At 37.9% G+C, this 57,671-nt stretch carries 52 protein-coding genes (1 of these 52 running past the window's edge); 14 read left to right on the forward strand and 38 right to left on the reverse strand.

Annotated elements, in window-relative coordinates:
* Positions 1-173: 173 nt before the first annotated feature.
* Positions 174-992 (reverse strand): hypothetical protein, encoded by an 819-nt coding sequence (locus Aru01_RS09480; protein ID WP_016656640.1) that lies wholly within the window; start codon positions 990-992, stop codon positions 174-176.
* Positions 993-1,271: 279 nt separating this feature from the next.
* On the opposite strand from Aru01_RS09480, the gene Aru01_RS09485 reads away from it, so the two are divergent.
* Positions 1,272-2,036, forward strand: a complete 765-nt coding sequence (locus tag Aru01_RS09485) for a DUF481 domain-containing protein (protein WP_016656641.1) — start codon at positions 1,272-1,274, stop codon at positions 2,034-2,036.
* Positions 2,037-2,145: 109 nt separating this feature from the next.
* Here the strand turns inward: Aru01_RS09485 and Aru01_RS09490 are convergent, their stop codons facing one another.
* Positions 2,146-2,901, reverse strand: coding sequence for a phosphodiester glycosidase family protein (locus tag Aru01_RS09490; protein ID WP_016656642.1), 756 nt, complete (start codon positions 2,899-2,901; stop codon positions 2,146-2,148).
* A 164-nt stretch (positions 2,902-3,065) separates the two neighbouring features.
* On the opposite strand from Aru01_RS09490, the gene Aru01_RS09495 reads away from it, so the two are divergent.
* The 3 genes from Aru01_RS09495 to bioB all read left to right on the forward strand — a co-directional run bounded on the left by Aru01_RS09495 (position 3,066) and on the right by bioB (position 5,927).
* A complete protein-coding gene (locus Aru01_RS09495; RefSeq protein WP_016656643.1) occupies positions 3,066-3,599 on the forward strand; it encodes a lecithin retinol acyltransferase family protein in 534 nt (177 codons plus the stop codon).
* Between the two features lie 110 nt (positions 3,600-3,709).
* Positions 3,710-4,828 carry a tRNA epoxyqueuosine(34) reductase QueG gene (gene queG / locus Aru01_RS09500; RefSeq protein ID WP_016656644.1) on the forward strand — a complete coding sequence of 373 codons (1,119 nt, stop codon included), beginning with the start codon at positions 3,710-3,712 and terminating at the stop codon, positions 4,826-4,828.
* Between the two features lie 109 nt (positions 4,829-4,937).
* Complete coding sequence (gene bioB, locus Aru01_RS09505) at positions 4,938-5,927, forward strand: biotin synthase BioB (protein WP_016656645.1); 990 nt, start codon at positions 4,938-4,940, stop codon at positions 5,925-5,927.
* An 86-nt stretch (positions 5,928-6,013) separates the two neighbouring features.
* Here the strand turns inward: bioB and Aru01_RS09510 are convergent, their stop codons facing one another.
* The gene (locus Aru01_RS09510) at positions 6,014-6,223 is read right to left on the reverse strand and encodes a hypothetical protein (protein WP_016656646.1); all 210 of its coding nucleotides are present in this window, start codon (positions 6,221-6,223) and stop codon (positions 6,014-6,016) included.
* Between the two features lie 718 nt (positions 6,224-6,941).
* Between Aru01_RS09510 and Aru01_RS09515 the strand changes: the two genes are divergently transcribed.
* Entirely contained in the window at positions 6,942-8,582 is a 1,641-nt protein-coding gene (locus tag Aru01_RS09515) for a long-chain-fatty-acid--CoA ligase (protein WP_016656647.1), read from the forward strand.
* Positions 8,583-8,692: 110 nt separating this feature from the next.
* On the opposite strand, the gene lpxA is transcribed toward Aru01_RS09515, so the two are convergent.
* The 12 genes from lpxA to rimO form a co-directional block, all read right to left on the reverse strand.
* Positions 8,693-9,481, reverse strand: a complete 789-nt coding sequence (gene lpxA / locus Aru01_RS09520) for an acyl-ACP--UDP-N-acetylglucosamine O-acyltransferase (RefSeq protein ID WP_016656648.1) — start codon at positions 9,479-9,481, stop codon at positions 8,693-8,695.
* Positions 9,478-9,963: a 3-hydroxyacyl-ACP dehydratase FabZ gene (gene fabZ / locus Aru01_RS09525; RefSeq protein WP_016656649.1), complete on the reverse strand. Its 486-nt coding sequence runs from the start codon at positions 9,961-9,963 to the stop codon at positions 9,478-9,480. The genes lpxA and fabZ overlap by 4 nt, the downstream gene beginning before the upstream one ends.
* A 2-nt stretch (positions 9,964-9,965) precedes the next feature.
* Complete coding sequence (gene lpxD / locus Aru01_RS09530) at positions 9,966-11,036, reverse strand: UDP-3-O-(3-hydroxymyristoyl)glucosamine N-acyltransferase (protein ID WP_016656650.1); 1,071 nt, start codon at positions 11,034-11,036, stop codon at positions 9,966-9,968.
* Between the two features lie 3 nt (positions 11,037-11,039).
* Positions 11,040-11,525, reverse strand: a complete 486-nt coding sequence (locus Aru01_RS09535; RefSeq protein WP_016656651.1) for an OmpH/Skp family outer membrane protein — start codon at positions 11,523-11,525, stop codon at positions 11,040-11,042.
* 55 nt (positions 11,526-11,580) lie between these two features.
* A complete protein-coding gene (gene bamA / locus Aru01_RS09540; RefSeq protein WP_016656652.1) occupies positions 11,581-14,106 on the reverse strand; it encodes an outer membrane protein assembly factor BamA in 2,526 nt (841 codons plus the stop codon).
* Positions 14,107-14,147: 41 nt separating this feature from the next.
* Entirely contained in the window at positions 14,148-15,500 is a 1,353-nt protein-coding gene (gene rseP / locus Aru01_RS09545; protein WP_016656653.1) for an RIP metalloprotease RseP, read from the reverse strand.
* A gap of 2 nt (positions 15,501-15,502) precedes the next feature.
* The gene (gene ispC / locus Aru01_RS09550; RefSeq protein WP_016656654.1) at positions 15,503-16,699 is read right to left on the reverse strand and encodes a 1-deoxy-D-xylulose-5-phosphate reductoisomerase; all 1,197 of its coding nucleotides are present in this window, start codon (positions 16,697-16,699) and stop codon (positions 15,503-15,505) included.
* Positions 16,700-17,524: a phosphatidate cytidylyltransferase gene (locus Aru01_RS09555; protein WP_016656655.1), complete on the reverse strand. Its 825-nt coding sequence runs from the start codon at positions 17,522-17,524 to the stop codon at positions 16,700-16,702. It lies immediately after the preceding gene.
* Entirely contained in the window at positions 17,524-18,273 is a 750-nt protein-coding gene (uppS, locus tag Aru01_RS09560) for a polyprenyl diphosphate synthase (RefSeq protein ID WP_016656656.1), read from the reverse strand. Before uppS ends, Aru01_RS09555 begins: the two co-directional genes overlap by 1 nt.
* 6 nt (positions 18,274-18,279) lie before the next feature.
* Positions 18,280-18,834 carry a ribosome recycling factor gene (gene frr / locus Aru01_RS09565; protein ID WP_016656657.1) on the reverse strand — a complete coding sequence of 185 codons (555 nt, stop codon included), beginning with the start codon at positions 18,832-18,834 and terminating at the stop codon, positions 18,280-18,282.
* Between the two features lie 71 nt (positions 18,835-18,905).
* Positions 18,906-19,637: a UMP kinase gene (gene pyrH / locus Aru01_RS09570; RefSeq protein ID WP_016656658.1), complete on the reverse strand. Its 732-nt coding sequence runs from the start codon at positions 19,635-19,637 to the stop codon at positions 18,906-18,908.
* A gap of 56 nt (positions 19,638-19,693) precedes the next feature.
* Positions 19,694-21,037, reverse strand: coding sequence for a 30S ribosomal protein S12 methylthiotransferase RimO (rimO, locus tag Aru01_RS09575; protein WP_016656659.1), 1,344 nt, complete (start codon positions 21,035-21,037; stop codon positions 19,694-19,696).
* 360 nt (positions 21,038-21,397) lie between these two features.
* Here rimO and glnL point away from each other — a divergent pair, with 360 nt between their 5' ends.
* Positions 21,398-22,507, forward strand: coding sequence for a nitrogen regulation protein NR(II) (gene glnL, locus Aru01_RS09580; protein ID WP_016656660.1), 1,110 nt, complete (start codon positions 21,398-21,400; stop codon positions 22,505-22,507).
* A complete protein-coding gene (gene glnG, locus Aru01_RS09585) occupies positions 22,494-23,969 on the forward strand; it encodes a nitrogen regulation protein NR(I) (RefSeq protein WP_016656661.1) in 1,476 nt (491 codons plus the stop codon). Before glnL ends, glnG begins: the two co-directional genes overlap by 14 nt.
* Positions 23,970-24,033: 64 nt before the next feature.
* Here the strand turns inward: glnG and pepN are convergent, their stop codons facing one another.
* The 7 genes from pepN to Aru01_RS09620 form a co-directional block, all read right to left on the reverse strand.
* Positions 24,034-26,643 (reverse strand): aminopeptidase N, encoded by a 2,610-nt coding sequence (gene pepN, locus Aru01_RS09590; RefSeq protein ID WP_016656662.1) that lies wholly within the window; start codon positions 26,641-26,643, stop codon positions 24,034-24,036.
* 259 nt (positions 26,644-26,902) lie between these two features.
* Positions 26,903-27,652 (reverse strand): adenosylcobinamide-GDP ribazoletransferase, encoded by a 750-nt coding sequence (locus Aru01_RS09595; protein WP_016656663.1) that lies wholly within the window; start codon positions 27,650-27,652, stop codon positions 26,903-26,905.
* Positions 27,653-27,667: 15 nt separating this feature from the next.
* A complete protein-coding gene (locus tag Aru01_RS09600; RefSeq protein WP_016656664.1) occupies positions 27,668-28,312 on the reverse strand; it encodes a histidine phosphatase family protein in 645 nt (214 codons plus the stop codon).
* Between the two features lie 6 nt (positions 28,313-28,318).
* On the reverse strand, positions 28,319-29,377 hold the full coding sequence (cobT, locus tag Aru01_RS09605) for a nicotinate-nucleotide--dimethylbenzimidazole phosphoribosyltransferase (protein ID WP_016656665.1): 1,059 nt from the start codon (positions 29,375-29,377) through the stop codon (positions 28,319-28,321).
* 5 nt (positions 29,378-29,382) lie between these two features.
* Positions 29,383-29,898 carry a bifunctional adenosylcobinamide kinase/adenosylcobinamide-phosphate guanylyltransferase gene (cobU, locus tag Aru01_RS09610; RefSeq protein WP_016656666.1) on the reverse strand — a complete coding sequence of 172 codons (516 nt, stop codon included), beginning with the start codon at positions 29,896-29,898 and terminating at the stop codon, positions 29,383-29,385.
* A gap of 2 nt (positions 29,899-29,900) precedes the next feature.
* Positions 29,901-30,530 (reverse strand): 2'-5' RNA ligase family protein, encoded by a 630-nt coding sequence (locus Aru01_RS09615; RefSeq protein ID WP_016656667.1) that lies wholly within the window; start codon positions 30,528-30,530, stop codon positions 29,901-29,903.
* Between the two features lie 106 nt (positions 30,531-30,636).
* Positions 30,637-30,870: a hypothetical protein gene (locus Aru01_RS09620; protein ID WP_016656668.1), complete on the reverse strand. Its 234-nt coding sequence runs from the start codon at positions 30,868-30,870 to the stop codon at positions 30,637-30,639.
* A 237-nt stretch (positions 30,871-31,107) separates the two neighbouring features.
* Here Aru01_RS09620 and lpxO point away from each other — a divergent pair, with 237 nt between their 5' ends.
* Complete coding sequence (gene lpxO / locus Aru01_RS09625) at positions 31,108-32,013, forward strand: lipid A hydroxylase LpxO (protein ID WP_016656669.1); 906 nt, start codon at positions 31,108-31,110, stop codon at positions 32,011-32,013.
* Between the two features lie 149 nt (positions 32,014-32,162).
* Positions 32,163-32,645 carry a hypothetical protein gene (locus Aru01_RS09630; protein ID WP_016656670.1) on the forward strand — a complete coding sequence of 161 codons (483 nt, stop codon included), beginning with the start codon at positions 32,163-32,165 and terminating at the stop codon, positions 32,643-32,645.
* A gap of 124 nt (positions 32,646-32,769) precedes the next feature.
* Here Aru01_RS09630 and Aru01_RS09635 read toward each other — a convergent pair whose 3' ends face one another.
* The 3 genes from Aru01_RS09635 to Aru01_RS09645 are packed head-to-tail and all read right to left on the reverse strand — an operon-like array spanning position 32,770 to position 34,807.
* Positions 32,770-33,564 (reverse strand): glutathione S-transferase N-terminal domain-containing protein, encoded by a 795-nt coding sequence (locus tag Aru01_RS09635; RefSeq protein ID WP_016656671.1) that lies wholly within the window; start codon positions 33,562-33,564, stop codon positions 32,770-32,772.
* Between the two features lie 53 nt (positions 33,565-33,617).
* A complete protein-coding gene (gene rraA / locus Aru01_RS09640; RefSeq protein WP_016656672.1) occupies positions 33,618-34,130 on the reverse strand; it encodes a ribonuclease E activity regulator RraA in 513 nt (170 codons plus the stop codon).
* 5 nt (positions 34,131-34,135) lie between these two features.
* A complete protein-coding gene (locus tag Aru01_RS09645) occupies positions 34,136-34,807 on the reverse strand; it encodes a Rossmann-fold NAD(P)-binding domain-containing protein (RefSeq protein WP_016656673.1) in 672 nt (223 codons plus the stop codon).
* A 215-nt stretch (positions 34,808-35,022) separates the two neighbouring features.
* Between Aru01_RS09645 and rpsT the strand changes: the two genes are divergently transcribed.
* Positions 35,023-35,292, forward strand: a complete 270-nt coding sequence (rpsT, locus tag Aru01_RS09650) for a 30S ribosomal protein S20 (protein ID WP_016656674.1) — start codon at positions 35,023-35,025, stop codon at positions 35,290-35,292.
* A 58-nt stretch (positions 35,293-35,350) separates the two neighbouring features.
* Here rpsT and Aru01_RS09655 read toward each other — a convergent pair whose 3' ends face one another.
* On the reverse strand, positions 35,351-36,085 hold the full coding sequence (locus Aru01_RS09655; RefSeq protein WP_040331231.1) for a histidine phosphatase family protein: 735 nt from the start codon (positions 36,083-36,085) through the stop codon (positions 35,351-35,353).
* A gap of 240 nt (positions 36,086-36,325) precedes the next feature.
* On the opposite strand from Aru01_RS09655, the gene Aru01_RS09660 reads away from it, so the two are divergent.
* Entirely contained in the window at positions 36,326-37,945 is a 1,620-nt protein-coding gene (locus tag Aru01_RS09660) for an oleate hydratase (RefSeq protein ID WP_016656676.1), read from the forward strand.
* 98 nt (positions 37,946-38,043) lie between these two features.
* On the opposite strand, the gene Aru01_RS09665 is transcribed toward Aru01_RS09660, so the two are convergent.
* Entirely contained in the window at positions 38,044-38,904 is an 861-nt protein-coding gene (locus tag Aru01_RS09665; RefSeq protein WP_016656677.1) for a 3'(2'),5'-bisphosphate nucleotidase CysQ family protein, read from the reverse strand.
* Between the two features lie 522 nt (positions 38,905-39,426).
* Between Aru01_RS09665 and Aru01_RS09670 the strand changes: the two genes are divergently transcribed.
* On the forward strand, positions 39,427-40,206 hold the full coding sequence (locus Aru01_RS09670; protein ID WP_016656678.1) for a hypothetical protein: 780 nt from the start codon (positions 39,427-39,429) through the stop codon (positions 40,204-40,206).
* A 97-nt stretch (positions 40,207-40,303) separates the two neighbouring features.
* Here Aru01_RS09670 and Aru01_RS09675 read toward each other — a convergent pair whose 3' ends face one another.
* The 7 genes from Aru01_RS09675 to Aru01_RS09705 all read right to left on the reverse strand — a co-directional run bounded on the left by Aru01_RS09675 (position 40,304) and on the right by Aru01_RS09705 (position 45,992).
* The gene (locus tag Aru01_RS09675; protein ID WP_016656679.1) at positions 40,304-40,705 is read right to left on the reverse strand and encodes a hypothetical protein; all 402 of its coding nucleotides are present in this window, start codon (positions 40,703-40,705) and stop codon (positions 40,304-40,306) included.
* Between the two features lie 460 nt (positions 40,706-41,165).
* Positions 41,166-41,516, reverse strand: coding sequence for a DoxX family protein (locus Aru01_RS09680; protein ID WP_016656680.1), 351 nt, complete (start codon positions 41,514-41,516; stop codon positions 41,166-41,168).
* A complete protein-coding gene (locus tag Aru01_RS09685) occupies positions 41,503-42,168 on the reverse strand; it encodes a TetR/AcrR family transcriptional regulator (RefSeq protein ID WP_016656681.1) in 666 nt (221 codons plus the stop codon). The genes Aru01_RS09680 and Aru01_RS09685 overlap by 14 nt, the downstream gene beginning before the upstream one ends.
* Before the next feature lie 503 nt (positions 42,169-42,671).
* Positions 42,672-43,262, reverse strand: coding sequence for a hypothetical protein (locus tag Aru01_RS09690; protein WP_016656682.1), 591 nt, complete (start codon positions 43,260-43,262; stop codon positions 42,672-42,674).
* 1,044 nt (positions 43,263-44,306) lie between these two features.
* On the reverse strand, positions 44,307-44,696 hold the full coding sequence (locus Aru01_RS09695; RefSeq protein ID WP_016656683.1) for a cupin domain-containing protein: 390 nt from the start codon (positions 44,694-44,696) through the stop codon (positions 44,307-44,309).
* A gap of 38 nt (positions 44,697-44,734) precedes the next feature.
* A complete protein-coding gene (locus Aru01_RS09700; RefSeq protein ID WP_016656684.1) occupies positions 44,735-45,265 on the reverse strand; it encodes a prephenate dehydratase domain-containing protein in 531 nt (176 codons plus the stop codon).
* A 25-nt stretch (positions 45,266-45,290) separates the two neighbouring features.
* Positions 45,291-45,992, reverse strand: coding sequence for an RraA family protein (locus tag Aru01_RS09705; protein WP_016656685.1), 702 nt, complete (start codon positions 45,990-45,992; stop codon positions 45,291-45,293).
* Between the two features lie 1,320 nt (positions 45,993-47,312).
* Here Aru01_RS09705 and Aru01_RS09710 point away from each other — a divergent pair.
* The gene (locus Aru01_RS09710; protein WP_016656686.1) at positions 47,313-47,597 is read left to right on the forward strand and encodes a hypothetical protein; all 285 of its coding nucleotides are present in this window, start codon (positions 47,313-47,315) and stop codon (positions 47,595-47,597) included.
* Between the two features lie 1,002 nt (positions 47,598-48,599).
* Here the strand turns inward: Aru01_RS09710 and Aru01_RS09715 are convergent.
* On the reverse strand, positions 48,600-48,929 hold the full coding sequence (locus tag Aru01_RS09715; RefSeq protein ID WP_016656687.1) for a hypothetical protein: 330 nt from the start codon (positions 48,927-48,929) through the stop codon (positions 48,600-48,602).
* Between the two features lie 305 nt (positions 48,930-49,234).
* Between Aru01_RS09715 and Aru01_RS09720 the strand changes: the two genes are divergently transcribed.
* Entirely contained in the window at positions 49,235-49,645 is a 411-nt protein-coding gene (locus Aru01_RS09720) for a hypothetical protein (RefSeq protein ID WP_016656688.1), read from the forward strand.
* A gap of 449 nt (positions 49,646-50,094) precedes the next feature.
* On the opposite strand, the gene Aru01_RS09725 is transcribed toward Aru01_RS09720, so the two are convergent.
* The 3 genes in view from Aru01_RS09725 to Aru01_RS09735 are tightly spaced (at most 36 nt apart) and all read right to left on the reverse strand, a layout consistent with a single transcriptional unit that may run on beyond the window.
* Positions 50,095-50,595: a PM0498 family protein gene (locus tag Aru01_RS09725; protein ID WP_016656689.1), complete on the reverse strand. Its 501-nt coding sequence runs from the start codon at positions 50,593-50,595 to the stop codon at positions 50,095-50,097.
* Positions 50,592-57,527 carry a two-partner secretion domain-containing protein gene (locus Aru01_RS09730; RefSeq protein WP_016656690.1) on the reverse strand — a complete coding sequence of 2,312 codons (6,936 nt, stop codon included), beginning with the start codon at positions 57,525-57,527 and terminating at the stop codon, positions 50,592-50,594. Before Aru01_RS09730 ends, Aru01_RS09725 begins: the two co-directional genes overlap by 4 nt.
* Before the next feature lie 36 nt (positions 57,528-57,563).
* A protein-coding gene (locus Aru01_RS09735) for a ShlB/FhaC/HecB family hemolysin secretion/activation protein (protein WP_016656691.1) crosses the window boundary here: on the reverse strand, positions 57,564-57,671 show its final stretch. 1,614 nt of this gene lie beyond the right edge of the window; only the last 108 of its 1,722 coding nucleotides appear in the window; its start codon lies beyond the right edge, outside the window; the stop codon is at positions 57,564-57,566.

Raw genomic sequence — 57,671 nt, forward strand, 5'->3', positions numbered from 1 at the left:
TTGTGGCTAACACCCGTCACTTATATCCTCACCCTGAACGGTGAGGTTTTACGCTCCATTGGATAAAAAAACCCGCCATGAGGCGGGAAATGTCAAAGGCTATTCTTCAACATATATTTCACGGTGAACAGTGACCTTTACTTTATAGACAATCGAGCTAATACTTTTTAAAACTACAGATACTTCTTCGCTTTTTCTATCGTTTTAGATTCAGATTCAATTTCTTCAAGTGCTGCATTAATATCTCCAGTAATAAACTTCTGTTTATTGAAATCCTCAATACTTGTAGGTATCACCGTTACTTTTACTTGTTTAGAACTCGCTTTTCTCGCATTTAAATCGACCCATTTATCTGCATTTTGACGATTAAAGAAAGTATCTACTGTGACTGAACGTCGAGCGGTTTCCCCTGCCAACAAGCCATTATTTTTTTTGCCATATACGTATGAGTCAACAGCGTTGTAACTGGTATAAGGCTCTTTTTCTCCATTGAGAAATAATTCCAACTTCCACACCAGAAGTGACACATCGCTCTGACTCCCATTCGTCACATCAAATGAAATTAAAGGATGTCCACTCGTCATAAACTCAGAGCTCTTGCCTAACTCAATATTACTCGCCTTAATTTTAGATAAGTCATTAAAGGTTTGATTCCAAGAGGTTTTAAGCTCTTGTAGGCGTTTAAGTTCGTTATTTACAGTTTCTTCTCGTGTCTCAACTGCTTTTTTGATGAGCACGCGATAAGTCACCTTTTCCCCATATTGTTCTTTAAAGCCCGTTAATGACTGAATGTGATTGAGGTTCAAAGTATTTGCTGCCCAACCAATAACCTCTTGCTGATCACTGTCCATACGTGCAATTTTTTCTTGGGCCGATTCTGTAATTGCATTTAGACTAGATAAGTCAAATTCACTGTCAAGTGGCCCCTTGCTGCAACCTGAACCTAAAGATGCAAAGATTAACAACATCGACAAAACCAAACTTTTCTTCATAAAATTAGCAGCTTAAGATAGAGATTTTCATATTTTAAATATTGAATTAAATATATCAATCAAATTATCAAGCTTATGTACTCGATTTCACCGTATGGGGACGACTCGCGTAACATTTCAAATGTGTAAACAACAGCTTTCACCATTAACACTTTCTATACAAAAATGAAGGATTTAGCGATACATTAGTATGTTTTATACATATACCTTATAAAAATGTATTGTTTTGTATACATGTAATAATATTTTAATGACTTAAAAAATGGATAAAACAGATCAATGAAAAAATATTCCTTACTTCTACTTGTAACTTTATCTAATTTAGCCTTTGCCGATCTGGGACCTACGCGTGCAAATACAGGAAAAATTGATGTAAAAGAAGGTAAAAACTACCGTCTAGATGGTGATTTAAGCTATTTATTGAATAGCACCAAATCAAATGGCGAGTCGAATAAAAAGCAAAATTTAGCAGCTAATTTATTATTTCAACGACAAGCGGGTGTCTGGGGACAAGAATTACGGGCCGAAGCCGTAAGTGCAAATGATGATGGTAGTTCAGGCACTAACGTCGAACGTTATATGCTTTCTGGTAAAGCATTGCATCGCAGCTCTGATTCAATTTACCAATTTGCGAAACTCCAAGGAGACAAAGATTTATCGAGTAAATTTGACTATCAAATCAGTTTAACTGCTGGTATTGGTATGGACATCTTGAAAGATGAAAAACAAAATCTGACGGGTGAAGTGGGTGCGGGTTATCGTTATAGTAAAGAGCGCTTTGCTCCGCATGATGACTTTAATGAAGCCATTGGAACAGTGGGGCTTTATTATCTTTATAAATTTAATGAACGTGTTAATTTCAATCAAGATTTAAGTTATGAGTTTGGTGATAAAGCACAAATTCTACGCTCTCGGAGTAGCGTTTCAGCAAGTTTAACTGATTCAATTTCTGGTCTGGTCAGTTATCAAATCAAAGATACGCAAGCAGATGTCGGTAATAACCGTGATTCTTTACTGTCTGTTGGTGTACGATATACACACTAATCTTATCAATTAAAGATTTTACTCTAACTTAAAAGCACTTTTTAACAGTTAAAGGGTGCTTTTAACGAATTTGATTGAATATTACTTCCTCTACACTCATGTTGATATTTTATTGAGCTTGATCGACACATTGATCACTCAGTAAGGCTATTATTGGGCCTAGTTTAGCGCGTTGAATAGACACATCCTTTGCTGGCAAATAAATACTTGATATAGAACCATCTAAATATAAAGCTTGATCAATGGCTAAATCTTCTTTAAATACTTGAGCAAACTCATAAAAGCTCATTGGTTTATGGCTAATAACAAAATAAGCACGATTATCTTTAATGCCCACCCCATTGCGAATTTTTAATGACTTAGAATCTTTTAGAAATTGCGGATTAATTTCACCATTGATGACAAGCATCGGACCAGACTGTGTTGCATAGTCAGCTTTAAATATTGAGTTATTTGCATAGTCTGCCGTCGTCTGAATGCTCACCTGTTGCTGATTCCATGCAAAGACGCCGTTAGGCTGCATAAAAAAATTGCCATAACCTGTTTCTTGATTCAAAGCAGCATATTGCTGGCCACGCTCTATATATAAGCCTACTGCACTATAATCGGCATGGTACATCCCCGCATTCATTGCAAACTGTATTGTACGACACGATCCTGTAGCATGATTAAGCGCCTTAAACGTTTGGTATGGTTGATTCTGAGCATTATTTAAAAATAATTGTAAATTTTCAAATTGATCAATCACGACTATATCTACATTTTTTTCAGTATTTTCCACCCAAGTATATTGTGCATTGGACTGGCTACACGCACTTGCTATCACTCCTGAAAATAAAATAGAAAGTAGCTTAAATAATCGCATTCTTAATCTGTTCCCCAGCTCTATTGAAGCTGTTTTAAAACTATTTTTTCACAAATTGTAAAAATAAAACTGTGAACTATTTAACACCAGCATAGCAAAATTATATGTATAATAAACTGCGAATTTCACTGTAAATGGACTGATAGTATTGGATTAAAGCCACTATGGAAAAAACAGTAAAGAAGTATCCTCTCGGTGCACACTTGATTGTGAAAAGTTTTGGTTATAGTCATCATGGCATTTACGCAGGTAAAGGTCGTGTCATTCATTATTCTGGTCTTGCTCATTTTTTTAAGAAAAAACCAATTGAAATTACATCATTAGAAAAATTTGCCAATCAAAGAGCAATCACTATACGCTCTTATCACCAACCTAAATACAAAGGTCGTATCGTTGTAAAGCGAATGCGCACCCGCATGCATGAAAACAACTACCATTTAATTATGAATAACTGTGAGCATTTATGCAGTTGGGCGATCACAGGAATTGAAAGTAGCCCACAAGTGGTGAAGATGATGAATCGCTTAACCACGATTGGCTATATCAGCTCACTGGTAAGTTATATGAATAGTTTATTCTTAACCATCGCAACGACCTGCTTTGCACTGGTATTTTATATTAAGATGAAATTGCGTGAAAAAGCCAAAATGGCCATGCCCAATTACCTACTGGTAAAACAACAGCAAAAAAAACAATAAGTTTGACTTAAAACTGGATTCATTGCTTAAACACTTTACTGAGATTTATGCGTTTAGCTGACTGTGCTAAACTGCGCGCTGCGCCATGATAGACTATCCCATCACTTTTTATGCTCTCCTCCCCATCATCACAAATTGCAGCACATGAACCGCTTGATCCAGAACAACTAAAAATTTGGATTAAGGAGCAAGCGCGGGCATTAGGATTTTCTGATTGTGTAATTGCACAACCAGATACTCAAGCAGAGCTTGCACGTTTTAAAACCTACTTAGAGCGTGGCTACCATGGTGATATGAGTTATCTGGAGGAAAACCTAGATAAACGTGCTGATCCCACATTATTAGTACCTGGGACAAAAAGCATTATTTGTGTGCGTATGGACTATCTTGTTGAGCGCCCCGCTCCTCGTATCGTTCCGCATGCACCCAATCATGCGATTATTGCACGGTATGCCCGCGGTCGTGATTACCACAAAGTAATGCGTGGCCGTTTAAAAACCTTAGCAAGTAAAATACGAGACAAAGTGGGTGAATTTGAATCGCGTCCTTTTGCAGATTCTGCACCAATATTTGAAAAAGCATTGGCTGAAAATGCAGGTATGGGCTGGACAGGTAAACATACCTTATTGATCAACAAAAAATCTGGCTCCTTTTTTGTTTTAGGTGAATTATTCACTTCTCTTTTACTACCTTTTGATTCCCCAGCGAGCAAGCACTGTGGCACCTGCCAAGCCTGTATCGATATCTGCCCAACTCAAGCCATTGTTGAGCCGTATATGCTTGATGCTCGTAAATGTATTGCTTATTTAACTATTGAATATAAAGGTATTATTCCGATTGAGCATCGCCGTGGTATTGGCAATCGTATTTTTGGCTGTGATGATTGTCAGTTAATTTGCCCTTGGAATCGCTATGCACAGATCACTCCAATAGAAGACTTCCATCCAAGGCATGGACTCGATCAGGCATCTTTACTTGAACTTTGGCAATGGGATGAGCAAACATTTTTATCACGGACCGAAGGAAGCCCGATCCGTCGTACTGGATATAGCAGTTTTATGCGCAATATCGCCATCGGTTTAGGTAATGCACCGTATTCTGAAGACATTGTTCTCGCACTCAAGCAAGCTCATGTACTACACGATCCTATTGTGCAAGTCCATATAGACTGGGCTTTACAAGAACAAACAGAAAAATTAAAGGCACAATCGCAACAGCTGATCGATTAAAAATCAAAAATCTAATCAAGGTCTAATTTTGAAATTTTTTACCCTTTTCACTTGGCATAATTCATGTATGATCAAGGGAGTTTTTAGTTTTAAATATAATGGATAAAACATGCAAGTACGCAATGATTGGACTCGTGATGAAATACAAGCACTCTATGAGCAACCGTTTTTAGATCTGGTTTTCAAAGCCCAAAGTGTGCATCGTGAACATTTTGATGCAAACACGATCCAGGTCAGTACACTGCTTTCAATCAAAACAGGTAAATGCCCTGAAGATTGTAAATACTGCTCTCAATCTGCTCGTTATGACTCAAAATTAGAAGCAGAAAAACGTATTGCTGTAGATAAGGTTATTCAAGAAGCTAAAGAAGCTCTTGCTTCTGGCTCTTCACGTTTTTGTATGGGAGCTGCATGGCGTAACCCACACGAACGAGACATGCCTTATGTTCTTGAAATGGTTAGTGAAGTAAAAGCACTAGGCCTAGAAACCTGTATGACTCTTGGCATGCTCAATCAGTCTCAAGCTGAACGTCTTAAAGATGCTGGTTTAGATTATTATAATCACAACCTTGATACCTCACGTGAATATTACTCTCATATCATTAGTACACGAACTTTTGATGATCGCCTCGATACGCTAGACCATGTACGTCAAGCGGGTATGAAAGTATGTAGTGGTGGTATTGTCGGACTGGGTGAAACACGTGAAGATCGTATCGGGCTATTACTTGAGCTTGCAACTTTACCTATTCATCCAGAATCAGTGCCGATTAATATGTTAGTACCGATTGAAGGTACACCACTTGCAGATGTGGAAAAACTTGATGTCATTGAATGGATTCGCACCATTGCTGTAGCACGTATTATTATGCCACATAGTTATATCCGTCTTTCTGCAGGACGTGAATCATTAACTGATTCTGATCAAGCACTTGCATTTATGGCTGGTGCTAACTCTTTATTCTCTGGCGAAAAACTCCTCACCACCCCCAATGCAGGTGAAGGTAAAGATAAGCAATTGTTTAATAAACTTGGATTGGTTGCAGAAAAGGCCAAAGCAACTGCTGCACAATTGTCAGTTGATGCAATGGCGGTTTAAACAAGCCAAGAAAAACAAAAGCCCGATATATTCGGGCTTTTTCTTGCCTGTATTGGCAGTATAAGGATCTATATCCAAGCTACAGATCAAGAAGTTAATAAAATACCATACTCAGCATTTAGATAATGTCCAACCCGTATAATATCTACACCGTTGGCATGTTCGACGCTCAACTCTTCACTTAAGACATCATAATGAAAAGCATCAAAGCAATCTTGATGTAGACTAAGCCAATGTAAAGTATCAGCCAAGTTCTCATCAACAATATACGTTAGGGCCTTAAAATCCTTTGCCATATTGGTTCACTTAAAATCTTCGAAATAGACTGCGAATGATTATACTGTTAGCACAGTAAGATTAGATAAGGATTTTTATAGGATTGAAATGAGTAAAATAAATTAATGTAAATCGCTTTGTTTGTAAAACTCAAGCGCAAAAAAGAATGTTTAAGTTAAAACTAAAGTAAATCTCTACCAGAAAATCTAGCACCTATATTTTAATTTATTTAAATATTGTAAATAAACCTAGAACTAGGTGCTGTTATAGACTTCAACTACTGATGCAACACTCCACACTTACGGCATTCTTTAATCAGTTGATTATTTCTTCCGATTTCATACTCATAAGTATGTAGGCAAAACAGTTTTCTAAGCTTACGGAACATGTAGAGTCACTCCTTTTCCTCACGAAATACAGCAAAGCAAATCATGTGCTTTGTGAAACAATAATGACGAACTAATAACGTCTAGTTACTTTTTAACACAACTACTAAATAGTGCAAGCCACACAGAGCGCTTTTTACAATTTTTTTATTTTAATTAAACTTACAAATCGGTTTTTCTTTTTAAATAGTGAATATCCAATTTAAAAGTGAAATATAGCGTGATTTAAATAAAAAAAATTTATGCAACTGCTGAGTTAATAGTTAAAGTGTTCCTTTAGCGATTTTTAGGCTATATTGCTTTAAATTACGAGAAACTTTATTAAGACCATCAACTACAACAAGGATAAATTATGCAAGGACGTATGATGTTTCAACCGCTACTCATCAGTAGTCTAATTGAGCATGCAGCACAGTATCATGGTGACACAGCTGTTATTTCTAAAAATACAGACTTAACCATGACACATACGACTTGGTTGCAGATTTCAGACAATGCAAAACGTTTTGCGCAAGCACTCAATCAAATGGGTATTCAAGCGCAAGACTGTGTTGCAACTATTGCATGGAATAATCATCGTCACCTTGAAGCTTGGTATGCGATTTCTGGCAATGAAATGATTTGCCATACAATTAATCCACGCTTATTTCCAGAGCAACTTATTTTTATTATCAATGATGCAAAAGATCGCGTCATTTTATTTGATAAAACATTCTTACCTCTTATCGTTGCTGTTAAAGCACATATTCCACTTGTAGAGCATTTTATCTGCTTAAGTGCTCACGATGCTGATGTTGCTCAAGCATTACCTGAAGTGAAATTTTATGATGCATTAATTGCTGAACAAAATGCTGACTTTGTCTGGCCAATCTTTGATGAAACTACTGCCAGCTCCTTGTGTTATACCTCGGGTACGACAGGTAATCCTAAAGGTGCCTTATACAGCCACCGATCTACAACACTACATAGCATGGCGATTGCTCTACCCGATTCGATGGGCCTATCTGCAAAAGATGTCATGATGCCTGTGGTGCCGATGTTCCATGTAAATGCTTGGGGAACACCCTATGCAGCCGCTATGGTTGGAAGTACCTTAGTTCTACCAGGACCTGGACTTGATGGTACCAGTCTGGTCAATTTAATTGACCAATATCAAGTCAGTATTGCCTTAGGTGTGCCCACTATTTGGCAAGGTTTACTCACTGCAGCGAAGAAACTTGGCAGTCAACTCAGCAGCATGAAACGCAATGTCGTGGGTGGCTCAGCCTGTCCTGCTTCAATGATCAACACATTTAAAGACGTGTATGACTGCGATACTATCCATGCTTGGGGTATGACAGAAACCAGTCCACTGGGCACGGCTGCTCAGCTTAAAGCAAAACACTTACAACTTTCTGATGCTGAACAAGTTAAAGTACGTCTGTCGCAAGGCCGCCCACCTTTTGGTGTCAGCTTAAGATTATGTGACCAAGAACAAGGTACTGACACCATCAAAGCAGACGGAGAACAAACTGGTAATTTACAAATCAAAGGACATTGGATTATTGATGCCTATTTTGGTAAAGATCAATCAGCACTGACCAGTGATGGGTGGTTCGATACAGGTGATATTGCAACGCTAGATGCAGATGGTTACCTCAGAATCAGTGACCGCGCCAAAGATTTAATTAAATCTGGAGGTGAATGGATTTCCTCTGTTGAACTTGAGAATATTGCACTCGATTTTAATCATGATATCAGTATGGCTGCTGTTATTGCTGCAAAACATCCAAAATGGGATGAACGCCCAGTCCTCATTGCAGTGAGACATCCTGAAAGCCAATTAACAGAAATCGAAATTCTTAAATACTATGCAGATAAGGTTGCGAAATGGCAAATTCCAGATAAAGTGATTTTTGTAGAGAGTATTCCGCTCAATGGGACAGGAAAAATGCTGAAAAAAGAATTACGTGAACAATTTGAAAACGTGCTGATGAATGAGCCCTCTTCTTAAATAGTTTTATCGATACGCTGAATTCATAGATCAAAAAAAAGCATAACCTCAAGAGATTATGCTTTTTTTAATATCATTTGCATCAACTTAATGACATGCACAGTTGAATCTTAACGGACTACGCCGCGTTTTGACTGTAACAATGAATCAAGTAAAAGTTGTGCTTGTTCAACCTGAGGTAAAATTTCAGCTTGAATTTGGGCAACGGCTTCTTCAGTGGTTAAACCTGATTTAAAGATCAGTTTAAAGCATTCTCTAAGCCCTTGAATTGTTTCCTTAGACCAACCTTTACGTCGCATACCTTCTACATTTAAACCGAATGTACGCGCAGGGTTACCAGAAACCATTGTATATGCAGCTACATCTTTCAGAATTAAAGATGCCGCACCAATCATGCTATATGAATCGACTTTGCAAAATTGATGTATACCAGAATTTCCACCGACCACAACATAATCACCGGTATGGACATGTCCAGCAACCCCAACATTATTGGCAAAAATATTGTGATTGCCTATAACACAGTCATGGGCAATATGCGTATTTACCATCAGTAAATTATGATTGCCAATTTTTGTCAAAGATTGATCTTGAACAGTACCACGGTGCAAACTACAGTGCTCACGAATTTGGTTATAATCGCCAATTTCAAGCCAAGTTTCCTCGCCTTGATATTTAAGATCTTGGCAATCTTCACCAATACTCGCAAATTGATAAATCTCATTATGCTCGCCAATCCAGGTATTTTTGGCAATCACAACATGAGAGAAAATTTTAGTACCTGCACCAATACTGACATTTGGTCCAATTATTGTGTATGGACCAATACTTACATCAGAAGCAATCTGAGCGGTTGGATCGATAATTGCGGTCGTGTGGATTAATTCGTTATTACTCATACCTGCTCTAATTTCTGATGAGAAATGATAATTTCAGCTGTTGCTGCAATCTTGTCATCTACGCTAGCAGTACATAAATATTTATAAATACCGCGCTTTTGCATAAGAAGTTCAGATTTTAGCACCAATTGATCGCCTGGTACGACTTGTTTTTTAAAGCGGACTTTTTCTGCACCAGCAAATAAAAACAATGAACCAGGCTGTGGTGTTTCATTGTTCATAATAAAACCTAAAACACCTGAAATCTGTGCCATAGCCTCAACAATTAATACGCCAGGCATAATTGGGTAACCAGGGAAATGGCCCTGCATAAACTCTTCGTTAATCGTGATATTTTTATAACCAACGATCCCATTTTCAGTCACATCGGTAACACGATCAACCAATAAAAATGGATAACGATGTGGTAGATATGAACGAATAGTTTGAACATTCATTGGCAATTCAGGAACCGTAAACGGCAATGTTTTAGACTCAGTCATAGTTATTTACGCAACTTAAAATTAGTTTCAAGGGACTCAATTCGAGCCTGCATATGATCAAGTTGTTTGACCATCTTGGTCAATGGCACATCTGCTAATTGTCTAAGACGCACTACAGTTTTTTTCCATTGTGCTGTTTCTGACATCGCAGTACCTGATGAATAACTACCTGGCTGTAAAATATTTTTTGTGACCATTGACATACCTGTAATTGTCACGTTATCACAGATATTTATGTGCCCAACTACGCCAACAGCACCTGCAAAGATACAATTTTTGCCAATCGTCGTACTACCTGCAACACCACATTTTGCAGCCATTGCTGTATTTGCACCAACTTTAACGTTATGTGCGATTTGCACAAGGTTATCAAGAATCACACCATCTTCAATAATGGTGTCTTCTAGTGCACCACGATCAATACTACAATTTGAACCAATTCGAACGTTATTACCAATACGAACAGAGCCCAATTGTGCAATACGATGCCATTGACCTTGATAAGGGGCAAAACCAAAGCCCTCCCCACCAATCACGGTATTTGCATGAATTCGCACTCGATCACCCAACTTTGCAGCAGCAGTAATGAACACATGCGATTCAATTAAACTATCTTGACCAATTTCAACAGCATCATCTAAACGCACATGTGACTGAATGACAGTATTCTCACCAATCACACAGTGCTCACCAATGACTACGAAATGCCCAATATAAACATTGTCTGCAATAATGGCTGAATCAGCAATTTGTGCTGTGTGCTCAATACCACGGAGCTTAAATTTACGCTCGAAGTGATGCGTCAATTGTGCAAACGCTAAATATGGATTATCCACCACAATAAATTGCTGATGATGTACTAATTGGTCTTTAAGTGTGGCAGTGACAATTAAGGCACCTGCTTTTGACTGAATGGCTTTGTCTAAATACTTTTCACCATTCACAAAAGAAATTTGCTGCGCCTGAGCGTACTCAAGACTTGCAAGCCCACTGACTTGAACATTGCCATCGCCAATGGTGTGACCATTGACGATTTGAGCAAGCTCATTTAATGAATAACAGTTTGACTTCATTGATTATTTGATTGCATTAACCTTTTGAGTCATTTTATCAGTTAAATCAAATTTTGGGTCATAAGATAGAACAGCATTTTTGTTCACAACCAAATCTAAACTATTTTCTTGACGCAATTGTTCAGCAACTTGCTTTACACGTGTTTCAAAAGTTTGATTCGTGCTTTGGATCGCTGACTGGACTTTAGCCTGTACACCTTGCTGAATCGTTTGGAACTCGGTTACTTTCGCTTGATATTGAGCAGCCAATTGATCTTTATTAGCACCTTGTGCTTGAGCTTTTTGACGTAGAGCTTCAAGCTCTTTATTAATTTGCTCAAGTTTTGCAGTTTGTGGTTTAACTGATTGCTCTAAGCTTGCATTTTGTTGTTTCAGATATTGGCTTTGAGAAACAACTTTTTCTAAATCAACTACACCATAGCCAGCTGCATTAGCTAAACCAGATACCGCCATACCTAAACCGAGAACCAGAAGATTCATTTTTTTCATGTTTTATACCTTTTAAACATTTACTACTTTAAATATTGAAGAGCAGAAACGGTCGTTAGAATGTACGACCGATTTCAAATTGCACTGCTTTGGTTTTATCACCATCTTTATCGTTCAATGGGAATGCATAACTCAGCGACAATGGCCCAATCATGGTAATCCAAGTGAAGCCTACACCCACGCTATAACGCATATTACCAAAGTCTAACTCATTGTTATCTTTACAGTATTGGCGAGCGTCAACAACTCTTCCATCACCAAAGTTAATATTTCCGCGTGGCACATCACATTGAGTGTCAAACACTTGTGCACCTTCGGCAAAAATTACAGGACGAACTTGACGCGCCCAATCCCCTTTAAATGGAATTGGTAAAGCAAGCTCTGTACCAAATTGGATCAAGGCATTACCACCTACTTCCTCTGGGTTCCAATCTACAGTGCCAGTAGCATCATAGACAACACCTGGGTACTTAGGACCAAGTGTGCTGTTGTCAAAACCACGCACAGAACCAAAACCACCAGCATAGAAGTTTTTATAAAACGGTAAATCGTTACCATAGCCCAACTTACCATAACCACGAAGGACAAAGTCCTTACCGAGTGAGAAGTAAGTTTGTGCTTCATAGGTCAGTTTTTGATATTCAACATCACTACCAGGTAAGGCAATTTCACCATTAACACGATGCAAAGTACCGCTGGTTGGGAAAATTGGACGGTTCAAGGTGTTATACGACCAGCCTAGGTTTAAGTTATAAGTCAGGAACTCACCTTGGAACTGGTTATCAAATGGAACTCTAGCAACATACTCTGGCGTTTTACCTGAACTACCGTTAACAAGACATTGTCCATCACCTTGCTCAGTTGAGCCTGTAGGACACTGAGAACCTTGCCCTTTCACACTACCACCGTTACGTAGTAAATAATCACGTACGTAGGTCGATACATATTGACCCGTAGTGACCTTGGTATTATCAATATTTAAACCGGCACTAATATTTTGGTTTTCATCGATTGGATAACCAAAACTTAGACCCCCACCCAAACTGTCTGTTACATAGTTGTTAACGTTATAGTTACTATTGAGCTTTGTTTTACGATAGTACGCGTTATAACCTCGGCTCACACCATCAATGGTGAAGTATGGGTCGGTAACACTTAAGTTATAGTAATCTTGAGTTTCTGAACGTGACAAATCGATCGCTACACGGTTACCTGTACCAAAGAAGTTCGTTTGACTTAAACCTGCTTGGAAGGTCACACCACCACTTTGCGAGAAACCTACAGCCAAGGTACTGGTTCCTGAGTGTTGTTCTTCAACATTGATATTTAAGTCAACTTGATCAGGCGCACTCGGTACACGTACAGGTTGAATATCTACAGTTTTAAAGAAACCTGTACGTTCTAAACGCACGCGAGAAAGGTCAATTTTCTCATTACTTGCCAATGCACCTTCCATTTGACGCATTTCACGACGCAATACTTCATCAGCTGTCTTGGTATTCCCTGTAAAGTTAATACGTCGTACAGTGACTTGTTGACCTGGATTAATATAATAATTAAGGTTTACAGTGTGCGTTTCTGGAACAATCTCAGGCACAACGTTAATATCAGCATAATAATAACCCGCGTTACCATACTTGCGTGACAATAACTGTTTAACAGCATTTACGCGCTCTTGAGAGTAAATGTCGCCATCTTTATACACTTGAAGCGCTTTTAATTCGTCAATCTTATATAGCGCATCACCTAAAAATTTGGTTTGGCCAAACTTAAATTGCTCGCCTTCGTTGACAGAAACTTCAATAAAGATATTTTTCTTGTCTTCACTGATATTTAGGTTTGAACTATTAATTTCAAAATTAATATAGCCTTTGTTTAAATACAGTGCACGTAAAGCTTCCATACTGGCTGCCATTTTTTCACGTGCATAGCGGTCATTACGCGTAACAATCGAAGCCCAACCACTTTCTTTTAAAGCAAAGGCTTGCTTAATTTCATCGTCTTTAAATACAGTATTGCCGATGATGTTAATATCGAAAACTTTAGCAGCCTTACCTTCTTGGAAGTTGATATCAAGCTCAACACGGTTATTTGGACGTGCAGCTGTTTCTACTTTAATTTTGGCATCATAACGACCTTGTTGTGCATATTGCTGCTCCAACTCAGTTTCCAAAGTCTGTAGCGCTGATTTTTTCAGCACTTCGCCTTCCGCCAAGCCCATTTTCTTTAAGCCTTCTTGAAGAGCTTCTTTAGGAATCAGCTTGTTGCCTTTAAAGTTAATTTTAGAAATGATTGGTCGTTCAACAACATCAAAAACGAGTACACCATTTTCATCACGCGCTTTGATGTCATCAAACAAATTCGTTGCATAAAGCGCACGAATTGCATCCGCAATTGCTGGATCTGACACGCGATCCCCACTATTAATTGGGATCATGGTTAAAACATTTTTCGGAGTTAAACGTACTAAACCGTCAACACGAATATCACGTGCGATAAAATCATCCGCTGCATATACTTGTTGTACTGCAGCCATCGCACTAACGAGTGCCAATGGCATAAATAAATATGAGTGCTGCATGCCTGTTTTTTTCCAAAAAAGTTAATTTTCCAACAATTACATTATAAACGCATAAAATCGTTAAATATTGCAAGAAGCATCATACTTCCGAGCAGTACCATACCAATTTTGAGTCCAATAATTTGTATATTTTCAGATACAGGCTTACCCCGTATCGCCTCTATGATGTAATAAACCAAATGTCCACCATCCAACATTGGAATCGGGAGTAAATTCAAAATTCCTAAGCTCACACTCATCAGTGCCATAAACGAAATAAAAGTTTGCCACCCCATTTCAGCACTTTGACCTGCAACTTTAGCAATGGTAATTGGGCCAGATAAGTTTTCTAGGCCAATCATCCCTCGTACCATTTTTACCATAGAGTTTAGAATCATAGTAGAAAGTTGACCAGTTTTTTCTACAGCAATTACTAAAGCCTCTGCCGGATTATATTGAATTGTTTGCTTATATTCAGCAGGGATCGTCACTTTTGCCTGCTGCATTTTAATACCGAGCATGCCTTTGACTTGCCCCATATCATCACGATGCCCTTGGGGCATAACTTGTAGCTTTACTACCTGCCCTTTACGCAGTACATCAATATTCAACATTTTCTCTGGTGAATGTTGAACCAAATGAACTACATCAAAACTGTCTTTCATGGTGACGCCATCAATTGCAACGATTTGATCACCCACATGCATACCTTGACGAATGGCAGCACCATCTTGATTTAATTCACTTACGACTGCGGGTACAGGTGGTCGATAAGGTAAAAAGCCAAGCACTTCCATCGGTGATTGGCTTTGATCTTTAATAAATTCGTGAATTGGTAATGCGACATTCTTTGTTTCATCACCACGGCTAAATTGCACATTAATTTGACCTGTTTCACCAACACGATCAACCAATGCATAATTAAGTTTTTCCCAAGTTTCTGTGGTCTTACCATCAATTGCAGTAATTTTGTCGCCCACTTGGAGTTGAGTTGCGGCAGGTGTATTGTCTAATACTTTACCCACACGCGTATTGAGCTGAGTCTGTTCTGGTAAAAAGAGAATCCAAAATAACAATACAGCAAAAATCAAGTTAATCAGTGGACCAGCAGCGACGATTGCAATCCGTTTCCAAGGGGACTGTCGATTAAAAGCCAAATGACTTTCAGCCTCACTGACATTCCCTTCACGCTCATCGAGCATTTTGACATAACCACCTAAAGGTAATGCGGATAACTGGTACTGAATCCCTGATTTTTTTGATGTCCATTTTAATACTGTCGGGCCAAAACCAATTGAATATACCAAGACTTTGACACCGAGCTTACGTGCAACCCAATAGTGTCCAAATTCATGTATTGCGATAAGAGGACCTAATAAAAATATTGCTGCCGCAATAATAAAAAGGACATTCATGTTCAGCTTCCCAGTCGACGGATATATTGCGCAGCAACGTCGCGCGCAAGTTCATCAGTATGCAAAATCAAATCGATGGATTCTGCAGCAACATTTTGGACTTGATTTAAGGTGTGTTCAACTGTTTGTGCAATTTTTAAAAAACTAAGCTGTTGTTTTAAAAATGCAGCAACTGCGACTTCGTTAGCTGCATTGAGTACCGCAGGCATAATACCACCTGCTTGCATCGCTTGGCGTGCGAGTTTCAATGCAGGGAAACGCACCAGATCAGGTGCTTGAAAGTTAAGCTGAGCATGTACAAAGACATCTAAAGGTGCAACATTTGTTGCGATGCGTTCAGGCCAAGCTAACGCATGTGCAATTGGTGTACACATATCAGGGTTCCCCATTTGAGCCAATGTAGAACCATCCACATATTGAACCATTGAGTGAATAATACTCTGAGGGTGCACAACAACTGTAACAAAATGTTCTTTTATTGAAAATAAATGACAAGCCTCAATCAGCTCCAAGCCCTTATTCATCAAAGTAGCGGAGTCAACCGAAATTTTTTGGCCCATTGACCAATTTGGGTGTTTGCATGCCTGTGCAGGTGTAACTTGTTCTAATTGCTCTAAACTTGTTGTTAAAAAAGGGCCACCTGATGCGGTCAATAAAATCTGTGATACACCCAGTATCGGCTCACCCTGTTTATCCAGCTGCATATAGTTAGCAGGTAGACATTGAAAAATCGCATTATGTTCAGAATCTACAGGGAGTAGCAAAGCTTTCGATTGATGTGCAGCCTGCATCATCAATTCTCCAGACATCACCAATGCCTCTTTATTGGCTAAGAGTACACGTTTGCCTGCTTTAATTGCGGCCAAGGTCGGTAGTAAGCCTGCAGCACCAACAATTGCAGCCATAACGATATCGACATCAGGATGCGCTGCAATCTGTTCTAAACCTGTGGTATCAGTCAGAATCTCAATATTTTTCAGTTGATATTCATTAAAATATTCGCTTAACTCTGCAACTTTTTCTGCGGGGACCACCACCACTTTAGGACGGTGCTCTCGACAAATCATCGCTAATTCAGCCATACGGCTATAACCGCTGAGTGCATAGATCGAATAATGTTCTGGGTGTTTAGCCAAAACTTTGAGCGTACTTTGTCCGATAGACCCAGTCACGCCAAGAATACAAACTGCTTGTGTCATTTAAAGATCTACACCAATAAGTTTTAAAACAACTAAACCTGCTGCAAAAACAGGTGCTGCAGCAAGTAGCGAGTCGATACGGTCTAAGACCCCACCGTGTCCTGGTAAGATACGACCTGAATCTTTGATTCCCGCGCGGCGTTTAATCATAGACTCAAATAAATCACCTAACACAGAACTAAATACAGTAATGGTTGATAAGATGAAAAATAAAATATGTTGTAGCAGTGTCACTTTTAGAAAGCTAAATTGCACAGCAATAATAACGATCATCACTGTCACCACACCACCGAGCAAACCTTCAATAGATTTGTTTGGGCTGACTTTTGGTGCAAGCTTATTCTTGCCCATTTTTCGACCCACAAAGTAAGCTCCACTATCTGCTCCCCAAACTAAAAGGAACAAATACATCAGCCACCATGGTGAGCTCTGCCATACATCAAAAATTGCGGTTACCGCTGCACTGATAAGTACCACACCAATAATATTCAAACTGGCATTGTACCAGCCATCATATTCTGGATATGACTTCACCCAATTGATACTGATTAACCAAGTTAAAATTGATGCTGCCCATAGCAACAGCGCTAAATCACCTAAATACAAAGCTAAAGTTGAAAATAAAGCTGTAAATAGCCCAAATAGCATCGCCTTAGACTTACTCACATCAGTGTTTTGATGTGGCATCAATTTTGACCATTCGTAACCGGCAATGCCAGATGCAATGATCATGAGCACGTACATTGGATATTCTGAAGTCGTTGCAAACATACAACTGAGTACAACCGCAACTAATACCAATGCGGTGATTATCCGCTCTAACATTATTGTTTCTCTATTTTCTCATATTGAATTTGTTCTGAAGTCTTACCAAAACGCCGCTCTCGCCCCATAAACACATTAATAGCATGACTGAATTCAGTTGTGGTAAATTCTGGCCATAACGTCTGGGTAAAATACAGTTCAGCATAAGCCGCTTGCCATAAAAGAAAATTTGACAAACGATAGTCTCCACCAGTACGGATCAATAAATCCACTGCTGGCAAATCCCCTAAGCTCACGTAGCGTGAGAACAAATCACTGTCGATTTGCTCCGGTTGGAGTTGTTGTTCCTTCACTTCGACTGCAATTTTTTGCGCAGCTTGCGCAATATCCCACATACCGCCATAACTCACTGCAATAGTCAGCGTCATAGCCGTATTATGAGCAGTCTGTTGTTCAGCATCCTGCATTAGTGCACACAAATCTGCTGACAATCGACTTCGATCACCAATAAACCTCAAAGCAATTTGGAACTTTTCCATACGAGGAATTTGTTCACGAATCGTCTCATCCAAAAGATGCATGAGCAAATCGACTTCTTGCTGTGGACGATTCCAGTTTTCACTTGAGAAGGCAAAAACGGTAAGCGCTTTGATGTTTATTTCACGGCAGTACTCAACAATAGGATCGAGAACGTTTTTACCTTCTCTATGCCCATCACCTTTATCGAGTTGATTTTTTTTGGCAAAACGATTGTTGCCATCCATAATGATGGCAACATGTCGAGGTGCTGTTGCGTTGTCATTAGACATGCAAATTTAGACCTTCATTAATTCAGCTTCTTTGGCTGCTAAACGCTTATCAACTTCAGCAACATATTTATCTGTAATTTTCTGAACATCTTCACTCGCACGACGCTCTTCATCTTCAGAAATTTCTTTGTCTTTGAGCAATGATTTAAAATCACCCAATACATCACGGCGAATATTACGGATTGCAACTTTGGCATTTTCAGCTTCAGTACGTGCAACTTTTTGCATATCACGACGTGTTTCTTCGGTTAATGCTGGTAAAGGTACACGGATAGAATCAGCAGTAATTGGATTTAAACCCAAATCACTTTCACGAATCGCTTTATCAATCGCAGAAACCATTGTACGTTCAAACGGTTGTACGATTAGAGTACGAGAATCTTCAATACCTACGTTAGCAACTTGGTTTAACGGTACATCAGAACCATAGTAAGGAACCATGACCCCATTTAAAATTGATGGGTGTGCACGGCCTGTGCGTACTTTAGCAAAGCCCTGTTCTAAAGACTCTAAAGTCTTCTGCATACGGGATTCACTGTCTTTTTTAAGATCGTTAATCATATGATCTTCCTTACTATTTATTTAAAATTAAAAACTTAAAAGTTGCAGTATAAAGTGCTTTGAACCTTAGGTCACGAATTTGTCACCAAGGTCCCTTCTTTTTCGCCCATGACAACAGAAAGCAATGCACCAGACTTGTTCATATCAAAAACTTGTAAAGGTACGTTATGGTCACGACATAAACAAATTGCTGTCAAATCCATCACACCCAGTTTCTCATCCAAGACTTGGTCAAAGCTTAATTGATCATATTTAACTGCATCATCATATTTACTTGGATCTTTATTGTAGACACCATCAACTTTCGTTGCTTTCAAAATAAGGTTGGCTTCAATCTCAATCCCGCGTAAACATGCAGCTGTATCCGTGGTAAAGAATGGGTTACCTGTACCGGCCACAAATACACAGACTTCGCCTTGAGACAAATGACGAATTGCATCACGGCTAGAATAAGACTCAACCACTGTGCCAATCGGTAAAGCAGACATCAAACGAGTTTTGATGTTGCGACGTACCAAAGCATCACGTAAAGCTAAGCCATTCATCACTGTTGCCAACATACCCATTTGGTCACCGGTTACACGGCCAACCAAACCATCTTTTTGCAATTGGCTACCACGGTATAAGTTACCGCCGCCCACCACGATACCTACTTGCACACCTAAACCAACCATGTGTGCGATCGATAAAGACATCTGATCGAGTACCTGAGCATCAATCCCCATATCCTTATTACCAGCAAGCGCTTCACCTGATAATTTTAATAAAATTCTAGAATAACGTGGATTTTTCGAATCTGACATCTGTCTAACTCCGCAAATATGTTGATAAACGCCACTAAAACCTGTTCAGTCCTAGCTTAAGCTGATTTTATTTGGATTAATTTTGCAAATAAATCGTATTCATCTGCATCGGTAATTTCAACTTCAAGTAAATCACCTGCTTTGATGGTCGACTTATCAATATCTTCTACAAAAACATTACCATCAATTTCTGGAGCATCCGCATAAGAGCGTGCCACAGCAACTGGGAACTCTTCCTCTAAACCATCAACCAATACCGTCATCACTTGACCGATTCGTTGCTTTAATTTAGCAGCGGAAATTTCTTGCTGAACTTGCATAAAGCGTTCATAACGCTCTTGTTTAATGTCTTCTGGCACATGATCAGGTAAGTCATTTGCAGTCGCACCTTCTACAGGAGAATAGGTAAAACAGCCGACACGATCCAACTGCGCCTCACGCAACCAATCTAAGAGTATTTCGAAATCTTCTTCAGTTTCTCCAGGGAAACCCACCACAAAAGTTGAACGAATAACCAATTGTGGACATTTTTCACGCCACGTTTTGATACGCTCTAGGGTGTTTTCGCTGTGTGCTGGTCGCTTCATTAATTTTAGAATTTTTGGACTGGCGTGCTGAAAAGGAATATCCAAATACGGCAAAATTTTAGACTGTGCCATAAGATCAATGACTGCATCGACATGCGGGTACGGATAGACATAGTGCAGACGCACCCATATGCCTAACTGGCCTAAAGCCTCACACATATCAAAAAATTTAGTTTTTACTGGTTGGCCATCCCAGAAATCCAGCTTGTACTTGGTGTCTACACCATAAGCTGAAGTATCTTGAGAAATCACCAAAACTTCCTTCACACCCGCATTTTTCAATGCCTTTGCTTCACTCAATACTGAGCCAACTGGGCGCGAAACAAGATCACCACGCATACTTGGGATAATGCAGAACGTACAACGGTGATTACAACCTTCTGAAATTTTCAAATAGGCATAGTGTTTTGGTGTCAATCGAATCCCCTGTTCTGGGACTAAATCAACAAATGGGTTATGTTTAGCTGGGGCGGGTACATATTGATGTACTGCTTCCATCACATCTTGATACGCGGCTGCGCCTGTTACCTTTAAAACATTCGGATGCATTTCACGAATTTTGTCTTCGTCTTTACCGAGACATCCGGTGACAATAACGCGACCATTTTCATTCATGGCCTCGCCAATCGCGTCTAATGATTCTTGTACTGCAGATTCAATAAAACCACAGGTATTAACAACAACCAAATCCGCACCATCATAATTCGATGCGACCTCATAACCCTCAGTTTTCAATTGGGTTAAAATACGTTCAGAATCGACCAATGCCTTAGGACAACCTAAAGATACAAAACCGACTTTGGGGGATTTCATGAATCTGTGCTCCACTAGAATGCGTGGTATTGTATGATGTTTCTGCTCATAAAAACAGGTGGAATCCACACTCTTTGCAATATGCACTATTTTGTGACTATTTTTTAATGCATTGCTGTTTTAGCACCAATTTGGAACAAAAATAAATTACAGGACTGCTTACATCCGCTATATTTACTCCAATGTCTGTAAAACACATCATGTTAACTGCTTGTGCTCTCCCATTCATCCAATTTAGATTTAAGTTGGCGCACATCTTGCTACACATTGCAGACGCACAAGCTAAATTGCCCCACTTCGGTGATATTTGCGCACAACAACAGCAATATTGCGCCTTTTTAATACAGGATTATTTGGTTAATGCCTTCAAACTCAACCATTGACTATCAGCTACTTGTAGACAATTTGGTCACTGCGATCTTATTGGTTGATCACAACCTTAATATTTACTATCTCAACTCTGCTTGTGAGGCATTGTTTGACCTAAGCTCATTACGCGCCAAAGGGCAACCTGTACTCAATATTTTACATCGCTCTAATGATCACTTTAAAACGCATGAAGCCTTACTCAATACTTTAAATAAAGGACAGAGTTATACACGACGTGAAGCGATCTTGAGTGTTAACTTTAAAGATGTACATGTCGACTACTCTGTGTCGCAATTACAATCCTCGATACAGCAAGCTCCTCTGCTCTTAATTGAGCTTACTCCAATTGATCGCATGTTAAAAATTGCCAAAGAAGAGAGTTTGTCTCAACAGCACCAAGTGACACGACAACTGATCCGAGGTGTAGCCCACGAAATTAAAAACCCACTAGGCGGTATTCGCGGTGCTACGCAGCTTCTTGCTCGAAGTTTGGCCGACCCTCAATATAATGAATTTACCGATGTCATTATTAGTGAAGTTGATCGTCTCAGAAATTTAGCAGATACCATGCTTGGTTCACGCCAACTACCAAGCTATAGCGAAGTTAACTTACATGAACCGCTTGAACGTGTTCGTGCTCTTATTGTCAATCAAACAAAAAATCGAATTAAAATCACACGTGACTACGATCTCTCTCTACCCGAAATTAATGCGGATCGAGATCAGTTAATTCAGGTCATGCTCAACATTAGCGTCAATGCTGTACAAGCCATGACGGAAAATAAAGCGTTTTATCAAGATCACTCTCCTTCCTTGTGTCTTAGAACACGAATTCAACGTTTAGTCACGATAAATGGCGTATTACACAAGTCCACGATTCGTATTGATATCGAAGATAACGGACCTGGGATTCCAGAAGAATTACTCGAAGCAATTTTCTATCCACTGGTCTCAGGACGTGCCAATGGCACAGGTTTAGGACTGAGTATTGCGCAAAATATTATGCATCAACACAGTGGAATGATTGCTTGTCAATCCATACCAGGAAAAACCACATTTAGTCTTTATTTACCTTGGGAGTCCAATCATGCTGCAAAATAAAATTTGGATTATTGATGATGATCGGGCAATGCGCTGGGTCTTAGAAAAAACATTTAAAGAAGAAGGGTTTGATGTCTCAAGTTTTGAAGAGGCTCAATCCGCTTTAGAACAACTCAATCAATTTACCCCAGATGTAATTTTGACTGATATCCGTATGCCAGGCATCGATGGTCTCAGTTTTTTAAGTAAAGTCAAAAATAGTCATCCAGATTTGCCTGTGATTATTATGACTGCACATTCTGATTTAGAGTCAGCTGTGTCTAGTTATCAAACAGGGGCTTTTGAATATCTGCCTAAACCTTTTGATATCGATGAAGCTTTGGCCTTGGTAAATCGTGCCATCATGCACATCAACAAATTACAACAACAAGAGTCAGCCAAAGCCACACCAATTCAAACTACTGAGATTATTGGTGAATCCCCTGCCATGCAGGAAGTTTTTCGTGCCATTGGCCGACTTTCACAGTCCCATATTACAGTATTGATTAATGGTGAATCAGGTACAGGTAAAGAACTGGTCGCACATGCACTACATCGCCATTCACCACGCAGCAATAAACCTTTTATCGCGCTCAATATGGCAGCGATCCCCAAGGACTTAATTGAGACTGAATTATTTGGTCATGAAAAAGGGGCTTTCACAGGCGCTAATACCCAACGTCAAGGCCGTTTTGAACAAGCCAATGGCGGTACACTCTTTCTCGATGAAATAGGCGATATGCCCTTTGAAACCCAAACACGATTACTACGTGTATTGGCAGATGGTGAATTTTACCGTGTTGGTGGACATATTCCTGTGCGGGTTGATGTACGTATTGTCGCTGCAACTCATCAAGATCTTGAAAAACAAGTACAAGCAGGACGCTTCCGTGAAGACTTATTTCACCGTTTAAATGTCATTCGTATTCATATTCCTAAACTGGTCAATCGTGCTGAAGATATTCCAATGTTAGCGCAACACTTCTTGGCACGTGCAGGTAAAGAGCTAGATGTAAGTCCGAAAATCTTACGTCAAGAAACTCAAGAATATATGAAGCAACTGCCATGGCCGGGTAACGTGCGTCAGCTGGAAAACACATGTCGTTGGCTAACAGTCATGACGACTAGTCGCGAGGTTTATCCTGAAGACCTTCCAAATGAACTCAAACAAATTCCAATCCCTAAAGCAGACCAAGCCACAAGTACTGAAACAGTTTTACCTGAGCAATGGGATAAACTGCTTGAGCAATGGGCTGAGCAGAAGCTTAAAAACGGTGAGATGAAAATTCTTGAAGTTGCTATTCCTATGTTTGAACGTACGCTTATTCAAGCCGCCCTCGCACAAACGCGTGGACGCAAACGACATGCTGCTGAGCTTTTAGGTTGGGGACGTAATACATTAACCCGAAAGCTTAAAGAGTTAGGTATGGACACAGCTGATGATGAGGATGAAGAAGAACTCAAAGCTCCAACCGCTCTTTGAGCCTATCATCAAAAAAAATAGCTGCCCTAAGTGCAGCTATTTTTTTAAGAGATTACAAGCTCAATTAAACCTGCAACATACTATTAATTGTTTCAATCATATTTTTTGACTTAAATTGACTCTGCAATTGCACTAAGACCTGTTGAACTTCGCTACGCTTTGGCTCAGCCAATGTGTACCAACGTGACAATAACTGTAAAATCCTTGAACCGACGATAGGATTTTTCTCATCCAAGTACACAGAGAGTTCTACAATATTTGCTACACCAAAACTCCAAGCATTCACAGGATTAGCATTTAACCCCCCAATTACTGCACGGAAACGGTTGGGTGTACCCAAGTCATAGTCAGGATGTGATGTTAAATACGCAATCTTCTCAGCTGTCACTTGCGGGTGTGCAGCTTGTAAGCTAAACCACTGATCTAAAGATAAAGCTTCATCTTTATAACGCTGATAAAAATCCTGCAATGCTGCTTCAGCTTGCGGTGCGTTATACCAATGTAAGATACGTAAAGCACCTAAACGCTCAGTCATATTGCCTGTGCTGATATATTGTTGATGTGCCATTGTAAACACATCTGCATCGCCTTGGCGTGCCAACAAGCTCAGCATAATGTTTTTTAATGCACGCACACCCATTGCCTGAGAAAAATCAGTTTGTGCAGCAGGATCAAGTGACACATAACATGACTTCGCCCAGCCCGCCAAAGTCTGAGCCAAGGCTTGTAATAGCTGTTCACGTTTTTCACGTACCACCTCAGGTTGGTAATCATGATCAATACGACTTGCCAAGTAACTTTCACTCGGCACATCGAAAAGTCGCGATGCTAAAAGTGGATCACGCTCTACGATCGCTGGAAGTGTAGTTTTAATTGCATCAAGATAGATCTGTGCTGGATGGTCATCCAATAAAATACGCTCTAACAGGGTTTGAGTCGCTTGCCATTGGTTAAACCCATTACTTTCAAATTGCAGTAATTGTGCAAGCTCAGTATCCGAATAATCAAATTCTAAATTAACTGGTGCAGAGAAGTTACGAAGCAAAGACAACACCGGTTGTTGTTTGACACCATAAAACTCAATGGTGACCTGATCTTGATCAAATAGATAAACCGCATCTTTAACCTGATTTTCAACCAGAGCATCACAGTTTAGAGTCAATTGCTCTCCTGTTTGCGCATCGAACATCGCCAAAGCCACAGGGATCGGTAAGGCTTTTAAATCTGGATACTTCGCGTTGGCTTTTAAACTTTGTTTGAAGCTTAAGCGATAGCTTTGTGCAGCGGCATCATATTGACCCTGCACGTGTAGTTTTGGTGTACCAGGCTGGTTATACCACAATAAAAAGGCAGATAAATCTACTCCAGAACCTGCTGTAAGTGCTGCAATCCAATCCTCCACAGTGACTGCTTGTCCATCATGACGACGGAAGTACTCATCTGTTCCAAGGCGGAATTTTTCTTTACCCAACAAGGTCGCCATCATGCGGTTAATTTCCGCACCTTTTTCGTAAACCGTTGCTGTGTAGAAGTTATTAATCTCAATAAAATGATCTGGGCGTGGTGGATGTGATAAAGGACCTGCATCTTCAGGGAATTGATGTGCTTTTAACACGGCGACATCGTCAATCCGTTGGACAGCAGCAGACTGGAGATCTTCCGAGAAGGACTGATCACGAAATACCGTCAAACCTTCTTTTAAACAGAGTTGGAACCAATCACGGCATGTAATACGGTTACCCGTCCAGTTATGAAAATACTCATGCGCAATCACCGATTGCACACGCATAATCGCAGCGTCAGTGGTAAATTCTTCATCTGCCAATACACATGAAGTGTTAAAAATATTAAGGCCTTTGTTTTCCATCGCCCCCATGTTGAATTGGCTCACTGCAACGATCATATAGTTATCAAGATCGTATGGACGCCCATAATGCTCTTCATCCCAACGCATTGAGTGCTTTAATGCTTGCATAGCAATGTGGCACTTTGGAATATCTTTAGAAATCGCATAAATTTCCAAAGCAACTTCACGCCCTTCAGAAGTGGTGTATTGATCGCGCAGCACGTCCAAGTCACCAATCACACAAGCGAATAAATAGCTTGGCTTTTTAGTTGGATCTTGCCAGATTGCATAGTGACGTTGCTCACCTACATCACCCTTTTCTATTAGGTTTCCGTTGGCCAAAAGTACTGGATATTTTTTATCTGCTTCAACACGTGTTGTAAAAGTTGATAACACATCTGGGCGATCTGGATAGAACGTTATTTTTCGAAAACCTTCAGGCTCATTTTGTGTGACAAACAAATCGCCTCCAGCCTGATATAGACCTTCTAGCATGGTATTGCTTTCAGGGTGAATCAGCACTTCAATTTCGACAAGTGCTTGATCTGGAGCAGCTAAAATTACCAGTTGTTCTGTATCTAGACGATAATCAGCTTCCCCAAGCAACTGACCATTTACTCGAATACTGCGCAGCTCTAAATCACGTCCAAGTAAAATCAAATCACCAGGTGCCTGACGCTGCATCTTTAATACACTGTTGACCTGACTATGATCTGCATAGACTTGAATATCGAGTTCCACCGAATCCACAAGATAGGCTGGTTTTTGATAATCTTTTAAAAAAATTGTTTGATTTGCGTCCGTTGTTGGATTTGCTGCGATATTCATATATTGCCCTCTTTGTTGAGCCAAATAGTCTTAACTTTATATTTTGTCAATTCACTGATCATACGCGAAGTGATACGCTTTGTCGTAAGTGCAATTTCGATGTGCTGCAAATACGATGAGCCCTTGAGTTCCATACCGTTCTATATCGGGTTAATTGAGTAACTTTTCAATTTATAAATCACGTAGATGTACGTATTTTACTCATCACCACAGATACTGTGGAAAGGTATCTGTATGCTTTTATTGATATGTATGAATATTAAGCCAAATAAGCCAGTAATAAACTCCAGAGCACGACAGTTTCAGTAAGCTCGATACTCGCACCCAATAAATCCCCTGTGATTCCACCCACACGGCGTATATAGATCTGTCTCAAAACAAAAATACTGAGCAACAGCATAATAATGCTGAATAAACCAGGTAATGACCAACACCCTGCCACGGACAAACTCATAATGGTCACCAAGTACCAACTTAAACGAAATAGAGCCGAAGGTGACTTTACCGCCAATGCTTGTGCAATGCCTTGACTACGCACATAGGGTGTTGTGCTCAGTAAGATTAAAGCCGATAAACGCCCTAAGATCGGAAAGAGGATCAGTGCAGAACTGAGCCCGTGCTGCAATAAAACATATAGCGCAGACCATTTCATCAGCCCTTGTAACAGCAAACTTAATACGCCTATAGGTCCACAGTTTGGATCTTTCATAATCGCCAAGGTACGCGCCGAATCACCAAAACCACCCACCCAGGCATCGGCACTGTCGGCCAACCCATCTAAGTGTAAGCCTCCTGTTAACACCACCCACAGCACCAAAAGCAAGCTAGCCAACATTACTGTTGGCAATCCAGACAATAATAAGGAGACAGCATAAAGCAGTGCACCAATCAATGCCCCGACAATAGGATAATAAAGCAATGATTGGTGTTGTTGAGCTGCGCTTGGCATTGCACTGAGTTGAATTGGAATAATCGTTAGAAACTGTAATGCAATTAAAAAAGCCGTCACGGCGCTATTCCTTATTTAAAAATCAAGTAGCACCGCTGACTCAGCATGGCGAAAAGTGAAGTGCTGTTGCTTGAGTGTATCCACGTAAAAATGCTGTAACTGACCAAGCTCTGCCGATTGAGTCAAGATTAAATCCAAGTGCTGTTGTAAAGCCAAACACTTTAGCAACTTAATCACCCCACCATGGCTCACGATCAAAATATGCTGTAATTGCAAATGCTGCATTTGTAGCACAATTTGATTCAAAGCCTTTAACACTCTATGTTGAAATTGCTGTAGCGGCTCTGCCTGTGGCGGGGTAAATCGTGTTGGATGCTGCCAAAATTCAGCCAACTGCTCGGGATAGTGCTGATATAACCATGCTGTTGATTGCCCCTCCCAATCACCGAAATGCATTTCTTGTAGTCCAGTACAATGATGTATAGGCAAATGAAAGCGTTGAGAAAGATCCATGGCAAATTTTGCGCAGCGCTGTAAAGGCGAAGTCCAAATCGCTTGCCACGGTGCTTGTTTTACATGGATCATATTTTCATCCAGCATCTGAGCAATGCCCTGTTGCATTTGTTCCCAACCTTGCGCCGTTAAAGCATCATCTAGAGAACCTCGCAGCACACCGGACAACTCACTTTCACCATGTCTTAACACATCAATCTGCAGCATATCCGTTTAACCTTGCAATTTCTCACCAATAACTGCGGCTTCAGCAAACGTGGCCATTTCATTATGTAAGCGACATGCTAAACGAATCAAACCCAGTGCAGCACCCGCACCACTGCCTTCACCCAATCGCATATTGAGTTTTAACAATGGATTGGCATGTAAATGCTCAAGTAATAAAACATGACCACGTTCAGCAGACTGGTGTCCAAACAACATCCACTCACGCACGTTTGGATTAATTTGACATGCCAGTAAAGCTGCGGCAGTACTAATAAAACCATCGACCAAAATAGCCAAACCGAGCTGGGCACAGCGAATATAAGCACCGACCATCGCTGCAATTTCCAAGCCACCAACTGCACATAAAGCACCAATACCACGATCTGCCAAACTAGGTCGATGTCGTTCTAGCGCACGTTCAATCACTGTAACTTTATGTTGCAACTGTGCCTGATCTAAGCCCGTACCAACCCCAGTAACCACTTTGGCATCCAGATCCAGTACCAAACATGCCAATGCCGAAGCTGAACAGGTATTGCCAATCCCCATTTCACCGGCAATATAAATTGAAGCTTTTGCAGCATGAGCACTTTCAACATTATGTTTGCCAATCTCGAGTGCAGCTAAGCATTGCGCCTCTGACATTGCTTGAGTTTCTGCAAAATTAGCTGTTCCTGCACACACCTGTGCTTGAAGCACACCATCGACATGATAGGGTTCACCCACCGTACCACAGTCAATGACATCGAGATGCGCATCGTATTCACGTGAAATCACACTAATACAAGCACCACCCGTCATGAAGTTTTGCAACATTTGTCGCGTTACCACTTGAGGATATGCTGAAATATTTTCAGCCATCACCCCATGATCAGCAGCATAGATACAAATCCATGGTCGATCCAATTGAGGCCGTGGCGTGTCTTGTAATGCAGCTAAACTGATCGCGACTTGTTCTAAATCTGCTAAGGAGCCAGTGGGTTTGGTCAGTTGTTGCTGGCGCTGTTCTGCTGCCTCTCGGCTTTTTTGACTCGGCTTCGCACATGATTGCTGATACCATTGCATCGGATTTATTCTCCTTTTAAACGCATAGGCAAACCTGCAACACAAAATGTTACTGTATCTGCCAATTGAGCAATTTGTTGATGTAGACGCCCAGATTCATCAATAAATTGACGGCTTAATTGACCCATAGGCACGACACCTAGGCCTGTCTCATTGCTGACTAAAATCACATCTGAATTAAGCTGAATTAAAGTTGATAAAAGCTTTTCACACTGCATACTTTGCATATTAGGATCAGAATCAAGCAACAGATTACTCATCCATAAGGTCAGACAATCCACCAAAATGACTTGACCTTGTTGATCAATCTTAGCCAAATTATCAGCCAAATATAGCGGGGACTCAATAAGCTGCCATTCTGCTGGGCGCTGCTGTTGATGATGTACAATTCGTTGTTGCATCTCTTCATCAAGTGCTTGTGCTGTTGCGATATAAACTACAGGCTTACTGAGTTGCTCAGCAATTTTTTGTGCGTAACGGCTTTTCCCTGAACGCGCACCACCCAAGACAAATTGCAACATGATTAATCCAAATTAAGTGTATATACCGCATGAAGCGGACCTTGTAAGCTTTGCGCTTGATAATAGCCAAAATGACATTGTTTGAAGTTGAGAACAAAGGATTGCTGTTCTAATGCATTGATTCTTGCCATAACCTGCGAATAATCGTAGCTATTATTATAAATTCCCAAAGTTAAATGCGGTATATAAATCTGCTCACGAATTTCATCAGCACAGCTCCCCATTTGATCTCTTAACTGCACAAATACCTGCTCAGGGTCATGAATCTCAATCATTAAAGAAGATTGAAAGCTACGAACCTTGCCCGTATTGAGTTGGATCATGCCTAATTTTAATTGTTTGACTAATGCAGATTGCTGTAAAAATTGTGCGTGACTAAAATCATCTTTATATATGCATTGATCTTGTAAAAAACCACATACAAAGATCGTAATATGATATTGCCTTTGCATTGGCTGAATAATCAGATCAGAAAAATGTTGACTAAGCTGCTGACAATAGGCAATACAGTCCGCTTGTTCTAACTCTAAATACCAAAGTGCATATTTTTGTCGATTTAAATGCCATTCGGGATAGTCGGTTTGTGTTGTAGCAAGTGTAGTTTGCCGTTCTGTCAAAAACACCGAAGACATTTGAGATGGCCATTTGCAAGATAAATTCAGAATACTGAGTATTACACAAAAAAGAAAACAGGGCGTATTAAGCACTGTTTTCTTTTCAGTTTTTCATCTAAATCTCTTAAGTTAATGCAATAACTTTAACCACAATAGATTGTGATTCCTCAAACTCATTAAAAATTTGTTTGCGCTGTAACTCTTTCGACTTAACTTGAAAATCATGTTGCTGAAAGCGAATCACACTCGGTATACGATCAAAATAATCCGCATCACTATCGAGCTCTTCTTCAAATAAGGGAGTGCCTAACTGATAATCTTTACTCTTTAAAACAATATACTTCACTGTGGTCTTCATCGAATCCCCCTTTTTTATTACGCTTTATTTTCAGTTATAACAGGTTTTATAAGACAGTCCAGCTTTTAATATTTCAATGCACATTATTTCAACAGTTATTATTGAATGCAGCAGACAATGATATGACAAGAATGTGAAATACAAATACTTTTTTACAATATATTAACATTGGCCAAGTCTATTTAACTTAGGCCTAGGTTAGAATTGGCTTTTTTTATTGTCTGACTATAAATAATTATGTATGTGGTCATCATTTTATCCGTGTTTTTCATCAGTCTTTTCTATGCCCATTTTCGTGGCAAAGAACGGCTAAAACTCTCACGTCAATTTTTTGATCACTCGACCTTTTTAGGTCCTGTGAATATGTTCATGACAGGGTTTTCACGTTTGCCACCCGATCCTTTTTTTGATCCTAAAGAGTTTCCTGAGCTTCAAGCGCTACAGGATAATTGGCAGCTGATTCGTGATGAAGCACTCCAACTACAAGATCAGATTAAAGCAGCAGAAAGTAATAATGATGCAGGTTTTAATACTTTCTTTAAGCGTGGTTGGAAACGTTTTTACTTAAAATGGTATCAAGACACTCACCCCTCAGCTCGACAACTTTGTCCACAAACAGTTGCTTTGCTTGAAAAAATTCCTAGCGTAAAAGCGGCAATGTTTGCTGAATTGCCCTCTGGAAGCTATTTAGGCAAACATCGAGATCCTTATGCAGGCTCGATTCGTTATCATCTAGGTTTAAGCACTCCAAATCATGACGAATGCTTTATTGAAGTCGATCAACAACGTTATTCTTGGCGCGATGGCGAAGCAACACTATTTGATGAGACTTATGTGCATTGGGCACATAACAATACCGATCAAACACGTATTATTCTGTTTTGTGATATTGAACGCCCAATGAAATGGAAATGGGCACAGTCATTTAACTACTGGTTTGGTCGTAATGTGATGTCTGGAGCAAGCTCTCCTAATGATGAAAATGATAAAACAGGAGCAATCAATAAAATCTTTAAATATGGTTATGCCGTGCATGCCAAAGGTCGTGAAATCAAAGCCGAGAACAAGCGACTTTACTATATTTATAAATGGATTTTATTTGCTCTTTTAATCAGTATTATTATGATTCCGGCCATGCTTTAATCATACTGCTTTGGGATATTCCAATTCACACGCATAATGAGTGATAATCGAAAAATACGCGAAGGCTCGTTATTTCTCTAATGAGCTTAAGTATTTTAAGTTAAATCCATTTATACTTGTTAAAAACAATCCTAAAACATAGGTAAAATATGAAAATCCAACTTGCACTGACTTCAGCACTTGCTCTTTTACTCTCTGCTTGTGCAGGGTCTTACCCTGAACGTGTTGTAACTAAAGGTCCTCTTATCTGTGCAGCTGATGAAATCTGCCCAGAAATCGCAATGCGTTGGAATGATGAAAAGCGTAACGGATTTAAAATTACGGCTGAAATCAATAACCCTGAACAGTATGATATTAAGAAATTCAATTTTATTATTGATGGCCAACCTTACGAATATTCAACTATTCAAGCAACTCAATACCGTACAGAAGCTCAAAACAAAGTTTCAAGCAATTCAATCGTTGTACCTGTGAGCTTCCTTAACTCATTTCACAATGCAAAAGAAATTGATTTAAAACTGAGTACTGATAAAGGGGAAATTGCTCGCCCAGTACTTGGCGCTGATGGCAGTAAATCATCTGCATACTTAACCTTCATCAAAGGTTATGTAGGTCAAACGATCACTCAATAAACATATATTAAATACTCGACTAGGTTCAGTATTTAAAAATTAATTAACCCCATCTGCATATGTTGCTGATGGGGTTTTTTATTGGGCTAAAATATACTTAGAGGGTGCTATACCCCCTTAGAAGTTACTGTGCTGTACCATATTGCTTCTGTAAATAACGTACAATATCAGCAGACTCAAACAAAGCAACATCAGTGTTTGGATCAACCAAATACGGTACTTGAATATCTTTAGAATGACGAGCCATGACATCAATCAGTTGCGCACGTTTACCTGCTTTGATCGCTTGATATGGGCCTGGTTTTAGACGTAGTTTTGCTGGACCTAAATCTTGCCAACGCTCTTTTGCGACATTATGAAAAATAAAAGGCAATTCAAGTTCGGTTAATACTGCTCGAACGACGCGAGTAAATGGACTAGCTTCAAAGCCCCATAGTTCTAATATTTTTTCAGGTGCTGGACGCTGTTGAATTGCCTTATTAATCCACACACCACGCGCACCATTAATTAAGGTTCCTGCAAATGCAGCATAGGGTAACTTTGGATAATAACGATAGGCCTTAGGCGTTTGTCCTGATGCACTATAATGTTTAAATAAGTGTTGAATAATTTTTTGTGACTCATATAGATGATCACCTGTATTTTCATCGACAAAGAATGGAAACTGCATTTTCCCACCCAATTGCTTGACCACACTACGATATTTCTCTCCACCTTTAGGGCATGGGTAGACCTCATAGTCAAGATTCAACAGTGTCATCACCTCTCGAACACGGCGACAAAATGGCGAACCTTCAAATTCATAGAGTTTAAGAGGCTGAACTGGCTGCATAGGAAATGCAGTGCCGTTAATTCCCCGGCCACCTTCTGCAAGTGATGAAAGTAGGGCTTGGGTTACTTTAATATGATGATTCACCATGTTGTTACCTTATTTCGGTTCTTATTAAGTTTTTGACTGCACACATTGACAGTTTAACAATCGACTAATTTTTCCTGAGCAACCACAATGCCATTATTATCTGCATATAGATAATCATCATTATGAAAAGCTACACCCCCAAAATATAGACTCACACCAACTTCGCCAATGCCCTGTCGATTACTTTTACGTGGTATTGCAGCCAATGCATGTACACCAAGATCAAGCTCAGCAATCGCATCAACATCACGCACACAGCCATAAATTACAACACCATTCCAGTGATTTTTCACTGCTGACTCAGCAATCATATCTCCCATCAATGCACATCGCATCGAACCACCACCATCAACAACCAGCACCTTACCCGTACCATCAGTTGCTAACAGTTCTTTGACACGTGAATTATCTTCAAAACATTTCACCGTCACGATTTGTCCAGCAAAACTTTTACGTGCACCAAAGCTATGAAAAAACTTACCATCTAAAGATGGGGTGAGCACTTGTATATCCAACTCTGGATGGTCATCAAGTAAGTCACAAGTTACGAATGCTGCTGTTTGCATGTTATTTATCCTTGAAAATTGTTTTGCACAGCTAAATTATCATAAATTACAAATTTTTCTATTTGCCTTTCGGCTGCCCCAGTTAAGGTTTGAGCCACTTGCTCTGCTGTTACGGGACGATAAGCAAACTTTTGCGGCAGTATCTTTGCAAACTGTGTAAATAAGCGCTGTGCTGCCTGCTCCGCCCAACGTTGCTCCTGACGTTCACCCAACAAAAGTGATGGCTGAACAATCGAGACTTTGGCCAATCCCAATTGCCGAATATAGTTTTCAAGCTCGCCCTTCACTCGGTTGTAATAAAATACAGAATGCGCATCGGCAGCCATCGCACTCACCAGCAGATAATGTACCGCAGTATTTACAAATAAACTGGCAAAATGAGCATTGACGCTATAGTCACTTTGGTAAAACGCAGTCTTACTCCCCGCCTTTTTAATCGTTGTTCCCAAACAACTAAAAGCATGACTACACGTCTCTACTTGCTCAAAATGCAATTGAGTGAAATCTTCGCACACAATCTGTTGCACTTTGTCGTATTGCACAAGATCTTGGTTAAAACGTCGAACAATGGCTGTAATTTTTTCACAGCTTTTCATCTGATTAAGTTCTGCAATCAAATGCTTACCCACTAAACCTGTGGCTCCGATCACAACAGCATGGGGAATAAAATTTGTCATTTTTTATACGATCCTTAGAAAGTTTAGTCAAAAATATTGGATTCATTAATTTATTTCTATCATTAAAACAAAGTCAAAGCATATCAAGACTTGACTTCGACGCATTGTTTAATCAAAATATGGCACTTGTTTACGGGCTGGTGACAATTCTTCTGAAATTGGCTTCAGTTGCAATTTCAGCCCGCCCAGACCAATCTATTTCAAGGAGTGCACGAGTGGCAAACTCTGCTCAAGCTAAAAAACGTGCTCGTCAAAACGTTAAAGCACGCAAACACAACGCAAGCTTGCGTTCTATGGTTCGTACCTACATCAAACGTACTATCGCTGCAATCACTTCTGGTGATTATGCTGTCGCTACTGATGCTTACAAAAAAGCAGTTCCAGTAATCGACCGTATGGCTGATAAAGGTATCATCCATAAAAACAAAGCTGCTCGTCATAAGAGCCGTTTAAATGCACAAGTTAAAGCTTTAGCTTCTAACTAAGTTGCGTTAAAAGAACAAAAGCCCTTATGGGCTTTTTGTTTTTTGTACAATAAAAATATCATAAAATCTGTTGTTGTAAATCCTCAATACAACAGTGGTGTTGTTTACCACGCCAAATCCAATGAATACAACTACTCAAAAAGCGATCCCCTTCAAACCAAACAAATAGGCCTTCCATCATCTCTGGCCAATCTTCTGGGGCAATCTGCTGTTGTCTTGAAATCACCGCAACTAAAGCTGCAATAATCGTGTCGTGGCTGACAGCCAAACTCAAACCCGCCTGTTGCTCAGGATGTGTATTAAAGATCAGTTCAAGCACATCTAACACCCCATCAATGGGATGCTTCATTCCAGGTAGACGATGATTGATAAAACTATTGATAAAGCCCAAAGCCCCTTCACGGCGAAAATATGGTGCAGCTTGCTGAATATCAACCACAAAACTACCAGGTTCAACCAAAAGTCCTTGTGAGACGATATCAATCGCCATGGATTGCGCTTGTCCTGCGATTTGAGCACCTTGAATCATCAAGCTGGCAGTATCACGGCAGCGTTGAATTGGGCTTGAAATACAGTACTGTAATTCACGCTGGCTGCATTCAACCAAGTGAGCACCCCACGATTGTGCTAAATCACGACCTTGTTCGGTTAATTGCAGATCATAACCTGCCAAACCCTGTCCAGAAACCATTTCACGTAAAGAGTGTCGTGTAAATAAAGTCACGGGTGTAGCAAGATCAGGCAATAAATCTATGCCATCAAGCATCGACTGTGGCAACAACTTCAGCACGATACATCCTCAATTCATCAATCATTTTAAGCACTTTGACATACTCTCCCCACTTTAACAATGTGTTAACTTAAGCAACAGATCACGTCATTGTCACCATAAAGTCCTCAAAGCAAGCTGAATCTTTGAACGCTTATCATTAAAATTAATCTATTAATTTCATATATTTTTACCACAAAAAAAGACATACTATTTTTAAGGTTTTAATCATATATATTAAAAGTAAGCAACGAGAGGTTTAAAATGCGAAACATAAAAGTCAAAACCCATAATGCACAAGACACACATCTTTGGATTGTTGGTGGTGGGATTGCGGGTATGGCTGCAGCTGCTTTTGCAATTCGAGATGCTAAAGTTCCCGCACAAAATATTCATATTTTAGAAGAACTAGACATTTCTGGAGGTGCGATGGATGGTGGTCACAGTCCAAGCGCCGAACATGCTTGGGTAACACGAGGTGGACGCATGTTAACCGATGAAACCTATTTATGTTTATGGGATTTATTTTCAAGCATCCCCTCACTAGAAGATCCAAATATTTCAGTACGAGAAGAATGCCACCAGTTTAATCAACGCATTAAAACGCATGCACAAGCGCGGTTAATAGATGCTGAACACAATATTCAAGATGCAGCAAAATTGGGGTTAAATACTCTACATCGCGCACAAATGTTAAGGCTCTTAGCCAGTAAAGAAGATAAAATTGGCAGCCGTCGTATTGATGAATTCTTTGATGAAAGTTTCTTCCAGACCAACTTCTGGCGGATGTGGCGTACAACTTTTGCTTTTCAACAGTGGCATAGTGCAATCGAACTGCGCCGCTACTTCTTGAGATTTATCCAAGAATTGCCTCGCATCCATACGCTAGCTGGTGTTAAGCGCACTAAATACAACCAATATGACTCCATGATCGTCCCTTTGCAGCGCTGGTTGACTGAGCAAGGTGTTGATGTCCGCTTTGGTCATTATGTCAGTGATGCCGACTTTGAAACCCACCCTGACACACAACAACGCCGCGCAACACGACTTCATGTTACACAAGCTACGGGTGAAGATTATATTGAGCTCAGTCATAATGACATTGCATTGTTTACCTTAGGTTCCATCACAGCAGATTCACGCTATGCTGGAAATAACGATGTGCCTGAATTGATTCGTGATCGTATTGATCATGGATGGTCTTTCTGGCAAACCATTGCAGATAAAGCACCAGACTTTGGTCGACCGATGAGCTTTTATGGCAATATCGATGAACATAAATGGGAGTCATTCACCTTAAGTATGCAAGATGATGTACTGTTAAAACGCATCATCGAATACACTGGTAATCAACCGGGTACCGGTGCATTAATGACTTGGTATCAATCTGGTTGGCACCTCTCAATCGTTGTTCCTGCACAGCCACACTTCGCTGATTTACCTAAAAACACCTATACACTTTGGGGATATGGCTTCCAAATTGATCAGTTGGGTGATTACATCAAAAAACCCATGTCTCAAGCGACAGGAACAGAAATTCTCACTGAATTAATCAAACAGCTTGGCTTTGATGACCTTTTGCAGCATGTCTTGGCAACAACTCAAGTTACAACAGCAATGATGCCTTATGCATCTGCATTGTTTGCCTGCCGTAAACCAGGTGATCGCCCACAAGTGATTCCACATGCTTCTAATAACTTTGCATTTTTAGGGCAGTTTGTTGAACTTGAAGATGATGTTGTCTTCACTGTTGAATACTCAGTACGTAGTGCAATGACTGCGATTTATCATTTCTTTGAGGTCGAGCGTGATATTCCAGATATTTATAATGGCCTACTTGATCCTAAAGTGGGCTTAAAAGCACTAGAAACAGTCTTTCATTGAATGAAAAAGTAAAAAAGCGTAACCGATGACGGTTACGCTTTTTTTGTTCTCTTGCCCAAACATAGCCGTCTAGGCTGAAACTTTAGAGCAAATCATTATTATTCACTTTGTACCAATACACTCTGTAAGGCATCTAAAGCAATTTTTTGGTTATTTTCATTGCGAAAAGCGATAAAACCTTCATTCAACACTGTGCTGCGTTGGTTATAAGTAAAAGGGACTGCGCTCAAACTCACTAAACCTCCACCAATACTTTCGAGTAAGCCTTGACCTGCGCTGGTATCCCACTCTGAAGTCGGGTGAAAACGCGGATAAATATCAATCTCGCCCTCAAGCATCATACAAAACTTATAAGCACTACCCGCTTCACGACGTATTACTGGTATTTCTTGCTCAATATACTCAATATACTGTTGATACTTTGGATTTTTACTGCGATGACTTAGACCAATTTGTACAGCATCTTCTTCATTATCTTTATATTTACAATAACGTTCCCAATGCTGTGTTTCAAAAGAATAGCGATAGGGTAATTCAGTTAAATATCCCAAATAAACAAGCTGCTCACAGGGTACAGCGATCGCAGAGAATACTGTTTGATGATTTTGAATCAAACTTAAATTGATCGTAAACTCATCACGACGATGTAAAAATTCTTTAGTCCCATCCAGTGGATCTAACATCCAACAACTTTCCCACTGCTGTCGATCTGAGTGATCATTTTCTTCAGACAAAACAGGAATATCTGGGCTAAATAATGCAAGCTGCTGCAATATGAATTGATTAACTTTTAAATCAGCCTGAGTCACAGGTGATTGATCATATTTACTCTCGACTTCAAACGCTTTCCCCGCACAATAGTGTCTATATTCATCCAGCAACATTTGGCTGGCTTTTTGCAAAATAGACATAATTTCTAATAATTGTGCATCTTGTGGTGTTTGAGTTGTAATAAACATCGTCGATAACCTACCCGTTGTTTTATATAATTTTAAAGCTTGACTATATCGCCCACTGTTTTAAGTCACTCAAGCCCCACTGATCTTAGCAAACACCCTACTGAACAACGTGTATATGCCATTTCTCAACCAGTAACTTTTGAGGCTAAAGTTCATTAAATGCCCAACATACTAACTGTATATCGTTAAAACACCTAATATAAAATAACCCTTCAAGGCCTTTTATTTGTGTTATGTATCACAAATACTGTTATTTTCATGACACAGAAACAGAATCCAACTATATACTTTGGTCAACATTCATAAGAATATGTAATAAATTAAACTTAGCTCTCAACGTAACGTGACTATGGATGTAAAATAAGTGAAGTAATATTACAATAGTTTTAAGCATTTCATATGACACTCTATGCCTTTGGCATGCGACGTAACAATCTATTTTAAATAAAAAAATACGTCCACTATGACACTTTTAATCTATGCTTATATCTAAACAATCACGTAACTATTAAACCAATACCGATGACCAAACTCTATCTAACAGAAAAAAATAATGCCTTGATTGATGACCAAGCGCAGCAACTCATCTGCTATGCCACCATTCAACAGATCCTATCTTGGCAAAGTTTACTCGATGACTATGTAAACTTAAAACAGCAACACCCACAGCATAGTATTCTCTTACTCTTAGAAGATATTGCACAGTGTCATTACACTTCTATGCATGCAGCAAACCAAGATCAACTCTATTTTGATCCTTCTGAAATAATCGAAGAGGATGATGCTGTGTGGGAGAACATTGCACCATATACCCTACAACATCATAGACAGCAGTTATTACACATAGACAACCAAATCACGCTCTCTCAACTCAGCGGAAAATTAAATTATACCGATGATGATTTTGCAGCACTTGTTCAGATTAACCAACATCCAGAAGCTATTTTAGCTGAAACAGTAGAAGTTAAATTAGTTCCTAAACAAAGTCGTGACTGCGAAAAATTTGCAGCACAAATCAATGGCTACTTCAGTTGTGACTTAAACCCATTTGAATGTTTCGCACTGGTGCAGTACTTAGAACGAGAATTTGCCCTTGAATACCTTGGCTTAGGTGCAAGTTTATTATTTTTCGTAAAAACAGCCCAATTCGATCACAACAAAATCAACGCATTATTTAAACAACTTGAATTAATCTATCTATTCCCTGAAGCAATAACAGTGCAATTGAAGCAACTTCTGCTTGAGCAACAACATCTCATACTTCCATATGTTGAATCATTAGAAATGTTTGATTTTAACTAGATTAAGCTATAGAAATTTGACAATATTTTTATTGTTTCACCTCTGTGTGTGCTTTATATACTGCCCATGCGACACGATTTAGTGTCGTATGATTGAATTATTTTAGATAGAGTTTTTTGCTAAATCTGATACCAAAAAAAACCATGAGGAAAATAAAAACAAGGTAGCTATGCTCTCCAAGCAATGTATTTTCTAAATGATTAGCGACAATAATATATTTATAAAACAACCAATAAGTCACAGCATATAATAAGAAAACCACCAAGAGTATCGATGCTTTTTTTAATGCTACTTTTACATTTTTAAAAGGCTCTTCCCCAGTCATTATTTCAATCAAAATACTCGAAATAAAATAAGTAAAAATTAAATATACAAAAAATTCAGGTATGACACCGAATAAAACCAGGCCTGTAGAAGTATTGATATAAATCAAAAAAGCCATCCCATACAGACAAACTAAGCTGGCAAACAACATAAGTCGTCTAATTGTTTTATTCATTTCTATCTCTTCGTCATTTCAATGAATTTTTTATAGTTAAAAGATAACTTTAATACGGTTATCATGAAACCCACTACGCAATAACCAAAGAATACGCCGATCTTTATTAAGGGCTGATCTAAAAAGTAATTCGAAATTATCGTCACAAATGTCAATAAACCAATATATTCAAAAAAAGAAAATTGATTGATCCAAGATTTAAGTTTATTCATCATTAAATTATTTACTAAGAATCATTAGCAATAATATCATGAAAAAATAACCCGTCATATTGAATAAGTTATGCTGATCAACTTTTGCATAGACACCTGTAGACTAACTCTTGGATCTAAAGTTGAGTAGTCTCTCATTACAATTCATGGAAATGCTTTAAAACTTGATGCTCATAGAGCAATCAAGTCATTCGAAAAATCAGTATAAAACTCACCTGATGATCTACTCTTCTTAGCCAAAGTGAGTTTTATAGCAATTTTTTCTGCTTATGTAAGTAAATCGAAACAAGTAAAAGCATGAAAACAATCAGTGGAATAAATGCATGTGAATATTCAGCATGATAACTCAAGGTTAAAATTGCAGAAAACATAATACAACTTGCAAGTAAACTCCCTATAAAACGAGTAGAGCTTTTAAAGATTAAAATAGCTGCAAGCAATTCAAATGAACCAGTTACAAGGTGAAACCCATTGGGATATCCCCATCTTGCATAGTCCTCCAAAATTTTCTCAGGCCCGATTAAATTACCAACTGCACCAACAATAAAGAAAACGACCAAGCCATAAGTGAGTATCTTTTTTAAATTAATCTTTGACATTTTCTATATCCACGCCTGTAGCAGCCAAAAAGAAACTGATCGCATGATCAATTGTATCTAAATCCTGTTCTTGTGAAGTTTGAACACCACCAATCAACATTTGTATTTGTGTTTTATTCACAACTAGATTGATAAAATTTTCCGCCAATAAAGATGCTGTAAAACTCGCACTAATTTTCTGTAAACCCTGCTGTTCTCTAATCCAATGTTCAAGGATCAATTTTGCTTGATCTTGGCCTGCTGACCATATTGCTTGAGACAAATCTGGAAAGTCTTTTCCCTCGGCGATCATTAGTCTATGCAACTCTAGAGTCCGGGGTTGTTTGATAATATTAAGAATTTCCTCTGCAAAACCTTGTAATGTCTGCCTAACACATGGATTTGATAAAGTTAATGCTTTAAGTGGAGCAGCTAATCGTTCACACTCTTCAGAAACTACAGTAATAAATAGCCCCTCTTTACCACCAAATCGCTCATAAATATTGCGCTTAGATCCACCAACACGACTAATCAACATATCCATAGATGTTGCTTTATAGCCATGTTCAAGAAAAAGCTCAGTTGCAGAGTTAATCAGCTCCTTTAGACGTTCAACACCTTTATGCCGCAAAGGTTTATCTAATGAAATATTACGTGACAAGGAATCACTCACAGTTTTCTCCATAGCCCAATCAAAAAGGTAAGGTACTGTACCGTACCTTTTCTATAATATATTCAACTGAATTTGAAATGCAATATAAATGAACCGTTTCAGCTAAAATTTCATCAGCAACTTTCTATTAGGATCCAAAATCAACAGCTATGTAACTCGCTTTGTATCTCTACAACCGCATAATCAACCACTAACCATTCCAGTTAAAACTGTATAGACAGTCAACTGGATTCACTTCACCTGTACAAGATCGTTTCAAATCATCAGTTCTTATGCTAGTTGATCTCTAATATTTGTAATTGAGATTCGACTTCGGCTGTGGCATTAAAGTACATCTGAGTCACCTTATATGGTGATCTTATTCTGAAGTTTTCATGGATTGATTAATCGTCAAGTATTCTTATCTGTAAATTGATAGTGATTCGCGTCATTATAAATATACTGTGTTTGAAAAATTTTAAATCAAGGCCACAGGAATCACTGGCATAAGGAAAGAGGGATAATCAAAAACGATAGCGCATTCCCAGTTTATATAATAAACCATTTGAGTTTTCATTTATTGATTCACACATTGTTTGTATGCCCATTGAAGAAATACACACTTTAGAATTATGACTAAATAACCATTTATAACTTAGGTTACTAAAATATGAAATATTCTCTGAAAGCCTAGCCTCACTTTCTATAAATATAGGGATAACAATATAATTAAGCCTTAGGTCAGCACTGAGATTCATATGAGGATCATGTAATTCTTGATCCAACCACATATATCCGATACCTGTACCAAATGATCCATTAAACTTTTTTCTATCATAGAATTTGTACTGGACACCAAAATTTAGTTCATTAAATTTGAGGATACTCATTTTTTCATGATTATACTCAGTATAAAAACTAACACGAGGATCAGTCTGAATAGCACCGCTCACAAAGAATCCATTAAGTTTATCCTTGTCATCAGATAAATTTTCAAAGCCACCAATGTAACCGCCCGATATAGAAAAATTATTCTGTAATGATGTATTTAAATCCTGTGCATATACATATATTGATAAACTACTTAAAGAACTAATCAATAAAACACTTCTCATTATAGTTACTCAAATTAATTGCTTATAAATTACCATTCATTGACCCTATAAAAAACAATTTTCATAAAAATTTAATTAGAAATATCTTAATTTTTGTAGTTTATAATAATGCACCCTATAGAGATTTTCTTTATACTCACTCAGATACAGCTTGTACACACTCAAACAACTAAGTGGCATTGGGATGTATTTTTTGTATGTAAACTAGAGAGAGTTAATCATATGTTTTATCTAAAAAGCCAACTTTAAAACCCAGTATCAGATTTACTTTTGCTTTATCGTAAAAATTAATTCATATAGATTTATTCAGAAAGAATCATTTTAGAATGATTAGCACTGTCAACAGAGTATTTCAAAAAGGCAGACATATACAGTAATTTCATCATGAAAGAATACCCAGCTTTAGAAGAACTGAAAAAAACAAGCTCAACTGAAAGAAATAAATGACTAAAGACAGTAAAGTGCTTGGGGCGAATGAATTGAAAAAATAGTCAGATTCTCAGCAAAACATAGTTAATAAAATTGATGCACGTATGACAATTATAAATATATTCACTGAACTAGATAGAGCCGAAACCTCACTTATCTTTTATATTTTTTAGAGTGTGAAAAACTAACTTTTAAGTGTTTATGAAGCATAAGCCTGTAAGATAACAAAGTAATTCGCAGTTGTTTAATGAATTTTTAAGATAAATTAAAGAGCGCATTCTTACTCTTTTAAGGGCAAGTTAACTCTTCCTTAACAGCTTTGATTTCTTCATTTTTTAGTGGTGGTGTTCTTTACTCTTTATATAGAGCAATAAAATGAATATTAGACAGTGAAATACTACTGGGTGGTGATTATTATTTATCACGATGTAGTCGGTCTGGAGCTAAAAGTTAGATGACTTAAGGTGTTCAAGCCTTTGCCTGCAGTAATAACGCAGCGTAAAAAGAAGTGTGTAATTAAATTGAACGACTGAAACTCGATTTCTTTAGCATCGAGTAGTTCATTAAGACAAATGTGCAAACATTCTAAATTAAGAATATTTGCACATAGCAGGTTTACTGTGAATTGGCGAGGTAAGTTTCAGTAGCACCGTTTTGTCTTGCTACATAATCTTCACGAACTGGAGTATAGACATCAAGAACTTGTGAGGTTTCCAATGCCTCAGCATGATGAACTGCCCAAGATGGAATAATAAAGGTATCACCTGCAAATAGATCCACCGATTGCCCATCAACAGTCAACCGCAATGAGCCTTTTAGTATAGTGGTTGCTGTTTCATGTACATGCTTATGTTCCGGAATTTTAGCTCCGGGCTTAAATTGCCAAAATGCCATGGTAAAATCAGTCCCATGTAAAAACTTAGCAATAATTTTGCTCTCAGTTCCTTCTGGACGCTGTAAATCCATATCATATGGAATCATTTCACTGCCTAAATATAAGCTCATAATAATGCCTATTATCTGTATTAAAGATTGTTATTGAATTAAATTATTTTTGCATGGATTGAAAAGCCCATTGGTACAGGGCCAAAGTCAGCTAATACTGTCAAACCAGAGCTTTGAGCAGAAATATTGGTCGATATACAAGCATCAACAGCATCCACCTCACACTGACGTGCAGCTTCACTATTCGAGTTCAACAATTTTATAGAAAGTTCTTTATTTAAACCTGGGACTTTATGGATCAAATCCTGTGGCGCGGGATGAGAACCCACTATTTTTATTTCTTCAAGTTCTGCTTTTTTACTAGCAAAGACCATATTATGTGTATCCATAACAAAACAATCTACTAGCTTTAGATTATTGAGATTATTAAACACCAGATGATGCAGATGTGGATAAACGATACAGCCAAGTAAAACATCACCTTGGTCAGTGGTGAGCATATGTTTTACTGCATCTTCAAGTGTTTGATGTAATTTAACCGCACCATCGTGACCATTATTTTTCAGCCATAAATGAGCAGCTTTCTCGCAGTTGGTACCTGTTGGTCCTAATGTATGAACTGTTATCATGATTTTTCTCTTTTATAATTAAAGTTTAAATTCTTTTAGTAATGCTAATGAGTTCGGGTAAACGTACACCCTGCCTAATTTTTTCTAACATCGTATTTTCAGTATTATCAATTAATAGTGCCTGCTGTATTAACTCCTCTGCTAAATTAAGTGGTACGACAACTGTACCGTTGATATCTGACACAATAAGATCACCGCTTTGTACCGTTACCTGTTCAATCTGGCATTGCCCACCGGTTTCATATACCCAATATGCACCTTGTGTATCTGTCGGGATTGGATTACTGGCAAGAATTGGCATGGATAACTTTCTGATCTCCTTTAAATCACGCACCGCACCGCCTAAAACTACGCCATCAAAACCCAATTGTTCGAAGTAAGTACAACTCATACCGCCAGCCAATGCAGCATGGGTAAGTAATGGACCTGCACCTGCCACATAAACTAGCCCCACACCACTTTGCAGCTCTGGCACCAAAAAGCGACTGACCTGTGACCAAGTCGAAGCTTGTTCTTTCATGATATCGCTTCCCTTGCGTATCAATTTCCACTGAACAGTATAAGCTTGAGCGACAAAATAATGATCTTCTGTATTGACTGCCTGTATCTTCGGAGTTAAAGCATTACCAGCCTGCAACCCATCAAGAACATCTATAACGGTTGAAGTGCTAATTTTACGTGCCTTAAACTCTTTTAGTAATTGAGGTGATATTAATTCAAATGACATTATTGCTGCCTCATATTAAAAATAAAAATGAATATTTCAAATATTCTATTAGATGATTCAATTATTAAAAAAAACTTCAAATTATGAATAAATTTTGTACTTTATTTATTGCCATTGAAAAATAAGATTGTTTTACCATTCAGTCAATATGATTTTTAAAATATCTAAATTCGGCAAATATTTTAGAAATTAAACTCAAAACAACTAAATGAAAAAATAATTTAATGATGATTAAATTTAGTTTTTATTAATTAATTTTTATGTGATAATTATCACTATTTTTTAGTGGTTTGATTATTTTTATTTAATTTTATTAAATAAGTATTTAAAATAAACCTATTACCTAAAACAATATTTGTTACAAATTACAGTTTAAGGAAACTAAAATCCGAAATTATAAAACTGTACAAAGCAACATTATAAATAATGAAGAAACTAATTTTGGAGGGGAAGATTTATGAACAACCTTAGGAAAATAAAAATATTTGATTAAGAAAAAATGAGCTAAGACATTTCAAAATTTAACTATTGACTAAATAATCAGTGCCTATTTAATAGTGCCTAAAGTAAACAAATTATATTTCCATCGATTTTTAGCATTGATATTGATGTAGGGTTTAATTTAAAAATAGAAGATATTTATAATACATTTTAAAATACCATAAATATAGATTTTACAGGTGTTACAACATCAGTAATGTATCTAAAAAAATATAACGAATGATATAATTAAAGATCCATTCAGGTGTGTGTCTTGATTATATGGAGTTATAAAATTTATTGATGATCAAGCTCATGTTGAAATATTAAAAAAACAAGGACAGCATTGACTACACTCTACTTTAAAATATGTTTAAAGTTTTGCTTAAAGCCTACATTTATTCATGTGCATGTGACGACATCAGAAGTAATACATCACCTTTGTTGAGTGAACAAATTTAACCACCTACTGTCTGAGTACAGGGATCAGGTCGTTCTCTTATTGGCTTAAAAACCACTCGATGATAAATCAATCGAGTTTCAGTCGTACAACTTAGATTGTACTTTTCTTTGCCACTGCGAGATAAGCCAAGCAAATTTTACCCTACTCCATTAGCAACATGGTTAGGCCTACCAAAATGAATCGATTAGTTACGATAGACTATTAGGTAAGCACAAACTTCGTGTTACTACTAGTCAAATTAATGCTCCCGCTGCTATAAGAAACTTCTTCGAGTTGGGTAGCACTTCATTTAATACAACTGGGACAGCGTATGCTGGAGTTGCTGACCCTTTCAGTACGGGTGGTAAACTTGCTTGGAAAATAACAGGAAATGCTAGATGCCGACAGTTTCTACAAAGCAATACGCTTGCCTCGAACTGCAATATTACGGAGTGGTAGAAGTGAAATTATTAATAAAAGTTATACTAACAGTACTAGTGGTATTTATAATTCCTTTCTCCATTATTTGGGGTTTTCACGGTTTTGCGACCAAAGATTCAGGAAACTACACTCCTCTTGAGAAACAAGAACGAACTAAGCCCAAAGGGCCGAATGAGAAAGTCTTTGCAGATGGTACTAGAGGTATAACTTCATTAATGAATAATGACACTTCAAAAAATTAGATTCAGTTAAACCTGCAAAATATATTATTTTTTTAAATATAAATTACTCAAGGATAGCCCCATTATCTATGCGTTTTTTATATGGCTAAATCTGTATCTAAGCTAAAATACTTTTTTCCTGTTTACTGATATGCCTACAGATAAAGCATCTCTATCAGTAATCACCTGTATCTTTTCACGAGATTTCCCATTATTTGCCTTTAACCAGGAATTACCCAAAGTCATCCGTGTATTCCTAACACTATATGATGGGCAGTTTACTACGGTAACAAGCGAATTATGCACACAGATTTCTTTATAACATGATCAACCAAGTCGAAATTTAAATATCATTGAACCCTATCCATACAAACACAATCAAGGTAAGCTCCCTGATTCATTAGGTTTTGCTAAGATTATTGCAACTTTAAAAAGTGTTGAGAGTTTTTGAATGACAGATCAAGTTTTTATGTTCGATATGGAGCTTATATATCATAAGATATTGAAATAAATAAAATTAAAATCAATATTTTCACAATTAATTTATTTATGTACACAGTTATGTACACAATACGATAAATACCCTATCTAAACGCATTTCTATCCTTTCAATGCCTCTAGCACACATTAACTTCCAGTTTACTTAAAATAATAAAAAGTGGCTTTTGATGCATATACAAAGTTTTCATTAAAATATTTTAGACTACACAATTCTTTAAAATCTGTTTTATTGCTTGTCTTTCTGATAAAGTTATTATTATGAAAATTTATTTTAAAATATCTAACAAATACATTATTTAAAAATATTGATTCATAAAGTGCTTTTAATAAGAAATATGTTCAATTTTGAAAGCACTTATATCCAATTTAGAGTAAGTTTTAAAAAACCAAAACAGTTATGAAAATTAATTTATCTAAAATTAAGATTATAAATTATTACATACCATTCACAATATTAAATAAATACAAGGCAACTATGAATAGTTACCTTGTATTTTCTTTTATGAATGAATTTCAATAAGCTTAATTTGCCGGCCCAAATTCATAAAAGGGGTTAAATAAAATCCATAGATTTAAGTTTTCAGCCATACTTATTGCCTCTAAAATTTGTTTCAAAAACTCTCTTCTTGGTTGATCATCTACCTCTTCGAGTAACTCTAAAAATTCTTTTCGTAATTTCAGGAGCTCTTCTCCATTATACAAGTCTTGATCAACAAAAGATAATTCTGATATTGTTGGATATTTTTCTGCACTCAATTTAGTTAAAAAAATTGCCACCTCTGGAGGAGTAGTAACCTCTTTAATTGATCTGTGTTTTGTGGCATATATATCATAAACATGAACTGCATACATTTTAACATTCTCTAATAATTAGTTTTTCCAGGAAAGGTATTTATTAAATTACCTTGATGATCTGTTATTACCGTAATAATTTAAGTTGGCTTACCATCCTTTGACCATAGAATTAAGATACCACCCTGTCCTGATGCTACTTGATGTAAATCAGGACGATGAGTATTTTAACTTAGGGCCTTCAACATATAGATTTCACATAACGCTTATTGTATTAAATGGATAAGTATTTACTGAAAAAATTACATCATCAAGAGCTGTTGATATAGAATCAAACAAACAATTTTTATTTATTTCAACTATATATGAACACATTTAACACAAAAAAATTAATTGCCAAACAAGCAATTATTTTTAGCTCTACAGATTCTGAAATATCTATCCATATTTTTATGGAGCCATTTATCTACCAAGATGAAATCGTAAGTCCAATTATTCGTTTGGATTATATTGATCTGCCTTCAACAAAGCTTCGCGATTTAGTTGGTAAGTCTTTGACTTTTACTAAGGGTGATTTAGATGGTTCGATATATTTAGATAGCGCCCATCACCCTGTTGATGTAGTAAGTTTAAGCTTTTTCCTAAGCAGACAAAACAAACTAACTATTTTAGTTAAAGGTATGTACGACTTTGAGTATGAAGGTCTAGATGGTGTAGCTAATGAAGCGTTTGTATTGAAAACATTTCTTAGTAGTTGCGATGTTAACGAGGACTAGAGAAATAAATAAGAATTTTAGTCTTTATTTAATTCTTCTAAAATTAGCATAATACAACTTATATAGAACCCAGTTATTAGACTGGGTTTCCTTCACTCAGCCCACCCACTACTCAATCACCCAGCATCAATTGCGTGTCCGGCAGCAGCTTCTACAACTTTTCATAGATCAAAACTAATCATTCTTGATTAACCTTGATTCTCAATTTTGGTGGAGATGGCGTCAATTGAACTGGAATTATAATACACTGTTTTATATAATTTTATTTTAAAATAAAAAATACTTTTACCCATGATTTACCCAATTATTATAGATTAACTTTGGCTGGGTAAATAAGGTTTGTTCAAATGAGGGGGGGGATGGATTTGAACTCACGCAAGCACCCGAGATGATATTTCAAGGTCACTATGGAACAGTCACCTTGAATCGTCTGATGAATAAAATAGGACTTACACAGAATTATTTACAGGGTCTATTTCCATTACCATTATTGCCTCTTGGCTTAACTCGATTGAATTCAAATCAATCCAAAATTGACCTTGCCTTTTTTTGTGAAACCTAAATACAGCATCTGGACCAAACTCAGTGTCTAATTGCATTGTTAATATAGCGACACACGACACCTCAAAATTTTCCAGCCAATACTCTTTAAATTCATTCAGTAACTTAAGACCTATATTAGCTATTTGACCTAAACTTTGAATATCTGTATTACAGTAATCTTCAAGATGAAAACTATTAACAGCACATTCGAATCCAGTATCATCTGTATAATTCTGCCTAACCCATTCTTTATCAATAAGTTCATGTTCATTATGAAAAGCCTTAAATAAAAAGTACTCCTGATCAAAAGTAATACCTTTTTTTATCAGTTCATGTAATTGCACTGGAAAAGTTAAAAAATTCCCCTGAGAAAGAAAAAATTTCATTTTAGAATTAATAAAAATCATTTGGTAACTCCTAAATATTTTAAAGCTTTATCAATACCTTTTGAAAAATCTTTATTTTTTAAAAGATCTTGGACCGATTTCGGGGCTAATGTTTTTGTTTTTTGATCAAAAAAGACTTTCGTATTAGGATCATAATAATATTTGTTACCAACATTATCCTGATAATGTAATTGTCCTGCTCGTTTACCTGGCGCTGGATTCTCCACATCAATTCTTGACTTACCATTTCCTTTCCAAACCGTTGTACTAAAAGTTTGGACTCCATCTGTTCCCAATATTTTCCCATTGAATTTTTTTGCATCAATATTAGAACAACTATTATGTACCCAAACACCATTACTTTTCTCTAACCCCTTAATGAAATAAGTATGGGTCTGATCAACAGTAAGATTATATGCTTGTATTGGTTCTGGCTTAACAGTTACTGATATAATTTCTTGCCATTGATTATTACTATCTAATAGTTGATCACCAGATGTTAAATTTTCAGCATCTACCCATTGGCCTTTTTCTATTGCACCTTTATAAATATGTCCTTCTGATGCAGACACAGCTTCATTTTTCGGCACTGTAAAATACGGATGAATTTTGTTAGATACAACCGTCTGTTCATCTCCATTTTGGCTTTTCATGGAAACATATACTGTTTCGTTATATGGATTACTATAATGTGCTAAAACTTGTTTATAACTGCTTTGTCCAGAAACCTCATCTAATGAATATACCCAATCACCTTGTGAAATAGACTGTATTGGACGATAGCCAGTTAAGGTTTTAACTTCCATATCTCCACGGAAAGAACAAGTTTTACCAACTACATTTCCTGCTCCTTTCCATACTAAAACACCCTTCTTAGCAAAGCCCACAGAGGCTATTTCTGCAGCTGCTAACCATCGACTTGCATTGTCACCAGTAATATCCATTCCTGTTAATAATATTTTTGTTGCCTCTCCCATGCTTAATGCATTTCCTATTACTGGAGTAGCCATTAGAATATCTAAATCTCTACGCACACTTTCCTTAAATGCGTTATCAGCAGCTTTTAATTTTTGCTCACATGCAGCACCTCGTATTGACCCACAGTAATGTCTAACTCTTTCATCAACCCTAAAAGCTGCTGAAACTCGCGCAAATTGATTTCCAGCTGCTTTATCTAAAATACCTGCATGTACATATTGAAAGTCATTTTGATTAGCAAAATTTAGACCTAATTGCTTGGCTGTTTCTCTACCACTCAAATATTGTGTAAGATGATTACTACACGCTTTAGACCCAGCATCCTTACAAGCTTTTTCCAAAGCTGCTCTATTTACCTTACTTCTACCTTTGTAACTATTAATTTTTTCACTTCGACATTGATCTGTTTTACATGCCGCAATTTCTTGTTTAAGCGCTTTATAATCATCTGAAGTTAAATAATTATTGCTCACAGCCATATTGGCAGACAACGCTGCCATGTGAACATCATAACCTGCATAGGCAGCCACTGTCCCCGATACTATTTCTACTGTTGCTAATACTTTATTATTAAATGCATCTTTTTCCGCTTGAGAGGCAGCGTCATCAGGCTTATCAAACATTCCTGCTACAATTTCACCAACAGCAGCACCGATTGCCCCAGCTTCACACTGCTTTACAATAGCCCCTGTTGCGCAACCAGCTGCAGCATGAGCAATTTTATGTATTGCATATTCAATAATACTCGGATCAACTTTATCTAAACTTTCTCCTATTTTACCAGCTAATTCACCTTGTAAAGTTCCAGCTAAACCAGCTAGAAGTGCCACTTTAAGGTTATCCTCTAAACTTCCACCTTTAACTGCAGTCTGTACTAAGGTTGAGCCAACAGAACTTGTAAAATTGTAAATTAACTTATCCTGAAATAATGTACTATCAGGTTTTAACTTTAGTGCCGTTCCGACTTCACTTAATAATCCCGCTGTTGCCACTGATGCAACCAAGTTTTTAACAGAATCTTTACTTCCAAGATCCTTAAGGGTTTTTCCTATATCTCCACCATTATTAATAATCCCCACACTTGCCTGTGTTGCAAGCGATGTTATCGCTGCATTTGCCATTGCACCGAGAGTAGATATACCAGTAATTGTAGTGACACCACCAACTGTTGTTGTTGTCACTCCAGCAGCGCCCAACATACTGGCACCTAGTCCAACAGTTGTCCCTCCTGTTGCAGCACCGGCTCCAGCAGTACCAGCAGCTGCTGCTGTCCCAGTCCCCATCGTTACAATTGTTACAATAATGACAATAATCGCAGCGCCAGCACCGGTTAAACCTTGTGACTTATAATCCCAATCTTTTTGGGCTAAAATTATCGTATTCCAGTCAACATCCTTCCTATTTACTAACTCTTTTAAATAATCATTACCTGGCTGGTTAGCTAACTTCAAAATCTCATTACGTAATACAACCTTATTTTGATCTTTTTCAGAAACAGGAATTTGAACACTTAACCCCCCAGTAGCTTTAAAGGTGGGCAAAACCGGACCATTAAACTGTGGCAGTTGTGCTGTCTCAGTAATAGAGCCTTTGTCCTGCATTGACTGCCATACAACTGAGTTTTTTTCTTTTTTGAGTAAATCTGTGATTGTCGTTTTTGCTGCAATTAACTCAAGCTTCCCCCCAGCTTCTATCGTTGCTCCTTTAAGGTATTCAAACTCTGTGCCTTCTAACCGCGTATCAAAACCCGACTTTGTCCCAATATAATCAGCCTTCAATGTTGCAGGAATTTCACTCACTTGAGTACGTGTAGAATTTGTTTTTGAACTATTATATTTAATACCTGTAAAAGACGACTTTTTCGTGACATCAGTCGTGCTCCTTGATGATTCTTCCACAGTATAAAAATTTAAGTTGCCGCCCGAGCGAATAGAGACCTTTCCACCATCCGCGACAAATCGACCAGAATAGATATCTATACTGTTATTGGGATTTTTTTCTTTACTTTCGATATAAATATTTTTAGCTTGAACATCAACTGAAGCTGCATCAACATCATTATCTTCATTTCTCGTCGTGATATATTTTTTCTTTAGACCACCCCAAGATTTTTTCTTCTCAGTGGTGGTCGTAAGATCATAGCTTTGTTCAATGGCAGCATCAAATAAGATATTTTTATTGGCCTCTATCCGAACATCACCATTTTGAGATTTTATCATGGTTGCTTGCATTACTAAATTATCACTTGCCCCAACACCTATAGCCTTAATATTGACCCCTTTAGCCCCCTCAATCGCCGTCGGATTAATTAAAGTCCTAAAACTGTAATTATCCCCATTTTCATTGCCCTTATCATAAAAGTCTTGTGTACCATCTATAATGATACTTGCCCCCAGATTCTTAGCCTGTTGATTGCCAACTTGTGTCGTACTTGTATAACTTTGAGCCAATGGTGCTCGAGCTTCAATATTTACCAATTCAGCTTTAGCAATTAATTCGGATCCAGAAATAGAAGCTCCCTTTGCTGAAGTAACATTAATATTTCCAGTATTACTAGTTATGTTAGCGCTAGAGTGTTCATAACCATTTACCTCTGACTTGTAAAAATTAATTTCATCTATTAAGTTACTAATTTTATTACTATAATCCTCCTTTATAACTATTTTATAGAATTGACCATCATAAGGTTTATTATCACTTCTGACTTCTAAAAATACTTTCATATTATATTTTTTACTAATCTCAGCAAAATCATCTTTAACCGATCGTGCATACTCCCAACCAACATCATCAACATCCATGCCATCAAATATATCAGACTGAGCAATTGCTATTTCCTTATAAAAGTTTTTCCTAATTTCTTCAACTTCATTTAATTCTCTACTATATTTATCTAAATAGAAGTTTAAATTTAAATTTTTACCATTGTTCTTAATTCCACTAATTAATACATCATCCTTAGTTGAAACTATTTTAATATCTTTCTGCGCTGTTAATTGTGATCCTTGAATATCAACTTTAGTTCCATCTAGACTAATTCCGCCATTTGCTGTATTTAATTTTACAACTTGCTCCGAACCATTACCTTTAGCACCTCCATAACCTACAAGGGTTAAAGCTCCTCCTTTTGCACTAAGCTCTATATCACCTACTGCTGAAAGTGTCATTAACTTAGGATCAATCGTGAGGCCATTTGCACCACGAGTCTGGATCGTTAAATCACCATTTAAGCTATTTAATTTTTTATCATTCTTAAGTAAATCACTGCCCGTTGCATTGAGCACCATGCTTGGTTTCTGATATATATGATTCGCTTCTAGTAAAACAGCTCCACCTTTCAAATTAGATTTCTGCATGAGCTGATTACCTGCACTGGTCAGTGAAAGTACACCCTTTGCTGTTAAATTGGTCTGCTCACCAGCTCCCCACACTGTTCCAGTCGGTGTATTACTTGCATTTAAGTAAATATCTCGTTTTGAATTTAAGGCGATATGTTGATCAGCGTTAACAGTGACATTATGTAGTCCAAGATGATCTTTCGCATACAGCTCAGTATTTCCCTTCGACTTCAAGGTACCATTACTGATGTCTAGTAATCCATCCGTATTATTTACAGAAATCTTACCCTCTGTGGAAACCAAGTCTGTATTTTTAATATCAATATTTTCTTTTTTATTTTCAATGACAATAGACTTTGCATTTAATTTGTTTGCAATAACCTTATTAGAGGCAACATCTTTAACCAGATCTACATCAGTATTCGCCTGTAGTTTGATGCCATTTTTAGCTAATAACTGTATTTCACCACTTTTTGCAGTCATCTCGACTGATGTAATGACAGTTTTTCCATCCCCAGCATTGCCAATAACAATGCCTTGATCAGCATTCAATACTGTTTTATCTGTTGTTTTTAAAGTGATGCCATTATTATTTTTAACATTGTTTTGAGTGGCAATTAAATTAATATTTTTATCCGCAACAACTGTTAACTTGCCCCGAGTATCAACCTTTAAACTTTCTGCTTGAATATTTCCTTGTAGTGAATTAACAATAACATCTCCTGTTGCGCTTAACTTACTACCAGCATTTAGGTTCATGTCTTTTTTGACCGTTAAATCTAATCCCTTATTTGATTTTATTTCCTTATTTATTTTTAATGTATCTGATAAAGTCGTTATTCCATCTGTAGCATGAAGTGTAGTCCCTGTTAAATCTAGCCCATTTTTTGCTTCTAATTGAACTTTCCCTAATATTTGTGGTAAGGCTTTTACTGCATTATTCCATACTAAATCCTTACCACTATAAACATTAATATCTTTAGTAGATGTTTTAGCATCAACAATATAGAAGTTTAAATCTTTTAAAGAAACATTACCTGTCCCGTAAATATTTAAGTCCTTGCCTGCACGAATGGTATTTTTATCTAACTGAAGCATACTTGTAGCATCAGAAACAGACTGAAGATTGATAGAACCCTTGGTGGCTTGTAATGTACTTCCAAGTAGTTTTAAGCTTTTACTTGCCTCTATGTTTAAATCAGCTGCCGCAATTAAGCGTGCAGTATTCGCAGCAGTTAAATTTTCTTTAGCATTAATAGATGCTGAGCCATGATTACTAAGTACTTCAGAATTGCTAGCGAAATTAATATTTTTTGCATCAATATATACATTTGATGAATTACTTAAGTTACTTATTTTTGTACCAGTAGCTAAATCTATTTTCCCTTTTGCGTTCACTATTAAATCGGCTGAATTTTTTGTTGTTGCATCATAGTTGATTGTAATATTTTTTGCATTAAGGTTAAGATCGTTTCCTGAATCCGCACTGATCAACCCATAACCAGTCACACTACCATTGATATTGATATCCGAGTTTTTTCCACTTTCCGTTGTCGTCAGGCTAATTACCCCGCCTTTCTTGTTGGTGCTGGAAATTATGCCATTATTCTCGATTTTTCCTGCGCTGGTTACTACGATATTGTTAACAGCTTGTAGTGTTCCGGCATTACTTACCCCCAAGCCTTTTTCATTACCAATCAAATAAATATTATTGGCATACATACCTCCTAAGCTCTTAATATCAATCGCTAAAGCAGGTGCTGCAACTTTTGAGGTTTGACTTTTTATCTCACCTAAATCTGCACTGATAGTATTTGAACCAGTAATTACATTGATATCTTGATTTGCTCGCAACTGAGCATTCAACTCTAAAGCTCGTGCATAGATATCAACATAATTTGCATTATTGTTATTACCACCCAAACCTAATTTTGGATCGGTGTTAGCAGAGACCGTGACCTTACCCTGATCTACTACAAACTGTTTTATACTACCATCGGCATTAAACTGAGGCTTTCCTGTAGTAAAAATTGCCTTATTGGCATTAATAAATCCGCCACCTTTAATATTAATTCCTGCTGGATTGGCTATAATCACATCCGCTCTTTGACCAGCGACTTCCAGATTACCTTCAAAGCGAGTAGCTGCCTTGCTATTCACCTCATTTAAAATAAGACGTGCTTCACCTTTCGCTAAAAATGGATTAGCCCCTACACTTCCAACAAGGTTTGAAGTTGCACCAGTTCTGCTGTTATTTAATACAACACCATTATTCAAAACATCCATTTGACTATAGATGTTATGAGAGATTCCATTTACAGGTGTTTGAATGTTCACTACAGGGACTTTTTGTCCTTGATTGTTTGTTCCAACGCCAATTACGGGCCTATTGGCAGGTTTAGCACCTGCATCTGGTGTGATTTGAGCATACACAGGCGCAATCACCATCCATACACTCATACTCAGCACTAAACTTTTCACAACCCAATGTTGATCTAAAGCATCATCTTTTACACTATCAGTCGTTGTCTTGGTACTTTGTCCTGCAGTTTTGCTGGCACTCTTTGTATTTTCCCCAACCACAACAAACATATTTCGGACTTTACTAAAAATAATACGATATAAATTTTTGTTCATTTCAAAGACATCTTTCTTAAGTTAAATATATAAATTTCAATATGAGTAATTCAGACTAAAACCCGTCACAAAATCTCGCTGAATACTATTTGGTGCAACTAATCCATGCCCAGCAAAGGCATCAACATATAGGCCTTGATACCA

Origin of the sequence: Acinetobacter rudis (assembly GCF_000829675.1) — a bacterium.
Taxonomy (GTDB): Bacteria; Pseudomonadota; Gammaproteobacteria; order Pseudomonadales; family Moraxellaceae; genus Acinetobacter; species Acinetobacter rudis.

What these genes read in the sequence shown, in the direction of transcription:
- Aru01_RS09480 (WP_016656640.1), bottom strand. Translation starts at nt 992, where the DNA reads ATGAAGAAAAGTTTGGTTTTGTCGATGTTGTTAATCTTTGCATCTTTA.
- Aru01_RS09485 (WP_016656641.1), top strand. Translation starts at nt 1,272, where the DNA reads ATGAAAAAATATTCCTTACTTCTACTTGTAACTTTATCTAATTTAGCC.
- Aru01_RS09490 (WP_016656642.1), bottom strand. Translation starts at nt 2,901, where the DNA reads ATGCGATTATTTAAGCTACTTTCTATTTTATTTTCAGGAGTGATAGCA.
- Aru01_RS09495 (WP_016656643.1), top strand. Translation starts at nt 3,066, where the DNA reads ATGGAAAAAACAGTAAAGAAGTATCCTCTCGGTGCACACTTGATTGTG.
- queG (WP_016656644.1), top strand. Translation starts at nt 3,710, where the DNA reads ATGCTCTCCTCCCCATCATCACAAATTGCAGCACATGAACCGCTTGAT.
- bioB (WP_016656645.1), top strand. Translation starts at nt 4,938, where the DNA reads ATGCAAGTACGCAATGATTGGACTCGTGATGAAATACAAGCACTCTAT.
- Aru01_RS09510 (WP_016656646.1), bottom strand. Translation starts at nt 6,223, where the DNA reads ATGGCAAAGGATTTTAAGGCCCTAACGTATATTGTTGATGAGAACTTG.
- Aru01_RS09515 (WP_016656647.1), top strand. Translation starts at nt 6,942, where the DNA reads ATGCAAGGACGTATGATGTTTCAACCGCTACTCATCAGTAGTCTAATT.
- lpxA (WP_016656648.1), bottom strand. Translation starts at nt 9,481, where the DNA reads ATGAGTAATAACGAATTAATCCACACGACCGCAATTATCGATCCAACC.
- fabZ (WP_016656649.1), bottom strand. Translation starts at nt 9,963, where the DNA reads ATGACTGAGTCTAAAACATTGCCGTTTACGGTTCCTGAATTGCCAATG.
- lpxD (WP_016656650.1), bottom strand. Translation starts at nt 11,036, where the DNA reads ATGAAGTCAAACTGTTATTCATTAAATGAGCTTGCTCAAATCGTCAAT.
- Aru01_RS09535 (WP_016656651.1), bottom strand. Translation starts at nt 11,525, where the DNA reads ATGAAAAAAATGAATCTTCTGGTTCTCGGTTTAGGTATGGCGGTATCT.
- bamA (WP_016656652.1), bottom strand. Translation starts at nt 14,106, where the DNA reads ATGCAGCACTCATATTTATTTATGCCATTGGCACTCGTTAGTGCGATG.
- rseP (WP_016656653.1), bottom strand. Translation starts at nt 15,500, where the DNA reads ATGAATGTCCTTTTTATTATTGCGGCAGCAATATTTTTATTAGGTCCT.
- ispC (WP_016656654.1), bottom strand. Translation starts at nt 16,699, where the DNA reads ATGACACAAGCAGTTTGTATTCTTGGCGTGACTGGGTCTATCGGACAA.
- Aru01_RS09555 (WP_016656655.1), bottom strand. Translation starts at nt 17,524, where the DNA reads ATGTTAGAGCGGATAATCACCGCATTGGTATTAGTTGCGGTTGTACTC.
- uppS (WP_016656656.1), bottom strand. Translation starts at nt 18,273, where the DNA reads ATGTCTAATGACAACGCAACAGCACCTCGACATGTTGCCATCATTATG.
- frr (WP_016656657.1), bottom strand. Translation starts at nt 18,834, where the DNA reads ATGATTAACGATCTTAAAAAAGACAGTGAATCCCGTATGCAGAAGACT.
- pyrH (WP_016656658.1), bottom strand. Translation starts at nt 19,637, where the DNA reads ATGTCAGATTCGAAAAATCCACGTTATTCTAGAATTTTATTAAAATTA.
- rimO (WP_016656659.1), bottom strand. Translation starts at nt 21,037, where the DNA reads ATGAAATCCCCCAAAGTCGGTTTTGTATCTTTAGGTTGTCCTAAGGCA.
- glnL (WP_016656660.1), top strand. Translation starts at nt 21,398, where the DNA reads ATGCCTTCAAACTCAACCATTGACTATCAGCTACTTGTAGACAATTTG.
- glnG (WP_016656661.1), top strand. Translation starts at nt 22,494, where the DNA reads ATGCTGCAAAATAAAATTTGGATTATTGATGATGATCGGGCAATGCGC.
- pepN (WP_016656662.1), bottom strand. Translation starts at nt 26,643, where the DNA reads ATGAATATCGCAGCAAATCCAACAACGGACGCAAATCAAACAATTTTT.
- Aru01_RS09600 (WP_016656664.1), bottom strand. Translation starts at nt 28,312, where the DNA reads ATGCTGCAGATTGATGTGTTAAGACATGGTGAAAGTGAGTTGTCCGGT.
- cobT (WP_016656665.1), bottom strand. Translation starts at nt 29,377, where the DNA reads ATGCAATGGTATCAGCAATCATGTGCGAAGCCGAGTCAAAAAAGCCGA.
- cobU (WP_016656666.1), bottom strand. Translation starts at nt 29,898, where the DNA reads ATGTTGCAATTTGTCTTGGGTGGTGCGCGTTCAGGGAAAAGCCGTTAC.
- Aru01_RS09615 (WP_016656667.1), bottom strand. Translation starts at nt 30,530, where the DNA reads ATGTCTTCGGTGTTTTTGACAGAACGGCAAACTACACTTGCTACAACA.
- Aru01_RS09620 (WP_016656668.1), bottom strand. Translation starts at nt 30,870, where the DNA reads ATGAAGACCACAGTGAAGTATATTGTTTTAAAGAGTAAAGATTATCAG.
- lpxO (WP_016656669.1), top strand. Translation starts at nt 31,108, where the DNA reads ATGTATGTGGTCATCATTTTATCCGTGTTTTTCATCAGTCTTTTCTAT.
- Aru01_RS09630 (WP_016656670.1), top strand. Translation starts at nt 32,163, where the DNA reads ATGAAAATCCAACTTGCACTGACTTCAGCACTTGCTCTTTTACTCTCT.
- Aru01_RS09635 (WP_016656671.1), bottom strand. Translation starts at nt 33,564, where the DNA reads ATGGTGAATCATCATATTAAAGTAACCCAAGCCCTACTTTCATCACTT.
- rraA (WP_016656672.1), bottom strand. Translation starts at nt 34,130, where the DNA reads ATGCAAACAGCAGCATTCGTAACTTGTGACTTACTTGATGACCATCCA.
- Aru01_RS09645 (WP_016656673.1), bottom strand. Translation starts at nt 34,807, where the DNA reads ATGACAAATTTTATTCCCCATGCTGTTGTGATCGGAGCCACAGGTTTA.
- Aru01_RS09660 (WP_016656676.1), top strand. Translation starts at nt 36,326, where the DNA reads ATGCGAAACATAAAAGTCAAAACCCATAATGCACAAGACACACATCTT.
- Aru01_RS09665 (WP_016656677.1), bottom strand. Translation starts at nt 38,904, where the DNA reads ATGTTTATTACAACTCAAACACCACAAGATGCACAATTATTAGAAATT.
- Aru01_RS09670 (WP_016656678.1), top strand. Translation starts at nt 39,427, where the DNA reads ATGACCAAACTCTATCTAACAGAAAAAAATAATGCCTTGATTGATGAC.
- Aru01_RS09675 (WP_016656679.1), bottom strand. Translation starts at nt 40,705, where the DNA reads ATGAATAAAACAATTAGACGACTTATGTTGTTTGCCAGCTTAGTTTGT.
- Aru01_RS09680 (WP_016656680.1), bottom strand. Translation starts at nt 41,516, where the DNA reads ATGTCAAAGATTAATTTAAAAAAGATACTCACTTATGGCTTGGTCGTT.
- Aru01_RS09690 (WP_016656682.1), bottom strand. Translation starts at nt 43,262, where the DNA reads ATGAGAAGTGTTTTATTGATTAGTTCTTTAAGTAGTTTATCAATATAT.
- Aru01_RS09695 (WP_016656683.1), bottom strand. Translation starts at nt 44,696, where the DNA reads ATGAGCTTATATTTAGGCAGTGAAATGATTCCATATGATATGGATTTA.
- Aru01_RS09700 (WP_016656684.1), bottom strand. Translation starts at nt 45,265, where the DNA reads ATGATAACAGTTCATACATTAGGACCAACAGGTACCAACTGCGAGAAA.
- Aru01_RS09705 (WP_016656685.1), bottom strand. Translation starts at nt 45,992, where the DNA reads ATGTCATTTGAATTAATATCACCTCAATTACTAAAAGAGTTTAAGGCA.
- Aru01_RS09710 (WP_016656686.1), top strand. Translation starts at nt 47,313, where the DNA reads ATGCCGACAGTTTCTACAAAGCAATACGCTTGCCTCGAACTGCAATAT.
- Aru01_RS09715 (WP_016656687.1), bottom strand. Translation starts at nt 48,929, where the DNA reads ATGTATGCAGTTCATGTTTATGATATATATGCCACAAAACACAGATCA.
- Aru01_RS09720 (WP_016656688.1), top strand. Translation starts at nt 49,235, where the DNA reads ATGAACACATTTAACACAAAAAAATTAATTGCCAAACAAGCAATTATT.
- Aru01_RS09725 (WP_016656689.1), bottom strand. Translation starts at nt 50,595, where the DNA reads ATGATTTTTATTAATTCTAAAATGAAATTTTTTCTTTCTCAGGGGAAT.
- Aru01_RS09730 (WP_016656690.1), bottom strand. Translation starts at nt 57,527, where the DNA reads ATGAACAAAAATTTATATCGTATTATTTTTAGTAAAGTCCGAAATATG.